Here is a 57671-nt window from a genome sequence, read left to right as displayed (position 1 = left end):
AAAACAATCGGAATACTTTTGCTCCTTTTGGGTCGAAAGTATTCCGATTATATGGTTGTTATTATTGGTTCTGATGCAAAGCCTATTCGGCTAATTTTTTTCTTAGTTGCTCTTTCATCTTCTCCTTCATAGAAGATTCTAAAACTTGAACATTAGACTTTTTCATTGCTTTAGTAAGTTTGGTATTCCTTTTAGAATACGCTCTGGTTACTTTGCAATATATCAATCTGATATTGAGTTTGATGATTTCCATAAAGGAAGCTTCACCATACTGGTTTTTGTCACATATGTACTTTGCTTGTTCGCAGGATACAAATAAACTGTTACTTGTTTTCATTACAATTTTAAACTAATTTTTTGGGGCGTTATTAACTTATTTTATTCCAACTCAGACATTTTTTTCTTTAACTGCTCTTTCATAGCATCCTTAGCCGATTGATTAATACTAATGACTTTAGGATCTTTAAATAGTTTTGTTAGTTTCGTGTTCTTAGACGAATACTTTCTACAAGCCTTACAATAAATTAAATGAATGTTTAATTTTACTTTTTCCCAAAAAGAGGCTTCTTTGTATTGATTTTTATCGCAAATATGATTTGCGTTCTCACAACTTACAAATATTTTGTTCCCAGTACTCATTATCTATTAAAACCAGTTTTTTTCTAAGCATTCCGCCATTGCAGTACGTGCTCTATGAATAATTACCCAAAGATTAGACGCCGTGATATCAAATTCATTACAGATGGCTTCTGTATCAAATCCTTGAATTGTTTTCATGGAAAAAATACGAGCTTGTTTTTCTGGTAATTTGCCAATACAATTATGGATAGCAATACCTAGTTCTGTATTTTCTATTTTACCTTCAGCGTTTTGGTCGAAAGGATCTGCTACTCTTTCTTCGAGCCAATCACCTTCAGTTTCTCCGTCATTAGTATAATTGATTCGAACTTCTGCCTTTCCTTTATTACTATTAATTTTTCTGTAATGATCAATGATTTTTCTTTTTAGAATGGAAATAAGCCAAGTGCGTTCACTAGCTTCACCCTTAAAGTTTTTCATTGATTTAAGACCTGCAAAAAAGGTCTCTTGCACTAAATCTTGTGCAATCTCTCTATCGTCAACCCTTACTATAGTATAATTAAATAGATAATCACTGTATTTATCAATCCACGTATTAGGGTCTATCGTGTTTGTAGGCATAGTATATCGACTCTTTTTTTCAAAAATAGGATAAAAAGTTGAATCTCAAACAAGTTTACCCTTTTGAATTCCTGCAGGGAATAGTTAGTAGTGCATAATATATGTAGTACTCTATGTTTTATGGATATTAATAGCTTATCAAAATTGTTTAAATTATTTATTATAAATCCGTCTTTTGTGATATTCTGAAATTACGATGTATGTATTTGAGAAATTAATAATTTATAAAATCATTTGACAAACAAACGAAAAAGTAAAAATGGATGAGTAAGTTTAAGCTTTTTTGTTCTCCCTAGGAGCAAAAACATAATTTAGTTTATAGTTTAATGTATATAGGTTTTATTTCTAAAAGTTAATTTTTTTTAGCATTTTTTAAGTTTACTTTTTGTGTATAGATACTTTTTCAGTTTCTCTTTTGATATGTTCATTTCTCATTTTTAGGAATTTTATGAGATGTTTTTCTAAAATCAATAGATCAAATATTTTACCTATAAAACCATATGGAGTCTGGTATTTTAAGATATCTATCATTTCAGTTTTTGATGTATTTTCTTTGAAAATGTGCTGGTGTTTAAAACTTTTGAAATGCCCTTTGATCATCTCATCTATAAAGTAAGTGGGATATCGAAGTGAGGTGATCTTACTTTGATGTTTTAAATACAAACCAAAATGTTTTCCTTTCCAAGTTATAGTTTCATAGAGGTCAATCAATCCTGATGTTTTTCCTGCAATTGCTTTCTCTTTACTTTTATGTGCTGATTTCATATGCAGATCAATATTTCTAGCAGCATCAAAAACCATTGTTATTGGAGCATCGATAATCGTGTGTAGTCTAATAGTGGTCATGAGCTTGAAATTAAATCTTTACTAGCTTCCATGAGATTTGGATAAGTAAATTTAAAACCTGCTTTTTTCAGTTTGTTAGGAATTACATTTCTGCTTTTCAGAATTAATTCTGTTTCGGTTTTAATCATGCGAGCTCCTATTTCTAAAAGAAATTTTGGTAAAGGAAGTCCAATATGTATGTTAGCTACGTTTCGAAGTGTTTTCATAAGAGTTTTATTATCTGATGGTTTTGGAGAAACAATATTGATAGGGCCTTCCATCTCTTGGTTTTTGATAATAAATTCTATACTTCTGGCAAAATCAGTTTCATGAATCCAACTAAATTTTTGATTTCCCTTTCCTTGTTTACCTCCAAAACCAATTTTTATAAGATTTAGAATGGGTTGTAAAGCACCACCATTTTTTCCAAGGACGATCGAGGTTCTTAATGCTACTTTTCTAGTTTCCGGAGTATGATGTGAAAAGAAAGCATGTTCCCAGTTGGTAGCTACATTCACTGAAAAACCAGATCCTATTTCACCATGGATCTCATCCATTTCCATATCCAAAGAATGTCTATATATAGTAGCAGTAGAAGAGTTTAACCAAACTTTAGGAGAATTTTTACAAGCTTTTACAGCTTTTCCTAAAACATTTGTAGACTCTACTCTTGAAGAAAGAATAAGGTCTTTATTCTTTTGATGATATCTGCAATCAACTGACTTCCCTGTCATATTAATTAAGGCATCTACTCCTTCCAATTCGTTTTTCCACGTACTAATTGTTTTTGCATCCCATTGTACATATTGGATATTATTGACGGTTCTGTTTTCTCCACGAGTTAGAATTGTAATGGTTTCTACTTTATTTTTAAAATATTGCACCAAAATATCTCCTAAGAAACCTGTTCCTGCTGCTATTACTATTTTTTTCATATGCATTTGTTTTTAATATAATAAAATGGGTAACCAGGCTATTCTGTACAGCATCCAAGTTACAGTTAGATAGGAGGGTAGTTGTAGTTTCTTTACTCTCCTTGCGTGTTCAATAATCATTATACTTACAACTAATAGAAATAAAAAGATTTTAACTTCCAGATCTATAAGCGTTACTTTGTACAAAAGTAATAACGGTATTAGTGCTAAAGATCCTAATAAAGAAACCGTAATCATATGACATAAATAGGTATGAATTTTTCTTTTTATAAATAATAAGATAATTCCACCTTGCCACACCAATTGCCCTGAACACATTGTTATTTCTTTCGATAATCTATCATTAGCAATTAACTCTGGAAGTTCTTTGGTGTAGTAGAACAACACAATCGTTGATATCATCGTAGCTATGATAATATAACTCCATTGGTATGTAAGTTTGGTAGTCATAAGTAATTGACATTATTTTTCTGCTGTTACTATATAGTATCCAAAACTTTGCATGTGTAATCCTGATAGCAATGCAAATAGGGATCCTTTTAGGTTTTTCCAGCTTTGTATTTTTAAGCTTTCTTTTTTAAACAGTTTTTTGAATATAAATCCAGTAATAGCAAAAGGAACATGTAATACGGAAGGAGCTACTCTGAAAGAGATATCTTCAATCGTTACGTTTTTGTACCCAATACGTGCTAAAGATTTCTTTACATTTTGAATACTTCCTAAACCTTCTAAGCTCCATCCTTTACAAAGTTGTTGGTAGCAATATGTACTTCCAGAACATAATTCTTTCTCTTCTTTTTTTAGAAATGCATCTGCAATAACCAATTTACCACCTGGTTTTATAATTCTATAAGCTTCTTTTAGAGCAGTATCACTATGGCCAGAATGACAAAAGCTTTCTATGGCATAGGCACTATCAAAACTATTATCTGAAAAAGAGGTATGATTATAATTCTCCTGTAAGATAAGTCCATTCATATTCTTAAGCCTTTTATTTCCTTCGGTTACCTGAAAAGAGGATAGCGTAACACCTAACATATGAAGTCTTGGATATTTTCTAAGCCCATATTTCATAGTACCACCAATACCACAACCAAGATCTGCTACAAGACCCTTTTGTTTATTAAATTTTAATCGATTAAAGATTTGATTATTCATCTCATTAAGCATGGTATCTCTTTTAAAAAGTGTAGTCTTAAAAGGAATATAATACCCAAAATGCATATTGAAATCTTTGCTCCAGAATTCATAATCTTCGGTAGCTTCATTGTAAAGCTCAATAAGTTGTTCTTTGTTTGATTTTTGAAATCTAATTTTATGTAAAAGAGGGATTGTAGTATTCATAATGAAAATTTTAAGGGTTATACTTTCGGACTTTGAGGCCTGATAACTTGGCTTACTACGGGTTTGTTTTGTCTTGATTTTTTTCTTCCTCTAAAGAATAGATACATATTTAAGAATAACATTAACCCTAAATAAATAGAGAATCCACCAATCTTAAAGCTTAGTATTTCTACTAAGTTTTGATACGTATCATTAAAACGGTAGCTGTCAACTTTTAAAATTAGTAGTGCCCAACCAATATTTAGTAAGTAAAACCCAACTTCAAAAAGGCGATTAGTAGCAAGAGCGATATCGTCTTTCCCTTTAAAAATATCGATCATAAATGTTTTTCCATTCCTAAAAAGGGTTTTGGATACAAAATAGGTAAGTGCAATGGCAATAGGTAAATAGATGATGTATCCAATAAAAATTTTAGAAGTTTCCATAAAGTTATATTTATAATTATTTAATGTTTTTAATAAATTTTGTAATCCAAAACAGGTTGAAATAATGCAAGACAGCTAATATGCAAACTATGATTGCAGTGTTTTTAGACAAGCTTTCAATCATTTGTGATGAAGATTTCACTATAGTCCAATCTGATAATGTAATTACTGCATATCCGATGTTTATAAGGTAATATCCTAGTAAAAGTATATTGTTAACTCGCAAGCAGAAATCTTTGTCATTAGGAACTAAATGTGCTACAAAAATGTTTCCGTTTCTATAACAAATTAATCCTACCTTTATAATGATAAACACCGTAATTAATAGGTATATGCTGTATGTAATTAGATTTAAATTCACGTTTGGAGCTTTACTAATTACAGTATGACGGTTTTAATTCTATTTGCTCTTGATACTTCTTTATTCTATAAGTGACATATACAAAATATGAAGCAATACTCATTGGAATTATTGAAAAGAAAAACAACCCAAACATGCTTTCAAGGTTTTGGTTTAGTATAAAGAATGTTATCCAATACAAAACAAATAAGGACCAATACCCAACGATCAATTTTTTAGATAGGTTGTTAAGTTTTTTCCAATGTGCTAGAATAGAAAATGCTAGTACGAACTGAATAAAACCCAATGGAATTTGAGCTAATAATCCTAGATAAATGGTCACATACAGTAAAAGTGTGATAATAAAACTCCATTTGTTGATGTTATGTATTGTTTTCATAATTCTAATAATTTTAAAGTTTCAATAATTTTTGAAACATATTTTGAAAAAGAAAAGGAATTTCTTCCTTCTTCTTATACAGTATGTTTCAGTTTTACTATTTAATCAATTTCATTAATGTTTTTGTAATCCAATTGGATTCTTGATTTACTATTTTATTCATCATAGTATCTGCACTATCAGCTAATTCGTATAATGATTTAGTTTGTTTGATGAGTTCTTCCGTTTTTTTAGAACCATCATTTTCAATTCCAGACACTTCTCTTAATACTTTAATTACAGGTTTTATTTCTCGTCTGCTTCGTTCTTTGGCTACCTGTCTGGCAAGTTCCTGTACATCTTTTTCAGAGACAAAATATTCTTTTCGTTCTCCAGGTTTACTTTCTTTAAAAACAATACCCCAATCCATTAATTGACGTAAGTTCATGCTAGTATTTCCTCTAGAGATATGTAATTCCTCCATAATATCTTCCATCGACAGTGGTTCTGGAGATATCCATAACAACGCATGAATTTGTGCCATCGCTTTGTTAATACCCCAAAGTGTGCCTAATGCTCCCCATGTGGAAATAAATTTATCTTTTGCTTCGTTGTAATTCATAGGACAAATATATATAAAATTTTAAACTTTCAGTAATTTTTGAAAGTTTAATTTTTAGAATATTGAAAAATCACCGAAAAATGTAAGGCTCGAGAGGATGTTTTTTTATTTTGTAGATGATAATTTCTGATATATATCAAAAAAAAGAGCCTCAATATACTATTGAAGCTCCTTTTTTTTGTTTTTTTTGGATGATTACTTAATTAATCCAGCACGTTTCAATAACGCTTCAGGTTTAGGTTCTTGTCCTCTAAAGCGTTTATATAATGTCATTGGATTTTCGGTACCTCCTTTAGACAATATATGATCTTTAAATTTTGTAGCTACTTCTTTATCAAAGATTCCTTGTTCTTTAAAATATTCAAAAGCATCTGCATCTAATACTTCTGCCCATTTATAGGAATAGTATCCTGCCGAATATCCACCTTGAAAGATATGCGAAAAAGCAGTACTCATACAGTTTTCTGCTACATCGGGATATAAAGAAGTACCAGCAAAAGCATTTTTTTCATGTGCTTTTACCTCTTTGATCTCATTCGGATCGTTTGCATGCCAAGACATATCTAGTAAGCCAAAGCTTAGTTGTCGTAAGGTGGCCATTCCTTCCATAAAAGTAGAAGATTCTTTAATTTTCTGAACAAGCTCCATCGGAATTACTTCTCCAGTTTCATAATGTTTAGCGAATAATTCTAAAGCTTCTTTTTCATAACACCAATTTTCTAACACTTGACTTGGTAGTTCAACGAAATCCCAGTATACACTTGTTCCTGATAATCCCGGATATATGGTATTAGCTAACATTCCATGAAGCGCGTGCCCAAACTCATGGAATAAAGTAGTCACTTCATTAAAGGTTAATAACGATGGTTTGCTTGGAGTTGGTTTGGTAAAATTGCAAACAATCGAGATGTGTGGTCTTACATTTGCTCCATCCTTTTGCATCTGTGATTTATATGATGTCATCCAGGCACCGTTTCTTTTCCCTGCTCTTGGATGAAAATCTGCGTAGAAAACAGCTATAAAATTCCCTGTAGTATCTTTTACGTGATAGGTTTTTACTTCTTCATGGTATTTATCAATTTCATTAGTTTCTTCAAATTGTAATCCAAATAAATTCGAAGCTACCTTAAATACTCCATCAATTACATTTTCTAATTTGAAATAAGGTTTCAATTGTTCATCATCCAAATCAAAAAGTTTTTGTTTTAATTTTTCAGAATAATAGGCTCCATCCCATTTCTGTAATTGATCAATGTTATCTAGCTCTTTTGCGAAATTTTCTAATTGTTTAAATTCTCTTTCGGCAGCAGGCTTAGCTTTATCTAAAATTTCATTCAAAAAAGAAAATACTTTTTCCGGAGTTTCTGCCATACGTTCTTCTAACACATAAGCAGCATGAGATGTATATCCGAGTATTTGTGCTCGTTGATGTCTTAATTTTACGATTTTTAGAACGATCTCTTGATTATCCAATTCGTCATTATGAAATCCTTTTGAAGCAAATGCTAATGATAACTTTTTTCTCAATTCTCTATTATCTGCATAAGTCATAAAAGGAATATAACTAGGATAATCTAAAGTTATCATCCATCCATCTTTATCTTTACTTTGTGCAAGTGCTTTAGCAGCTTCTTTGGCACCTTCAGGTAAACCAGCTAAATCTGTCTCATCAGTCAATAACATTTCAAACTTATTGGTTTCTGCCAAGACATTTTCACCAAATTTTAAACTTAATTGAGAAAGTTCCTTATCAATTTCTCTTAGTTGTTCTTTTTTATCATCCGAAAGATTGGCGCCATTTCTGGAAAAGGATTTATATCGTTTTTCTAGTAGTGTAGCTTGTTCTGTAGTAAGTTTTAGATTTTCTTTATCAAGATATACAGTTTCAATTTTTTTAAAGAGATCTGTATTTAGTGCAATGTCATTTCTAAACTCTGCTAATAGAGGAGAAGCTTCTTGTGCAATTTTTTGAATTTCTTCATTAGTCTCTGCACTATTTAAATTAAAAAATACACTGGTTACACGATCTAACAGTTCCCCGCTATACTCTAGATTTTCTATTGTATTGGAAAAAGAAGGAGTTACTGTATTTGTAACAATGTTTTGTACCTCTTTTTTGGCAATCGTTATAGCATTTTTAATAGCTGGTAAAAAGTGCTCCGGTTGTATTTGAGAAAAAGGAGCAAGATCAAAAGATTCTAATAATGGGTTTTTCATCTATTTATAATATTGTTTAGAGATCAGATGGAACTCACTAGTGAACATTCTACTGTATATCGAAAAAATGTCATTGTTCGTTTTATGATCTACTACTATGTTCAAAAATAAAGAGTGCTTTTGTCGAAAAACTGTGTCAGTTATCGATAAAAGCCTTTATAATTCAATCTACTTTTGATACAAAGATAGAGTATAGAATTAGATTTGTCTAGGTTTATTAGTAATGGTCTGAACAAAGTAATAAACACATTATTGTAATCAGGGGTATGGATATCAATAATATTCTTTGTAAAGATCAAAAATGAAAAGAGTTACATCAATTGTAGCTCTTTTTTATGTCTTTTAATTCCGAATTTGTTTTAAAATCTACTGTTTTAATAGAGAATTCTTGAAAATGTGTAGTTTTTATATGAAAAAAATTGAAAAAAAAATAATATTTAAGCTTTTTGTCGGTAAAATATGTAATTTATCGAAATTGTTAATAAGTTTTGAAAGATAATTATTGCGTAATTAAAGTAAGGGATTACCTTTGTATCAGGTTTTAAGAGTATGGTCTTACGATGAATTTTTTGTGTAATATATTTAAGTTGGTTAATAAATATTGTTATATTCTACCGTAAGACCTGATATTGGAAAGAGTCGCTGAGGAGCGGCTCTTTTTTTTGGATACTATTTAAGTTACTGTTTTATTTGCTTAGCTCCTTCAATTACCTTTTGTTTTAGCCCTTCTTTATAAACAAGAACTTTGTCTAATACGCATTTATCAGATGCTCCTATAATTTGAGCAGCAAGGATTCCTGCGTTCATAGCACCATCAAGTGCAACAGTTGCCACAGGAACACCTCCTGGCATCTGAAGGATTGATAAAACAGAATCCCAACCATCAATTGAATTTCTCGACTTAACAGGAACTCCAATTACGGGTAGTGGAGATAAAGAGGCTACCATTCCAGGAAGATGAGCAGCTCCACCAGCTCCAGCAATAATGACATTTATTCCACGGGTATGAGCATTTTTACCATAATCAAATAATTTTTCTGGAGTACGATGAGCAGAAACAATATCTACTTCTACTTCGATATCAAAACCTTTTAAAATGTCTATAGCTTTTTCCATTACTGGCATATCACTGGTACTTCCCATGATGATTCCTACCTTACTCATATATATTGTCTTTAATTAATTTTAATAGTTGTAACGTTCTAAATTTAGATTAGCTAATATGTGTTTAAACTATATTGTTTATGGATTGGCTATTCACTTACCACTCGTATCGTTTTTTTTACTTTCTCGGCAATTCTACGAGCTTCAGAAATATCCTCATTTACAATGGTAACATGTCCCATTTTTCTAAATGGACGTGTCTTGTTTTTACCATAAATGTGTGGAGTAACTCCTTTCATTTTCATGATAGTTTCTATGTTTTCATACACCACATTACCAGAATAGCCTTCGGCACCAACGAGGTTAACCATAATTCCTGCTACTTTGCTTTCGGTTGCACCAAGTGGTAAATCTAAAATAGCTCTTATATGTTGTTCAAATTGATTGGTATAACTAGCTTCAATGCTGTAGTGGCCACTATTATGAGGTCTAGGAGCTACTTCATTTACTAAAATTTCATCCTCTTTTGTCTGAAACATTTCTACTGCTAATAGACCAACATGTTCAAAAGCTTCTGAAACTTGTTCGGCGATAGCTCTGGCTTTTTCGGCGACACTATTTTCGATCCTTGCCGGACAAATCACATATTCCACCTGATTAGCTTCAGGATGAAACTCCATTTCTACAACCGGATATGTTTTAATTTCACCTTTAGGATTTCTAACAACAATTACTGCCAGCTCATTTTTGAAATCAATAAGCTTTTCTGCAATGCATTCTGTGTCTGGAAGTTTAGCTATATCTGCACCGGTTCGAATAATTGAAACTCCTTTACCATCATACCCTCCTTGAGTACTTTTCCATACAAAAGGTAATTTTACTTTACGATTTGTAATTCCTTCAGCTAAATGTGCTTTGTTAGAAAATTGTATGAATGGCGCTGTTGGGATATCTTTTTTCTTATAGAAAAGTTTTTGTCGACCCTTGTTTTGGATTTTTTGTAAAGTACTAGCGTTTGGGTATACCTTTTTTCCTTCTTCCTCTAGTTTTGCTAATGCTTCTGTATTCACAGTTTCAATCTCAAAAGTAAGTATGTCTACCTTTTTTCCAAAGTTATATACGGTGTCAAAGTCCATTAAATCACCTTGTTGGAAATGATCACAAGCAATTCTACAAGGGGCATCGGGGTTGGGGTCCAGAACGTAAGTGCAGATATCATATTTTCGGGTTTCATAAAGCATCATTTTGCCTAATTGGCCACCACCCAGAATACCTAACTTAAATTCTGACGAAAAATAGTTTGTCATGTTTTGGAGTATCTAATAATTGCCTTAGGCAACAAAAATAAATTTTTAATAAGTAAAAACCTTAATATTATACAGTAAATGCAGTAGAATACTATGATAAGTGTAGTTTGTAATCATTATCTTTGCGCCTTTAAAAACAAAATGGACACTGTGATAATCTAATAATATGATGATTACACTGCATGATTTAAAATTTATACCATTTATTGCTGAAGATAAAATATCAGCAGCTATAGATGAATTATCTAGTAATCTTACCAAAGATTTGTCAGATAGTAATCCAATTTTTATAGGTGTTCTAAATGGTGCGTTTATGTTTGTTTCTGAAGTGATGAAGCGATTTCATCATGAGTGCGAAGTGAGTTTTGTGAAATTGGCTTCTTATGATGGAACTGAAACCACCTCAAATGTTACAAAGCTTATAGGGCTACAAGAAGATGTTTCTGGTAGAACTGTTGTTATTTTAGAAGATATTGTGGATACAGGCAATACGATTGAAGAATTAATAACAATTTTTAAAGATAAGGGTTGTAGTGAAGTAAAAATCGCCACCTTATTTTTTAAGCCAGAAGCTTATACTAAAGATATTAAGTTAGATTATATAGGGATGAAAATCCCAAACAGATTTATAGTAGGATACGGTTTAGATTATAATGGTTTAGGTCGAAATCTTACGGAAGTTTACCAATTAAAGCAAGACAACATGACAAATTTAGTGTTATTCGGACCTCCAGGAGCAGGAAAAGGAACACAAGCAGAAGTTTTAAAACAAAAATACGATCTAGTACACATTTCTACGGGAGATGTGTTTAGGTATAATATAAAAAATGCTACTGAATTAGGTACTTTAGCAAAATCATATATAGATAAAGGACAATTAGTTCCAGATGAGGTTACCATTAACATGCTAAATGCAGAAGTAGATAAAAATCCAGAAGCAAAAGGTTTTATTTTTGATGGTTTCCCGAGAACAGAAGCTCAGGCAGATTCTTTAGCCGAGTTATTGTCTTCAAAAGGATCAACAGTAAGTGCAATGGTAGCTTTAGAAGTTGATGATGAAGTATTAGTGCAACGTTTGTTAGAGCGAGGAAAAACATCAGGGCGTCCTGATGATGCAGATGAAGGTGTAATCAGAAACCGTATTAAAGTGTATTATGATGAAACTGCTATCCTAAAGAATTATTATCAGAAGCAAGACAAGTACTACGGTGTTGATGGAGTAGGAGATATTAGTGAAATTACGGAGCGTTTAAGTTCAGTAATCGATACTTTATAATTAATCTAAGATAGGTTATGGTCAAAAAATTAACGTGGTTTTTGGTACTGTTTAGTTTTTTGGCCTGTTCAAATAAGTATCAAGAAATACCATTAGATGAACTTCCAAAGGATCTGAAAAGTATAGCGGATGAGACAGCAAATCATATTGTAAAGTTTTGTGATGATCCAGAAGCGTTTGAAAAATTTAAATTACGCTCTTCTCTAAAGTCTTTTCTACATCTAAAAACAGGTAAACATCTCTTAGTTTGCTACATTTATGAAAATGAGGTTAATGAGATAGCTATTGATAGTTTGTATAAGGTACATCGGTTAAAAGCTAATGTTAAACGATTTAAATATAAACTTACTATTGTTAGTGATATGTACGATCGAATGGAAATTCATGTAGATCTTAATTCAGACAAGAATATTGCTGATTATAAGATATATGGTAAACGAAAAGGTGAATCTGAATGGATTTCTATTATAGACGAATTGAATTTGGAGGTAATGAAAGCCGTAAATAGGAATAAGTAAGTTCGCAAATGATTTTTTGAACCAAATTGAAATACTAAAAGATATAGGATACGATGACAGAAGGAAATTTTGTAGATTATGTAAAGTTGCATGTTACTTCCGGAAATGGAGGTAAAGGATCTGTGCATTTGCATAGAGAAAAGTATATCACCAAAGGTGGCCCAGATGGTGGAGACGGAGGTCGTGGAGGTCATATTGTCATTCGGGCAAATGCTAATATGTGGACCTTATACCACTTGAAATTTAAAAGACATTTCAGAGCAGAACACGGAGGTCATGGAAGTAAAAATAGAAGTACAGGAGCCGATGGTGAAGACATTTTTATAGATGTTCCGTTAGGTACTGTTATACGAGATACAGAGACACAAAATATTCTTCATGAGATCACTGAAGTTGGACAAGAAATTATCATTGCTGAAGGCGGAATGGGTGGAAGAGGAAACTGGCATTTTAAAAGTTCAGTAAATCAAACTCCACGATATGCACAACCAGGCGTAGAAGGACAGCAACATGATATAACTCTTGAGTTAAAAATATTAGCTGACGTTGGGTTGGTAGGGTTTCCAAATGCGGGAAAATCAACTTTGTTATCTGTTGTTACTTCTGCAAAACCTAAAATTGCAGATTATGAATTTACTACTCTAAAACCAAATTTGGGGATAGTTGAATATAGAGATTTTCAGACGTTTGTGATGGCTGATATCCCAGGGATTATTGAAGGCGCTGCAGAAGGAAAAGGTATCGGACATCGTTTTCTTAGACATATTGAACGTAATTCTACATTGCTATTTCTAATTCCGGCAKATGCAAAAGATATTAAGGAACAATATGAAATCTTATTGGATGAGCTCCGAAGATACAATCCTGATTTGTTGGACAAAGAGCGTCTCATTGCTATATCTAAATGTGATATGCTCGATGATGAATTAAAGACAGAGCTTGCGGCAGAACTAGATGAGCAGTTAACAATTCCTTATCTATTCATTTCATCAGTTGCGCAACAGGGGTTGCAAGAACTAAAGGATAGGTTATGGCAAATGCTTAATTAAAGTAATTGTAAATTTCAATATCATTTTACACTCCTTGAAATAATCTATTGTAAGATTAATTTTGAAGCAACATCAAATTTTTCTGTTTTAAGAAAGTATATACCTTTTGAATACCCTGTAAGATCAATGATCTTGCTTGAACCATTCTTAATTTTCCTTCCTGCTATATCGTATACTACCCAATTTGTTTTTTCAGGTAAGTTATATAGTCCTTTACTTGGGTTAGGAAAAATTTTAGTTGCTATGGTGTTATGATCTTCTATAGATAGAGGGTTCGTATAAAAATCCCATTCATTGATTCGTTGTTCAGAAACTCTAAATTCATCAAACCAGACATAATAATCTTTATCCTTAGGTGCGTAATCATCAATATCAGACCCTCCTAAAAAGGTAGAGATTAAAATATGATTAATAGTAATGTTTTCTCTGTTTTCCGAAGGGTTTCTGTAATAATTGAAATAATCAGATCCTACAAAATCATAATTTACTCCATCAACCCAGCCTTCAAAAAGTCCATCATTACCATTTGGAGAGCTTTCTAAAACATAATGCAGCTCTATATTATGCCATCCTTGAGCTCTGAGATAGTTTTCATATTCAAATGAACAAATGTTATCACCATCTACCACACGATTTCCCCAAAAACGAAGTTCGTTTTCATCTTCATTAGCAGCATCATCAGCTGGTTCTTGTTCGCCAGGAAGTTCCATATAAAACTGAATTCCTCCTCCTTTTCTAAACATGATTCTTCCTTTCCATCTGTTTCTATCTCTTTCTCCATCAGGAGTATTAGGGTCAGATCCTCCCAGACTTGGTAGTTTGCCGCCACATAGGCTAAAATCAAAATCATCACTAAACTTTATCCAGTAGGAAAGGTATAAATCAGAAGATTCATAATAATTGTCTTTAAAGGTATTCATAAGCGGTATTCTGGTATCGATTCCTGAATCGCCGGTTTTGAGTAAGCCTTTAGGATATTTTACTTTCAGGGAAACACCTCCAGGATCAATACTGTTTTGATAATCTACAGATGCTCTATCCTGAGTATCATCTTTTTGGCCATTTACAGTTTGTCCATCATAAAAACCAATTCCGTTAGAGGTTGGGAAGTCTTTTTTTAGTTCGTCTTCAGTATAGGTGTTTCCGACTCTTAAATGATCAAAACTTATATGATACTCATCATTTTCTAATAAAGGATCAGGTGCTAATACGATATTTCTTTCCGTTGTAAACTTTATAGTTTCATATGTAAGTGCACCAATTCTTAGTTGAGTGCTACTATTTCCTGAAGCCAAATTGAAATTTCCGTTTTCATCTGTCTTTGTATAGTTACTTACGTTATTAGCTTCACAGACTAAAGCATTTTCAATTGGGTTTCCTTCTTGGTCTTTTATAGTTCCAGATATTTGTCCGTTTAAATAAGTAGTAGATGCAATAAAGACTAATAGATAGGTTAATCTCTTTTTCATGAGGTTAAGAGTTTGAGTTTGTGGAATAATAGTTTCGGTAGTCATAACGTCTACTTTACGATCCTATTATTTGGGTTTATGTTGGTTAAAACTGCAAACCTAATCTAAAAAACAAATCTGCTGGGGGTTTATAATGAAATTTCTACGAAAATTTACTTAAAAAATGAAAAGAAGCTTTTTTAGTAGACGCTCTTCTCTATGTATAAATGCTATTATTTCTGTGAATTGCTTGGAATTGGTGGAGGTCCTTCTGGGATAATAGCTTCATAAACTTCATCTCCTTTTCGTTCTTTATATTCTGTTTTTACTTTTTCTAATGCTTCTGGATTTTCATAAAGATCAGTCATGGTCATTGCCATGGCTTTTGATGCATACAGCATTCCTTTATGTCCTATGCTCATTCCACCACAGGCTACTACTGCCCAAGAATGCCAGGGAGTGTCTTTTGGAGCGGTTGTTACTCCAAGATTAATATTTGGTACATTCCAACTTACGTCACCAACATCTGTAGAACCACCTCCAGGATGCTCTTTCGTTTCTTCTAGCGGATTAATAGTGCTATCCATACCAACTTGTTCTTTCTGGGTAACTTCTTGAATTTTTTTGCCAAAAGCAATTTCTTCATCAGTGTAGGTAATAGGTCCTAAAAGTTCCAAATTATTTTGCATTAGTTTTCCACCTTCACGATTTACTAATACTTCATAAATACCAGATATTAAAGATATTTTATAATCTACATTGGCCATTATAGCTGCTCCTTCCGCCATTTTTTTTACACGTTCATAAACAGGCATCATTCCAGCACGTTTTGTGTCTCTAACTCTCATCCATAATCTGGAGTAATCAGGTACCACATTTACTACCTGGCCACCATCTTGAATGTGATAATGCATTCGAACGGTTGGTTTTACATGTTCTCGGTAATAATTGATACCTGTAGTATATAGTTCAAGAGCATCTGAAGCACTTCTGCCGTTCCAAGGATCTGCAGAAGCATGCGCAGCTTGGCCAAAGAACTCAACTTTAAAATCTACTAATGCTAAAGAACTTTGTACATCTGCTTTTGTGGAAGCAGCTGGATGCCAACTGATATTTGCATCCACATTATTCCWTAACCCTTCACGAACCATCCAGATTTTTCCAAAATATTTTTCTTCACTAGGAGTGCCGAAAAATTTGACTGTTCCTTTAATTTTTCCTGATTCTATAAGTTCTTTTACAGCGATTGCAGCACCTAAACTACCTGCTCCAAAGAGATTGTGTCCACATCCATGTCCTGCAGCTCCTTCCGTTAAAGGAGACTTTGTGGGTTGTGCTTTTTGAGAGATTCCAGGTAGTGCGTCAAACTCACCTAATACACTAATAATAGGTTTGCCAGAACCGTAGGTAGCAACAAAAGCAGTTGGCATTCCTGCTACACCACGTTCTACTTTAAAACCTTGTTTTTCTGCATAATCAGCTAATAGTTTAGCGGATTGGTTTTCTTCGAATGCTGTTTCAGCAAGAGCCCAAATTTGATCACTAATCTTAATTAGTTCTGTTTGATGCTTCTCTACAGATGCTATGATTGCCTGTTTAGTACTTGATAGCTTTTTTTGACTATGTATAGGAAGAAATACTAAGAAAAAACTAAAAAATAAATTTATAAGGTTCGTTGATTTCATTAGAATTTGAATTGAATGAGTTTGCTTTTGATGTGTGTTATAAAAATAAGATTTTTTTTAGGATGAAAATTGCTGTCAAAAATATTCTTTCAAACAGTTTTTAGCATTTTAACTTCTTTCTTACTATGCTTACGGGACAACCGTACAAGGGTAAATACGATTACTAATTGAGTACTTACGAATACTCATTTGTTAACATTTCTTAACGTTAATTACAATAGTTTTAACCCAACATCAAGTAATACATTGATTATAAAATTGTTATTCATAGTTGAAAATTAATAGTAAAATCAATTTTAAAATGAAGATTAAAACCCCATTTAATTTTTTAGCATTTATTATCATTATAACATTTGTATCCTGTGATAATTTAGTTGTAAAGAAAAATCCTAACGCTGGGAAAAATGATAAGCTTATTGCGCAGGCTGATATACCTGTTGAAGAAAATAAGAATTTAACAATTAGTGAGGTGTTATCTTATGATATCGCATTTTCGAAATTAAATGAAATAATAAAATCTTCGGAGTTTGCAGAAAAATTTGAAGGAAAGAAATCATATACAGTTTTTGCTCCACTAAACGGAGCTTTCTCTAAACTACCAAAGGCAACTCTTGAAAGTTTAACGAAAGAAGAAAACAAAGAAAGTCTTTCTGCGATTCTAAATTGTCATATTATACCAGGTACTATTAACGAGCAGGATATTATCAAAGCAATTAATGAAGGTGGTGGAAGTGTAAAACTGAGAACACTAGGAGGGACTAGGTTGATCGCTAGTAGAAAAAGAGGTAAGATTTATTTGATAGATAAGAATGGTAATGCAGGCAGATTAATGAAAACAGATATTGAAGCGACTAACGGAATGATTCATACCCTTGAAACAGTAATGTTACCAAAAAAATAGAAAGACCATAATTTAAATGTGTTTGTTTAAAAACCGGGAAACCTCACAATAGATAGAGTTGTGAGGTTTTTTTTATCTCTAAAACTAAGCCATTTCATAAGAAAGTCTTCGTGTTTGCTACTATTAATTCTATAATTACTAATACAAGAATCACTAAAATTTCTCCACTAAAATAAAGCAATCCCCAAATAGTGAGATCATTGTAATAAGAAAACAATAAACCAATGGTAATAAAGCAATAGGTAAGGTTAGCAATGGCTATGATTCTAAGTAAAATTCTCCATCTATTAGAATTTATGAAGTAGCAACTCATAGAATATAGAAGAAAACCGAATGCAATTGCTGATAAATAATAAAGTATTTTAATAGGCAAGCCGATTTCGTTATGTAGTAAGGGAAGAATTACTGAAAGACTAAGAAACGTAAGTAATGCTCCAAGGCCATCCACAAAAAATAGCTGTTTAGGATGCTTTTTAAAAAAAGTGATTAATCGTTGTATGTTAATAATCATAGATATATAAAATTACTTCTTTTTGAAGTAAAATCATTGCTATTTCAAGTAATCAGTCGGTTGAATCGATACTAAAATAGTAAAGATGTAAAAGAATAGAATAACAGGTATAGCAATTACAAATAAACCAATAACACCATTAATTTCTATATTATCATGTAAAATTTCCTTGTAAGTTTTTTTCGATTTCCATAATCTTGAGATAAACCATACGATGCTTGCTCCTGGATAGGAGAAGATATAAATGATTAATAACTCAACAATGCTTTCCATGAATTGTACTCTAATAACTTTTTAATAATACATTATCCTCTGGTATATAACAGATATCCACCACCGATGATTAGCAATGGAGAAGCTATCGATAATAATATCAATGTCCATCGATACAATCCCCAGAAGGAAACAATTTTTCTGTTTTTATTATCGGTTGAATAAATGATAGATACATTATCACCTATAGCGTAAGGTGCAGGACTAGAACTTATCTCGCTTTTAAAAGTAAAGATATTTTTAGCTTTGTCATTGTACTCAAATACCGGTTTATAGTTATACCCGTCATCACTTTTTACTTTAATCAGATCGATAACGGTTGCTTGGGTTTTTACACCATTAGTTATTAAGTTTTTGGTAGTATTATAGTTTTTGATTGCGAAATAAATCAGTATTAATGCTATGATTAACATACCAATATATATGGGCTCCATTGTTTTCATTTAGTACGTTGTAGGTTTTACTTATAAGTATACAAACAAGATAAAATGTTACTCATTTATACTTTATTGCACAAAATGATTTCTAATTTTTTAAAGGATTATGAATTGTTTACAGTAATTGAAATGACCTTCGGTTTATTTGTTTATCGTGCGTAATCCTTTTTTTATAATATATGCCGTCTCTTTTGTGGATGATTCTTTCTCCCATTTGTTACAAATAGATTTTACCCAATCTGGTTGAGATTTACTTGCATCATTAAGCCAGTTACCTACCGAATCACGGACATATTTTGATGTGTCTGATTTTAAAGGTTCTAATAAAGGAATACCTTTCTCCGGAGACTTTTGAAAATCTGGTATCTTCTTAGTCCAAACACCTATAGGGCGCAATGATTCTACTGTAAAACGTCTTATATTCTCGTCTTTATCCTTAGTCCACTTTGATAAAATATCAATAGATGAGTCTAAATCCTCAATCATTCTATCTTTACTAGCAAAAATTACTACTTCTCTTACACCAAAATGCTTGTCTGAGACATAAGGTTTCATAGCACTAATTAAATCAGAAATATCGTCATGATGTGTGCTCTCTGCCCAACAAGCCCAACAACGTACTAAATCAGAGGTATGTGCTTTTAATGTGTCAAAAATTGATTTATCTCTAGTAAGTAACCCTAGTGTTTGACCTATCACTTTGGTGTTACTATTGGCTGTGGGTTTCTTTTGAGCATTTACAGCAGTTTCAAAATCAATATACCAAGATTCTTTTCCTAAGTCTTTTAGTACAAGTTTTAAAAGGGCTAATTGATCGGTGGCTAACCATTCCATTAAGTTTCTGGTTTCAATCAAACCTTTATTTAAATATTCAATCACTTCAGAATTAAGGTCTTTTAAACTTCGTGCACCTTTTCTGTTTTTAATATGTTCTGGTATCATAGTTGTTTCTTTTTTCGTGGTTTCGGAATGATTCCTATTAACTCACTATGTTCTTTAATAAGTTGTACTATTTGTTGTGCACGTTCTTCAAAATTAGACTCATCTTCATGAAGCAAAAGCCATTTTTTTATTTTATAGGTTTCTAAATGTCTTAATTCTGGAACAAGATTCTTTAGGGCATCATGATGTTCAATTTTAGTACCTATCCAAATACCATTATCTATTTTGTTTTCTTCTTTTTGCCTCGTAGCTAAGACTATTTTATCACCATAATAAATTGCCAAATTACCAAACATTTTTTTTGTTCTAATTGGTAAAGGACATAGTAAGTCTAATATAAATTCGTGAGGAATCATACTTTCTTTTTTCAAAGCTAAATTGATTTTTGGACTTTACGTTCCCATTCACTACAAAAATTAATTAATTATCTCTATTCTAATTACATTTGTATGAATGACTAAAAGGCTTGCCATATTGCCTCTTCAAACCAGAAGCACGAATATTAAGTTTCTGGTTCCTATTATTCAAGAGGTATTCATATCCAATATCAGTGCTGAAGCTTCATATGTAGTTATCTCTAAAGATTCTGCAAATGTAAGCTCAGAAGCTAGTTCAGATTTAAATATTATAGCGAAGCAACTTAAGGTGAATTCTCTTGTTACTGGAAATCTTATTGAAGATGATGATTTCATTATTGTAAAATTGGAATATCAGAATCTAAAAAAGGGAAAACAAAGAGAGGTAACATTTGAAGTAGATAAAAGTAATTTATTCAAATTAGGAGAGATTTCACTAATGCATCTTAAGAAAATGCTTCGTATTTCTGTAGATGAGGTTACAATTAAAGTCAATTCAAAAATTCAAAATCCTGAGATTCATCAGCTATATGTTTTAGGAAACTATCACTTTAACAGATGGACACAAGGGAATGTAAGTTTGGCGGTTGAGTATTATGAAAAAGTAATTACTGCTGTGCCAGACTTTGCGCCTGCGTATCTAAAATTAGCAAAATGTTTAGTTTTTCAGGCAGGTCGTGGTTATGAACTACCAAAAAGTGTATACCCCAAAGCAAGAGCATGGATTAATAAAGCACTTGAAATCAATCCCAACTCTGGAGAAGCGATTATTGATAAAAATCTCATTGATTTTTTCTATGAATTAGATTGGACTAATATTTATAATAGTATTGAAAAAGGTTTAGAGAATTATGTAGATGCTAGTGAAGCTTATCAGCAATTATCATTTTTTTGGTATGGTTTAAAAGAATATGATGCATCATTAGATGCTTTATATTCGGCACTGGAGTTCGATCCTATATCTACTAGTATTCTTAATATGATAGGTGATGTACAATTAAGTGCAAAGCGCTATGATGATTCCGAAAAAACCTTTCTTTCTATTTTAAAGATGATTCCTAATGATAACTCATCTTTAGAAAATCTTATGTATATAGCAGCATTACAAGGTAATGAACGTAAGGCTATTACCTATTATAATAAATTAAAAAAGGCACTTCCTAGTAAGTTGGAATTTACGCCAAGAATGGGGTATCTCTATGGAAGATTTGGAATGGATAAGGAAGCTGAATTGTATTTAAGATATTTTAAAGACCTAGCCCAAAAGGAACCTAAAAGAGTACTTCATAATTATTTTGCCCAAGTTTATTCTGGTCGTAATGATTGGGAGCAAGTAATGAATCACATTGAGCGCGGTTGGAAAGCAAGAAGTGGTATTTTATTTATAATTACTGATCCACAATTGACTCCACTTTATAAATGGAAGCGATACCAACAATTAGTTTCTGAAATAAAATTACCGAAAGATGTAGAAGATAATAACTACGTCACGTTATATACTGATATTAAAGAAACATTTCGGATTAATCTAAATACATTACTTTTTGTAAAGGCAGAGGATAATTATACCCGACTCTATTTTTTTCAAAATTTTCGACTTGAAGAGAAGTTAATCCGTGCTACTATGAAAACAGTATCGTCACAGTTACCAGAACATTTCTCTCGTATTCACAAATCGTATATCATCAATATGCATCAACCGTTTAAAGTCTTTGGTAATGCCAAGACAAGGTATGTTACACAAAATCATCATGATATAGAAATTCCAGTGAGTCGAAGTTTTAATGTATCTGCTTTTGCAAAATCATAAAATTAGGAAGGCTTATCCCTAATTTTTGTAATATGAATGTATAAGCCTTTCCCATTTACTTCATAAAATAACATTATTTCTGTTTTCCTTTCCTGTTTACTACACAAAAATGGAGAAGGTAAACTATGTGAACATCTTTGCTCTGTAATTATTAATAACTTAAAAATATAGAAAGATGACACGTATTAAATTGTTAACAGTAACATTATTGTTCGCTTCTTTTGCGGCTTTTGCTTCCTGTAAAGAGAACAATAGAAAAACGAAAGTATTTACAGAAAATACTACAGAAACAGTAAAAAATGAAGCAAAAAAAGCAGATATTACTTTCAAAGCAGGTAAGCTTATTGAAGTAGCGTTACTTACTGTAAAACCAAATGGGCAAAAAGCCTTTATGGAAGAGTACTTTCCTAAAGTAATGCCTGTGGCTATACCTTATGGAGCAAGACCTATTGCAAGTTTTGCGGTTACAAAAACCGTTATGGGGAATAAACCCAGCCAAATGGTAGTTTTCTTTGAATGGGAAAGTTTAGAACAAAAACGCGCTTTTGAAAGAAATCCTGAGTATTTAAAACTTAGAAATATTAGAGATAATGCACTTTCTTTTTTAAGTCAAGGTTATTTCCAAGTGGAAAAGGATGTAACGGTAAATGTAGCATCGGATAAAACATATGATTTTGCGGGTATTTTTATCAATCCTGAAAAAGCTAATTTACTACAAGAATACTTTCAAGCAGTTTTACCAACAGCTTCAAAACCAGAATTTGGATACACACCCATTGTAAACTTAAATCCGTATCAAGGGGCAAATGACCAAAATTATCATCCCTCAGTAATTGCATTTGCGGAATGGAAAGGCGGATTAGATTCTCAAGAGCGCTTTGAAAAAACAAGAGTTTTCAAGGATAATGTTGCAAAACGAAGTGCAGGAGCACCTTACATCGATGTTTTTCACATCGTTCCAATACTATAATTAATATTTAAAACAGTAAACAATAGACAAATGGAAACATTAGAAAAGAAAAAAACAGTAAGAGGTTTTAATTTAGAATTACAAGAAACCCCATCAAAAGAAGTACAAGCTGTATATGATTGGTATAATGAAATCTTTCAATTCGTTCCTAATTTAGGGAAGTTATTGAGTAACTCAGATGCAGCATTGTTATCATATACACATATGCAATGGCATCTAGAGAAATTAGGAAACCTAACACCGGAAGAAAACAATATTGTACAATTAACTATCGCTATAGAAAATGAATGTAAGTATTGTACTGCTGGACATACACTTGCAGGTAAGGTTCTTTTTGGTTCAGCTAAGGAAGATCTAGATGCATTGCGGAGTAGAACATTATTAAGTAATACAAAATTTAATGCATTACATGAGTTTACTAAGGCTGTCTACAATACAAATGGTCGTGTGAGTGATACGGTGCTCGAAAACTTTAGAAACGCAGGTTACAACAATGCTCAAGCTTTGGACGTAATTACAAATATTTCGGCTAAAGTATTGTCAAACTTAGCAAATCAATTAGCTATTAATGAAATAGATGAGCCAATTCAACCTTTTGCTGAAGGCCTAGAAGGTTTTTCTTCAGACTATAGATAATAACTCCATAGTATCTTCATACAAAGAATAGCGATTTAAGTACAAACTTGAATCGCTATTTTATTTAGTTCGACTTCACTTTACTTTAATAAATAAAATCCGATCTATCTATACATAAACCAATAAAACCTTAGGATCAATCGTAGTATTACCTTAAATAATTTGTGATTGATCTCAACTTGACATTATTACGCTTGAGTTAATTCAAAAACAGTAATTTCTGGTCGCACGTTAAATCTTACCTGGTATAAATGTCCAATTGCACGATTTATATATAATGTTCTTCCATCATTGAGATCAATTTCTCCTGCAGAATACTTTTTATTTTTAACTGGAAGCAGTGGAGGATTTAGAAAAGGAGGTTTACATTGTCCTCCATGTGTATGTCCTGATAATATCCAGCCTTCATACTCATTCCAAACATCTAGATCACAAACATCGGGATTATGACAAAGTGTAATATTAGCTTCGTCTTTATTTTGTTGAGATAATATTTGTTTTGGATTAAAATTTAGACCCCAATAATCGTCAATTCCAATGATGTTTAATCCATCTGTTTTTTCTGAGTCATTACTTAAAATTTGAATTCCAGCTTGCTCTAATTGTTTGGTAATTTGGTTGGCAACATCTTGTTCAGACCATTCATTTCCATAATCATGATTTCCAAGAACTCCATAAGTGCCTATTTTTCCTCGAACTGTATACTGCAAAACTTCATCTAGTTGTGTAAATTGTTGTTCATTTTCATAACTAACATAATCACCAGTATATACTACAAAATCAGGGTTAAGCTTTTGTGCTTTGATGAAAGAATCAATGATGTATTGATAATCAAATCCATTTCCTATATGAACATCGCTAATTTGTATCAGTGTTTTTCCAATAAGGTGATTAGGTAAATTTTTTACAGGCATTTTTCTTAGAACGAACTCTAACCAAAAAGGCTCTATTTGCCATGTATACAAACCCGTTGCTAAAGAAATTCCTGCAGCTCCTAATATTCCTTTTTTTACAAACTTTCTTCTATTCATCAAGTTTTTACTGATAATTCATTTAAATACCTAGTTCTATTATTAGAGATAACAAATGTATAGGTTTTCCAAAGAATGATTTTAAAGGATTTATAATGGGTTTTAAATGATTGTTCTTAGTTTCTGTTTTTATTTCTTGAATAAATCTTTTGGTTGAATGACATCAACTCTAATGACTTTGTCATTTTTGAAGGTGAAAATTTCAACAATATTTTGACCAGCTTTATCAGATTCATCAAGCCAAACTTTATCATGTAGAATTACTTTATCATCTATCTCAACTAAATGTTGAATTTCGGATGTAACGTTTGGGTGGTTTTTAAAATGGTTAGCTCGATTTGCTTTTAAACTTTCTCTACCATTTACTTTTATTTCGGATTCTACAAACACTTTTACATTTTCGGCAAATTCTGCAACATATTTTTCTGCATTCTTTTCATTTACGGCAGCAATCATAGAAACAATTACCTTACTTTTTTTACCTGCAATTTCATAAGTGGCTTTATTTGTACAGTTCAATAGACTAAATACGAACAGAATGGATAATAACTTGATTTTACTCATGATTTTTGATTTCTTGTTAGAAAAAATGTGTGTTTAGATAAACTTATTGTTTGTTTTTTTGATTCCACTTTTCCCAATTTTTAGATTCTTTTCGCCATAACGGTTTTGCTTGGATATCTAATTGATGTGCTGGATACAATACATACCATGTAGTAGGAGTATATCGATCTGTACCACCGCCAACGATTGTATCTTTAAGATAATTGGTCATGAAACCAGTTGCATACCCATTGGTTCCTGAGATTTTTGTCCAATGATTCTGTGTTCTGAATCGAAGTTTAAGAGAATCATTATCAATTGCAGGAGCTTGACCGACGATGGTATTGATTTGGGCAAAAACCTCTTCTCCTTCGAAAATGGTTAAGAATGCTGCATCAGCAACATGTTCTACTCGATTACTGCCCCAGCCAATTCTAACAGGATACCCTAATCGTACTGCATCGATAAGTTTAGATTTTTCACCAAAAATAACTTGTCCTTTTTCATCGTTCTGAAATACCTTTTGCCAACCTTCATTTGATTTTTGTGGAGAATTGCAGGAGAAGAGTAATAGGAGGAGCATACAGCAAGATATTCGTATAAAGTAACTCATTTGTTGTTTTTATATGATTGTAGCTCATCAAGTTACTTTAATTTTTTGCGCTAAGTTTTAAAATTAACCTAAAGTTTTGCGATAAAAGTTGAGCATCCTAGAGGTAGGATGCTCAAAGTATCATCATTTAAAATAAACTCTTTTAGAGATTATAGATGACATAAAAGAGGAGTAAGGCTTTTATTCTTCGTAGATATCAAATTCGGCAGAAATAGCTTTCATTAACTCAGTATTCTCAAAATCACTATCAGCCATTTTAGATAACTTTTCTAAGTACAGATCAAATTGCCCATTCTTGAAAATGGTAAGCATCTTACCACCTTCTTTGCAGCTAGCTGCATGCCAGATGTTTGGAGGAACTGTAATCGTATCTCCAGTTTTTGCTGTGATCGTTTCATCGTCGAAAATTAACTCTACTTCTCCCTCAAGTATATAAAATACTTCTGTCATAATTTTATGATGATGTCTTGCTAAGTAGAAACCTGGTTTTAAGGTGTCTTCTACAAAACACAATTCACCATTTGTGTTATCTGAAGAAAGTTTGATAAAACAATGATCCTGAGAATAATTGTAATTTTCTCCTTCTCCGTTTCTAATGATTTCCTTTCTTGTCATTTGTGTATGTTTTATTAATGCTGATATCGCATCATATTAAGTTAAACTAAATTTCGAAAATGATGATTACATGATTCTGGATTTAAGATTGAAGAATACTTATTATAAAAACCTTACCACTATTCAGAGGGTTTAATCTATATCTTGGATTTTGACCAATAACATCTAAAAAGTGTTGGGTTTCTTTCATATCGGCATTATCAACGTAAATCATAGTATGGTTATGGAAATTTGGTTCTAGCATTTGGAATAGTGGAAGATATAGATCTTTCCAACCATCCAAAACCAAAAGGTCTATAGAGGTATCATGATTTTTTAATGTTTTCATGGCATCTCCAATTCTAACCTCTATTAAATGGTCTAGTTCGGCTTTTTTAAAAGTTTCGATAGCTTTTTCAGCCTTCGACTCAATCAATTCTGTGGTAATGATTGTGCCATTGGTCTCCATAACACCTAATGCCAAATACAAAGTTGATATTCCGAATGAAGTGCCAAATTCAACTATGTTTTTGTAATTGTTTTTGATAATTAATTCGGTAAGATCTTCTCCTTGTTCCTTAGAAATAGATAGGTACAGATCTTTAAAATCTTCTGGTTGTAATGGACGAAGAACGCCTTTAGAAACAGCCTTTATCATTTTGAAAAAATCACCTCTTGAATCATTAAATAGTTCATTTAATATCAGGTTGGTTTTTTCTTTGCTCATATTCAAATTCATTTTCATTTAATTTTAAAGGATAAAGACTGTTTAAAGGTTGTCTTTAGTAGTTGAGTACATACTAACACATTAAGTTAAAGTTCTAAACTAATTGAGAGTTAGGGGTAAAATGTATTCTGATGTAAACTTAAAATTGGTTTTAAAGATTTACATTATCTATTATGTATTGGAACTATTGATTTAGAATTTTCCATTTTCATTTTTCCACTCGGATTTTGGCGGTATGGTAGTAATTACATCCCAATGTTCAACGATAAGACCATTTTCTAGTCTGAATAAGTCATAAAAGGCTGTTGGATCTCCCTTACCAAATTTACCTTCGCTAACGGCTAGCACGAAATCACCTTCCGCCAAAGTCATATGTACTTTGTTGTATTCCATCACTAACCCGTTCTTAGCAAAGTATTGCATGGCTTCACCAAATCCGTCTAATCCATCCGCTACCACAGAATTATGCTGTAAATATTTTTTAGGATTTATATAAGAAGTTATTTTGTCATTTTGATGATTCAGTAGAACATCATAGATAAAGTTTTTTACGATTGTTTTATTAGCTTCTGTTTTATCTCTATCGCTGATTTCTGCTGTTCCGTCTAATTGTGTTCTACCACTTGGATTCGCTGGAGTAATAGGCGTAAGGTTATCCCAATGTTCTACGATAAGACCATTTTCAAATTTGAAAATATCAAAACCTACTTTTGGCCCAAAAAAGTCATATTCTGTATGGGTGAATACATAGTCACCATCTTCAAAAGCTCTAATTACCTTCGCTTTAAATCCACCTTCGGGAGCATTTTTCATTACTTCACCAAAACCTGCTAGTCCGTCGGCAACATACAGATTGTGCTGAATATATTTTTGTGGATTGATATAAGAAATAGGTGTTTGATCACCAGTATTAAAGCTATTTAATAGCGCGATTACTTTTTCTTTATTACTGATATGAACTGGTAAAGATTCATAACGCCCCATAAACATGCTGGATTGATCCATTTTGGACATGAAGTCTCTAGCGGTTGGATCTGCCATAAAATCATTTATAGAAGCATCAGAAGCTTTTTTAGTAGTCCAATATACCGCTACAGCTTGTTTACCCATTTCATCAATTCCTGTAAGTCTTTGTAAAAAACCTTCTCTTTTTCCAGTAAAATCAGTTTCTACTTTCTGGTTTAGAGTGTCAAAACTATCTAAATCGGTATCTGGTTTAAGATTGAATGTCATCACTTCTACAAACTCGCTTTTATTGGCATCAAAAGTTTTATCCATAGCATAGCGTTCCATTTTCATTGTCGAGCTGTTGATCATTTTAGCATAATCGGCAACGGAAGGATCGCTCATAAATTTATTCATAGAAGCATCTGCATCTGTTAGTTTTTCCCAAAAAACGATAACAACATATTCTCCTTTTTCATTGATTCCACTTTGCCTTTTTATAAAACCAGGTTGTTTACTGGTAAAATTTGCTTCTATTTGTGCATCTCTCTTCTTAAAATCTAAAGGATCTACGGTTCCGTTAATTCCGAAAGTAGTTACTTCCATAATGGTTTTTACTTCTGTTGATGCACCTTTTTTTTCTGAACAATGACTAAATAGAATAGCCATTAGAACTATTACGGTAAGGTTTGTTGTGTGTTTCATGTTACTGTATTTGATCATAATTAAAAGTTATCATCAAAATTAATTTACACACACAAGAATTAGATGGTGAATATGATCCTAAATAGTGTCAAAATCGGAAAATGTTAACGATGTGATTTTCTAAAGGTTTCTGGTGAGGTTCCTACATGTTTTTTAAAGTACTTGAAGAAATTAGCAGGGTCATCAAAACCTGATGTATAAGCAATTTCTTTAATTGCTTCATCAGAACCAATAAGTAATCTTTTAATTTGGATTATAGCAATCTCATCAATAAAAGTTTTGGCAGATTTGTTAAGTATAGTATGAACAATATTATTAATGGTTTTGGTAGAACATCCCATTATATCAGCATAGTACATTACTTTTTTATGCTGAAAACAATGTTCTTCAACTAGTTTTTGAAAGGATAAAAACTCGGCTAAATATTTTTTCTTTTCTGATAGCTGGTCGTTTTTGAATTTAATTCTAGATAGTTTGGTCATCACCATATGCAAAGCACTTCGAGTAATACTTATAGAATATTCATCTTTAATCTTATACTCTAATCGCATTTGCTTGATCAAAGTGGAAAAATCGGAAAACACTTCTGTGCTAGTATCTAATTGAATTTTAGGAAAACTAAGCAGTTCATTGAATAATTGGAATGATTTGATAGCTTCTAACTTACTAAGATGACTGATTACAAATTCTTCTGTAAATATTAATAAATAACCTTTTACATTATTGCTTTTAAAAAACTTTTGGATCTGATCTTTTCTAATTAAGAGTATGGTACCTTTCTCGTATGGGTAGTCCACAAAGTCAACAGTATGATATCCTTCTCCTTCTGTTATAAACAAAATGATATAGAATTTTACTAAGTGGTTTTTGCAGACATCATGATCTAGTTTTCTAGTTAATAGTTCCTCTATTTGAACAATCTCGAAATACGATTTTGGATTTGTTTTATTGTCAAATTTTATATGCTTTATGTCATTTTTCATTTTTGAAAAAAAAACTTACTAATCTACTTGAACTCGAACCCCTTCAGAATGGCTGCTAAACTCAGGCGCATACATACTTTGAATAGTAGTGATACCATTAGAGAAGTTTCCTTTATTATTTACTCGTAAGTCGTACTCAAATACATAGACTCCTTTAGGCAAATAATCAAAGAAGAAATTGGTAGATGCATCTTTCGTACTTTCATAATATCCTAATCCATCCTGATACTTGTACTGTGATAATACATTAATAGGCTCCAATCCAGAAGCGCGCATATCTTTCATATGTACAAATTCCATCGCTCGATCTGATCGTAACTCAATGCGAACTCTTATTAAATCACCAAGTTGTAGTTGTGTCTTTTCAGTAATCTCTGTAATCTCTTCACCGCGATCCGTATTTTTCTTTAAGAATAACTTTTTCTTAAGTTTTAATGGTGTTTCAGCTGAGGTGATTTTATCAAGATTTTCAAAGTACTGCCAATATAAAGCTCCCCAAGCAATTCCTTTTCCTTTTTTGGTAATTTTGGCAGTAGCCATATCTTTTTGGATGTCACCTCCATTCCAGGAAGTTTTAAAATATCCTGTCCCAGCTTCTACTTTTACATCTTCAATTTTACTAGGGTCAATTTTTTGATTTCCGAGTACGATTTCTACCATATCTGTTACTGATAACCAGTCGCTCCCTTGTAATAGTAAAGCGTATACAGCTTCGGTAGTTGCCTTGGTAGTTTTCCACTGATTCGTTTGTTTATTCTTTAACAACCAAACTTTTAGGTTATCTACGATTGCTGTCTTTTTAGGTTCTTGTTCTATTTCAGAAAAGACCTCGATCATCAATGCTTGGGTTTCGATTGGTGCTTGATACCAATACCAGCTACCCACATTGGATTTCCAATACATTCCTAACTCTTCACTAGTTATACTTTTTTCATCTAAGGATCTTATGATTTTAGTAGCGGTAGTAATATCATTATTTCTATGTAAAATCAAAGCCAATAATCCCTGAGCATATAAACCTCTTTTTAACCAGTATTTTTTGGACTGTCCTAAATAATATTCCCAAGCTTCATTAGTGTTATTGTTTCTTTTGATATCCGAAAAGAAACTACGCATATAGAGGTAATGCATTTGAGTATAGCTTAAATGATCATCATTGATATTAATCTTATTGCGCTTGCAATATCTTTTTAGTTCTTCATATTCTTTTACAAATTCTTGATCCAAATAGCGAACTGCTTTTTGCATCATTCCTTTGGTTTTGCCGTCATATTGGTTGACTCCTAACTTTTTGAGATGCCCAAACCCTGAAGCGATATGTTGAGTGATAAATCTGTTTTCTCTACCGCCTTTGAACCAAGGGAAAGCACCAGAACCATATTGCATTTGCTGTAGTTTATTGATAGCGCTTTGCAACTCATTGTTCATTTTATTCAGGTCAAAAAGTAAGGCAATTCGCTTCTTTTGTTCACTTTCACTTTGTGCATCACGAAGCCAAGGTGTTTCTTGAATGATTAATGATTTTAATTCCTGATTCTTTTCTAAATTACTTTCTAAAGCATCCGTATTTTTCCATTGGTTAAACACCTCCTGAATTCTAGGATTAGAATTAGCGATATGACTAGCCAAAGAATTTGCGTAATACCTAGAGAAAGTCTGCTCTGCACATTMATAAGGATATTCCATTAAATAGGGTAGTGCCTGTACTGCATACCAAGCTGGATTAGAAGTCATTTCTAACGTAAGCTTATGATTTTTTAAGGTGCTAGAAGAGTTATCTTTTAATTTGTCTAAAGTAAATGTTTTGGTCTGGTCAGATCGAATCCACATCGGTAGTGTTTCGGTAACTAACATTCGATTAGATAGTACTGGTAATACATTTTGTTCTCCATCTGAGAAATCACCGGCTTTTGCTATTATTTTGTATTGAACGGTTTGTACATTGTCTGGAATTTGTAATTCCCAAGAAATATTGGTGTTGCCAGCTGCTTTCACAGCAAATTCCTGACGTATATTTTTATTTTGTAAGTCAACATCAATTGATTTTCCAGTTAATGCATCAGTAAGTTGTAGTTCTATAATTCCTGTAAGATCTTTAGTAGAAATATTAGATACTTTAGAACTTAGAATGATCTTGTCACCTTCTCGTAAAAATCTTGGTGGATTTGGTAGGATCATCAACTCTTTTTGAGTCACAGTTTCTAATAATTGTGTTCCTGCATTTAACGTTTTAGTATGAGCTAATAGCTGCACTTTCCATTTGGTTAACGCTTCAGGAGTGGTGAAATTGAAACTTATGTTTCCTTCATTATCTGTAGTTAATTGTGGAAAGAAAAATGCTGTTTCCTGCAAGTTTTTTCGAATTTTCACTCCTTCTAATGAAGAGTCATCTTCTATCTTTTTTCCTTGGCTTTTGTCTTCATCTCTACTTAATGAATCGTCTTTGTTCTCTTCTTTAGCGATGCCACCTGCTATAGCAACTTCTTCAAATTCTGCTTCGTCTGCAACCATTTCCATAGAGGCTGCAGGCGCAGGAGCACTTAAGTTAGCCATTCTACTTCTTTTTTGCGATTTAACTAATCTATAGTTATAAGACCTTCCAAAATATAAGCCAAACCAATTTAGCTGATCATAATATTGACTTGAAAAACTGGTTTTCCATGTGGTTTGATCATATATATTGAAATTTCCTTGAGTGAAACTTCTGCCAGCATTTCGTTGTGAATAAGCATAGTACGTAGGTCTATTAATAGGGCTGAAATACCATTGATGAGGCTTAAACTGATCCAATGATGCATCATACATACTAGCTAGCAATTCTGCAGATACTTTATCTCCTTTCGGACCTTTTACAGTAAAACTCCAAGTTTCTTGCTGTCCTGGTTGTAACTTGTCTCTAAACGTTTTGGTCTCAATAGATAATTGTGTAGGTTCATAAGGAACGGGAATAGAAACGGTACCACTTTGGTATCCATTATAATTAGCGAAACTATAGGTGATCGCAAATCCTCCGAGATCTGTTTTGTTAACTGGAATTTTAATGCTTTTACTATCATTAGAAAGTCTAATGATTCTAGTTTCTAATTCTTCTTTGTTTTTTTCAATGTCTAAGGTGACTACAATATCTTCAGAAGCAGAACTTAATTTTAGCAAAACGTTATCACCAATAGTGTAAGAGTTTTTATCAGTTGTGATTTCGAACAATTTATTATCTGCAATGGATTTTTCCGACTGATCAAATACATTGAAGTAGGCAACATCTTTTACTTCTTGCCCAAACTTGTCTTTAGTGTTTAATTCTATAACATATTTACCAGTTTCCCATTTTTTTAGAGAACTAAGTTGGATCTCAGCGATTCCTTTAGAATTTTCTTTTGTTTCCTTTGTATTGTAGTTTTTTTCTAGAACAGCATTGCTTTTTTCCCAGTTTCTAAAATCATCTTCATTGTCATATGCATCATGAGGGAATAACTTTTTGAACGCTTCTTTAGTACTACTTTTGTAATCTGGAGTTTTCCATGGGCGAACTCTTAATGGACATTCTGGAGCTCGTAGTTTGTATATTTTTATGGCTCCGCTATTCTCAACAAGTTCATTATTGAGATTTCTAGTAGTTATGGATAACACATTGTCTTTTTTGGTTTTATCAATTTCAGAACTAATTCCAATAGAGGCAATTAATGAATGATATCCCACATTGACATAAGATGTTGTACTTCTTGTTTCTCCATTTATATCCGTAACATCTGCTATTACTTTATACGTAAAAGTAGGTTGGTTCTCTTTAGAAACACTTTTGTCAGGAAGTGCAACAAATGTTATTTTATAGGTACCTGCGTCATCTGTTTTTGTTTCGCCATGAGTAATTTCTTGTTCTTCTGATCCATAGATCGGAAGCCAATAACACCAACGTGGATATTGTACTTGTCTATAGACACGATATACTACTTTTGCATCCGTAATATTGCTACCAGCATATGCGGTAGCAGTTCCCATTAATTGTATTTCATCATTTACTTTATAAGTATCTGTGATAGGATTAAATTTTGTTTCAAATTTTGGTCTTTTGTATTCCTCAACAGTGATGTAAACACTATTGTAATTATCTGTTTGAATGGTGTAATTACCTGTTAGTCCAGAAGAAGGTAAAATGAACTCACCTGCAAATGATCCATATTCATTCGTAGTGAAATTAAGAAGTTTTACTTCCTGACCATTCATATCGATAAGTTTAGCAAATGTTGCTCTTTTTGGAACTACTTTATGATTTTCATTTCCATTTGCAGACATCATGATTCCCTTAAAATACACCGTTTGTCCAGGTCTATAGATACTTCTATCGGTAAAGAGAAATGTAGTATATCTAGTACTATTATCTGGTTCTGAATTGCCTCCATATTGATTTAGATATAATCCGTTAAAGTAAGCAGTATCATTTCCTTTAGTAACTTTGGCTAATACATTATAATAATATCCTTCTTGCGAAAAAGAAGCTTCCCCTTTGTCATTTGTAGTAAGTGTCTTATTTAACTTGTTGTTTCTTCTATCAGAAGTAAGTCTGATAGAAGCTTTAGGAATAGGAATTCCATTATTTCTGTCAATTATCTGAAACTTTGTCGTTTTATTGGTTTTATTCTCAACAAGGGTTAGGTTTGTTACCTGTAGATTACCAAAAGAGAACGTRTGATTAATACTAAGATCTTTAGAAGTCGATCCTACAATAATATAAGATCCTTGAGATAAGGTTGGAACGGTAACTTCTATACCATGATTTTGATAGTCTTTTTCATCGATAAGTTTTGCTTCCCAAGAACTAGCAACAGATAGTTTGTTTAAAAAAGCTATTTGTTTTTCGAGCTCATATAATTTTTGATAGGACTTTAATTGACTCTGAGTAATTTTAAGTGCTTTAAAATAGATCAGATTCATGTTTTTGTAATTTACCAAAAGCCTAGATGAAGTATTAATTGGCACATAAGTTTCTAGTTTAATACTGTTAATATTTGGATGTAGTATTTGCTCTTTTAGATATGCGCAATTGGTTGCACCTCTAGATTTCGGATATTTAGAAATAGCTTCATCACAGATTTTCAAGGCTTTTTGTAGTGTCCATCTATGTGTTTCGTTCTCCTTTGGAATGTACGTTGTCGCTTGCGTTTTATATAGGTTTGCTATTTCATAATCGTAAAGAGTAGATGCAGCAGAATTTCCGTACGTTTCTTTTTCAGCAAGTAGTGTTTCTAAAAAGAGTTCTTGTTTATTGTTAAAAATAGCATTTTCATAAATGAATTTTAAACGTTCAATATTTACTTCGATCAATGCGTCCGGTTGTTGATCTCTTTTATGGAAATTAATTAGGGTTTGATAAATCTTTAAAGCATGAAATTGTAATGATAAAGAATCTTTTGTTTTAAGTTGAAGTAAAGAAAATTGTTGATGGTTACCGAGATAATTAGGTAAATCAATCTCAAAAGCGTATGCAGGTCTTGTAATACTAGTTTCTGAAGTTTTATAAAAAGCTAACGCATTATGAGATAAGAAATCAAAAAGAGTAGGTCTGTACTTTTTAGAATCATATTCTTCATCAAGGATGTCATTAAATTTTGCTAAATCTGTTTGTTGCGCTAATAAACCATTATCTAATGATTTTTGATAGTAGAAATGAATTTCGGCAAACAAGGTTTCTAAATCCCAAGTTCTAAAATCTTCTTTATCTACTTTTTCTGCAGTTTTTGTACGATTGTAAAATTGCCACCTATGTTCTTGGAAATATTGCCAATAAAGATTTGCCAAGATACTCTCTAAAATATTTTTACTTGGAAACTTACTGTTTGATATTTCGTTTTTAAATTCATTGATTATTGTAAGTTGTGCATTTTCTTCTAAAACCAAAAGATATTTAGCTTTATAGATTAAAGCTTTTGTAATTTGATTGGTATTATCAGCTTTTCTTGCCTTTGTATAGATAGCTTCTACAATTTCTAATGCGGATTTAGGAAGTCCTTCTCTATCAAAGTCTTCTACTTTTTTCCAATCATCTTGATAATTATAATTGTTCTGAGCCATCGTATAATTTAGGTTTATAATAAAGAGTACGAAAACAAGAATGATTCGCTTTTTCATCTGTTTGATTTTTTGTGTTTGTTAAAACGATAATACAAGTCTCATACCATTTAATTTTGAGTACAAAAACTTGCTGAAAGTAAATAACTTTATAAAGCTACATAATTGCAACGATAAATTAGGGAAAAGCTTATTCTGATTAGTGTACTATTTTATTCATTGAGTTTAAAATCAAATAATAAAGTTTGTTTCGAAAGTAAAATGAAATGTAAGCTTACATAATTTTTAAATTCTTTTGTTTGGGTTTCGGAAAATTGCTGTCTATTGAAAAGATTATAAGACGAGTTCCCTCAAAATGCTGGAAGTCAATTCTGTAATTTCCGAATTTATGAGTATCTTTAGATAGATGATGCAGCGATTTTTTCCCTAAAATCTTTAAAATTACTATTTAGTTTACATAAAACTGTCGATGGTAAAGACTTACTACTACGGATACTAATTTATTTCAATTACTATAAACCAAATTTTCAATTATGAAGGGCATTATTATTTTTCTATTAGTTATTATTACTTTAATAATGGGATATAATCAATATAATAAGTATCAAAGATTTCATCCTAAAACGGTCAATTATGTATCTAAAGACACTGTAGATAATTCTTATCATGATCCTAAAGTTGTAATGAATTATTACGAAGCAATCGAAATGCTTAATGGGTATGTAATATCTCAATGGTCTACGAATCGTATTGATGTTAGAAATCCAAAAAAAGATAATTCGACAACACGTTATGCGGTTAATGAATATCAAAAGAAATTAGGTAAAGTAAAATATTATGAGGCAATATTGATGCAGTCTACCGTTTATAAATCAAAGGGATTATCTAATGATGATATAAAATTATTAGAACAGAATCAGTTATCACAAGAAGAGATAGCGGAGAATATGCAAAAAGAAGAGTTTTACGATCTTTTCCAAAAAGTAGTTTTACAAAAAACATTAAAAACTGGTGATCGAGGACCTTGGGTATATGAAATGCAAAAGTACCTTACGACAAATGGATATACGATAGCTGTTGATGGGAATTTTAGGATAGAAACAGAAACTGCTCTAAAGGATTTTGAGTTTAAAAATCAATTGTACCCAGATGGTATATTAGATGCTTTAACACTTCGTGAACTTTTAAAATTACCAAAGGAAACCACAAAGCCTTTGTTGGCTACACAATAACAATTACAAAAAGAAAGCCTAATTACCATACTTATTTTAAGTTTACTTTCGTTATTAATTAAAAGTAGATTGTATCTTTACTTTTTAGAATTAAGTATAAAAATATGCGCGTACATTTTATTGCAATAGGAGGTAGTGCTATGCACAATCTAGCTATGGCATTGCATCAAAAAAAATATGAGGTAACTGGAAGTGATGATGTGATTTTTGAACCATCAAAATCTAGATTAGACAGATATGGTTTACTTCCAAAAAGTTTTGGTTGGTTTCCAGAAAGAATTACTGAAGAAATTGATGCTATTATTTTAGGAATGCACGCTAAAGAAGATAATCCAGAATTGTTGAAGGCTCAGGAATTAGGATTGAAAATTTATTCCTATCCGGAGTTCTTATACGAACAATCAAAAAATAAAACTCGTGTGGTTATCGGAGGTTCTCATGGTAAAACTACAATTACCTCTATGATTTTGCATGTGTTGCATTATCATGAAAAAGAAGTGGATTATATGGTTGGTGCTCAATTAGAAGGTTTTGATACTATGGTTCATCTTACGGAGGATAATGATTTTATTGTTTTAGAAGGAGATGAGTATTTATCCTCTCCAATTGATAGAAGACCAAAATTTCATTTGTACCAACCTAATATAGCATTGTTGAGCGGAATTGCATGGGATCATATCAATGTGTTTCCTACATTTGATAATTATGTAGAGCAGTTCCAAATTTTTGTAGATGGAATTGTTCGTGGAGGTAGTATTAATTACAACTCAGAAGATCCAGAAGTGGTTAAGGTTGTGGAAAATTCTGAAAATCAAATCAGAAAAATACCCTATACAACTCCAGAATATAGGGTAGAAGATGGAGAAACTTTATTAAACACACCTGAAGGTGAAATGCCAATTGAAGTTTTTGGAGCGCATAATCTAAGTAATCTTGCTGGTGCGAAATGGATTTGTCAGCATATGGGAATTGATGAGGATGAATTCTATGAAGCAATCGCATCGTTTACAGGAGCTTCTAAGAGATTAGAAAAAATAGCCGAAAGTAATTCGGCAGTTGCTTATAAAGATTTTGCACACAGTCCTTCTAAAGTTAGTGCTACAACCAAAGCGGTTAAAGAGCAATATGCTGATAGACAATTGGTAGCTTGTTTAGAACTACACACATATAGTAGTTTAAACGCTGAATTTTTAAAAGAGTATGAAGGAGCTTTAGATGCTGCGGATCAGGCTGTTGTTTTTTATTCTCCTCATGCGGTGAAGATAAAACAGTTAGAAGAAGTGTCTGAAGAACAAATAGCTACTGCATTTAATAGAGATGACTTAATCATTTATACAAATCCAGAAGAGTTTAAAACATATTTACATCAAAAAAACTTTGCGAATTCAGCACTATTACTTATGAGTAGTGGTAACTATGGCGGATTGGATTTTGATGAAGTGAAAGAGTTGATAGCCTAAAAATGACGTTCAAATAATCCATTTACGAAATCGGCAACGTTTTTTTGATTATTCCTGATAAGCTCCTGTTTAGCATTCTCTATATCATCGGGTATCTTGTCTTGACTTAATTTGAATTTACCTTCCCAATGTTCTACTTCAATTTCAAAACAATGTATATAGGGAACTAAACGATCCATTCTTGGGTCATCCACCGATAATCTAAAACCATGATCGACGTTTTCTAAAAAATCGGTCATATCTACCATGGATTTTTTAATTATATCGGGATCTGTTATTTCTTTTACGATTCCTTTTGCATGTGAAATTATATAATTCCAAGTTGGTAATTGTTTGGTAGTATAAATAGTTGGTGAGATATAAGTCTGTGGTCCTTGAAAAACAGCTGTGATAGGATAGTTGTTTTTTAATAACTTAACATGCGGATTGTTTGCATCTATATGACCTATAAGTTTCTCCTCTTTTAGAATTAAAGGAGCATGTGTGATAAAAGGAATATTGTTATCTGCAGATACTAAAACGGCAAAAGGGTAAGCTTCTGCCACGCTTTTAATATTTTCTGCATTATAGTCCTGGTGATGTTTTGGTGGATACACAGGCTATACGTTAAATTGTTGTAAATGATGATCTAAATGCTTGTATTGCATTTTTCCCCATTGATCTTTTGTGAATTTTCCGAACATAGGATGTGGATCCCATTCAGAAACAATTCTTTTTTCAAAGAATTCATTAACCAAATCTAATAACTGTTTTCTTTCTTCTTCAAAAACCTTACTATCTACTACTTTTAACTTTGGATGAGTAGGTAAATTTTTCTTCCAAGGTTTGTCATTGTACATAGATTTTTTAAAAAGCAGCTTCGCAAAAAAACTGGGTTTCATTGCAGGGTGATCTTTTTTCAGAGCAATTTTAAGAGGAAACTGACAATGAAAAAGCATCTGCGAAACATCCATTTTACCCCAAGCGGGATCGCTAGAATTAGATAATTTGTGAATACGACCTTCTATTTCGTTTCTGGCAGGTTCATCAAAAAGAGATTTCATCTTAGATATTTTATGCTTACATCACCAAAAATAACAGAATTATTTTAAAWTGGGATACACAAAATGCTAAGCTATTATTAAAATAGCCTTTTGATGAATAACTGAAAAGGTAATGTGGTTTAACCTACTTTTTCGAATACTAGTTTAAGGATGCCTTCAAGATCTCCATTTGCAGAAATATCTGATGGAGTACCAAGATTTATCATCAACGGTTGATCCTTAATTTTTCCCATCAAGAAATATTGGAAAGTAGTACCTGATTTAAATTTAAAACCTTTTAATTGAGATCCAAAAGAAGTAAAGGTAACAGCTGTTTTAGAACTATTATCTGCTCCAAAAGCATCAATAGTAGCATCAAAAACTGCAGTTAACATATCATCACTATAGTAATCCCATTTTATTGAAGTTCCATTACAAGCTTGTAATTCAAATTCTGATTGTGCTTGACATCCTCTTGGTACTTGTATGTGATTTCCTACTAGGTTTAAAAAACTGATTCGTTTCTTGTCTTGTCCATAAAAACTAATGGTGGCCAATAATAATGCGAAGGTAAAAATGTTCTTCATAAATAGGTTAATTTGAAGTTGTTAAATTCTTTGTTTTTAGATTATGGGTGGTCAAATATAGTAAAACTTTCATTTTCAAACAAATATATATATAATGAATGTTTGAGAGTCAACTAAATTGGTGTTTTTTATTTTCGTAAATTATAGAATAATATCTTGTTTTTGAGATAAATAGTTTATTATTACATAGTAAAAAGTTTAGGGAATAAAACTTAGGAAAAAACATATATGAGCGAAAATAATACTTCATTTTCTATCAGGAAATGGAATGAAAATGATCGTCCAAGAGAAAAATTATTGGTTAAAGGGAAGAATGCTTTGACTGATTCTGAGTTAATAGCTATTTTAATTGGTTCAGGTAATAAAGAAGAAAGCGCTGTGGCTTTAAGTAAAAGAATTTTAGCTAGTGTAGATCATCAAATACATTCATTAGGTAAACTTTCTGTAAAACAATTGATGAATTTTAAAGGAATTGGAGAGGCAAAGGCAATTACAATTGTAGCAGGTTTAGAATTAGGTAAAAGGAGGAAAGAAGAAGGGGTACCTGTAATTTCTAAAATTAGTTCCAGTAAAGATGTTTTCGATCTTATGAACCCGTTAATTGGAGATTTAGAACACGAAGAGTTTTGGGTGTTATATCTTAATAACTCCAATAAAGTATTACAAAAAAAACAAATAAGTGTAGGAGGTAAGACAGGAACATTAGTAGATCCACGGATAGTATTTAGATTTGCAATAGAATTTGGAGCCACAGCAATAATCCTAGCTCATAACCATCCTAGTGGTTCTTTGGCTCCTAGTCAATCCGATAAGACGCTAACACAAAAATTGAAACAAGCTGGTGTTACCTTAGATATTAAATTATTGGATCATCTAATAATTACAGAAAAGGATTATTTTAGCTTTGCAGATCAAGCGATACTATAATCAATATGCTATTAATCTATGTTCAGGAAATAACGCCAAGAGTTTCTTATGCTTTTAAGCATATCTGCAAGAGAGTTTTAGGTTTAGAAATGGGTTTTACCTCTAAAATAGAAACATTTATTGCGCATGATGGTCCAAAATTATCTTATGGAAAACAACCGCTAGGAAAAGAACTTTATTTTCAAAGCGTAGAGTTGTTGTTTGAGCACGGGTTTAATGAAGTAGAAGTGCAAGTTGTTTCTTGGGAAGAGACAAAATGTTTTTTTCAAGTAAAGCATCCTAATACAGCATTGCCTTTTGATATATTCGCAGCCACTTTTTATCTGCTAACTCGATATGAAGAGTATTTGCCACATGTAAAAGATGAATTAGGTCGATTTACTGCCACAGAAAGTATTGCTTATCAAAATGGTTTTTTACAAGATCCTGTGGTTGATATTTGGTCTTATAAATTTAAAAGCATTTTAAAAGAAAAGTATCCAGATATTGTTTTTTTAGAAAGAGAATTTAAGGTTCAACCCATAATTTATGTTAATCAAACTTTTGCATACTGGCAAAAGGGGATTTTAAGATCTATAGGTGGAGGGATTCGAGATTTGTGGCAACTAAAAATAAATGAAGTTACCGATAGGATAAAAGTGGTTTTAGGGCTTAAAAAAGATCCCTACAATACATTTGATTTTGTAATTGATTTACAAAAAAAAATGAATAGAAAATGTCTTTTGTTTTTTGGTTTAGGAGACTACACGAATTATGAGAAGAATATTAATCATAGCAACCCACAGCATAGAAAGGTTATTAAACATGTATCAGACTATCTGGATATAGGTCTTAAAGTTTCATACGATGCAATCTCCGATCTAGAGATGTTAAAAAAAGAGAAGTCAAGAATAGAGAATATTGTAAATAGGCAATTGCAATTTTCTTTATGCTCTTTTTATAAGATAAAGCTGCCAGAAGCATATCGAAATTTTATAGAATTAGAAATACAAGAGGATTTTTCTATGGGATATCCAGGGCATGCAGGTTTTAGAGCAGGAACCTGTACTCCTTTTATGTTTTATGATTTAGACTATGAAGTTCAGACACCTTTGGTAGTTCATTCTTTTTGTTGCACTCCTAAAAGTTTTGAAGATGCAGATAACGAGTATGTGGTGAAACAAGAAATTATTGATTATATAGAAAAAATTCAAAAAGTAAACGGATTGTTTATACCTGTTTTTAGTAATGGTTTGTTTAGTGATCTTAATGAACAAACCTTTTGGAAATCGATATTTAAATTTATTTGGAATAAAGATGAAATTGACAAAGATTGATCATATTTTTTTTGATTTAGACCATACCTTATGGGATTTTGATAGAAATTCTATTCTAGCCTTTCAAATGATGTTTGATAAGTTTGAGATAGAAATTGATATCCATCAGTTTTTGAAAGTTTATCAACCAATTAATTTACATTATTGGAAATTATACAGAGAAGAGAAAGTTACAAAGAAGGAGCTTCGTAGAGGACGATTAATAGAAGCTTTTGCGGGTTTTGATAAACAGTTTTCGATAGAAACAATTGATGCCTTATCTGAAGATTATATAAACTTTCTACCTCTAAACAATTATTTGATAGAAGGAACACTTGAGTTGTTGAATTATTTGCAGCCAAAATATAAACTACATATAATCACAAATGGCTTCAGAGAAGTGCAAAACACTAAGCTAATCAACGCTAAAATTGCTCAATACTTTACAACTGTAACTAATAGTGAAGATGTTGGAGTTAAGAAACCTAATCCAATTATTTTTGAACATGCTATCAAGATTTCTGGCGCGAATATTGATAATAGTTTAATGATTGGAGATAACTATGAAGCAGATATTTTAGGTGCAGAATCTTTGGGGATCAGAGCAATATGTTTTAATTATCATAAAGAACAAATACCTGCGGATAAATTACAAGTTTCTTCATTAAATGAAATAAAAAAGTACATTTAGTAATAATTATTTGTATATTTTCGTTACATACTAAAACAACTCCCCCAGATGAAAACAAAGAAAACCTATGCATTGCTGCTATTTTTTAGCGCAATAATGTCAACAGTTTCCTGTGTCAAGGAACTAGATTTTGAACAGCTTGATGATGTTGTTCTCACGCCAGTATTTGAGGCAGATTTTATTTATTCCGAATTTGATATCGAGGAATATATTCCCGATGGACTTCCTCCCGATACAGAGTTTACATTACCTCCAGAAGTTCTAAGAGATACGGTAAATTATGATTTGGTAGGAACGGATTTTGCTGTAGATAATTTAGATAGAGTCGAATTGACTATTGAAGTGCGTAATACAATAGAAAGGCCTTTTTTAATTCAGTTTCAATTTTTAACACAAAATGAACAACCGCTAGGTCAGTTATATAGCGTTCCTGTACAAGCGGGAATGGGAGCGGGTACTCAACCGGTAATTTCTTTTTCAGATCCTAATCCTATAGTTTTAGATAATGCAACTTTAAATCAGTTGTCTTCAGCACAAAAAATAGCGACAGAAATTATTGTTACTTCGTTGAATACTGATTTAAGAGGTGTTCTGAATATTAGATCAAAAGCCAGTTATTATGTAAATTACGAATTATGAGAATCTTATTATGCCTTTTTTTAGGTTTATTGGGATGCTCATTATATTCTCAAAATAAAGAAACCTTATACGATTTTACGGATCTACCGCAATCACTTTTATTAAATCCTGGTGCTGAAGTGAACTTTAATTATCATGCAGGGGTTCCTTTTCTTTCACAAATACATGTAAACGTTGGATTTAAAGGTGCTTCCATTTATGATGTTTTTGCAGATGATGGTAGAGATATTAATCAGAAAATTGAAAATACAATTAATACACTTACTAGTAATGATTATTTTACACTAACTCAGCAATTAGAACTGCTAAGTTTTGGCTGGCGTAGTAAACGTAATAAAGATCTATATTATTCTGGCGGGTTATATCAAGAACTAGATTTAATAGTTTATTTCCCTAAAGATTTTGCAGTGTTAGCATACCAAGGAAATCAGGATTTTATTAATGTACCATTTAGATTTTCTAATGTAAGTGCAACGGGAGAATTACTTACAGTTTATCATTTTGGATATAATAAAAAGGTAAATAAAAAATTAACTTTCGGTGCTCGAGCGAAGTTGTATTCTAGTATGTTCAATTTCAGGAGTACAAAAAATAGAGGAACATTTACCACTTTTGAAACTCCACAGGGGAATAATATTTATCAACATGTAATTAGTAATGCAGATGTGAGTTTACAAACATCTGGGTATGCTTCGTTGCGTGATATTGAATCAGAGGATAACGCGGATGGTGCCAAACAAGTAATAAATAAGTTTTTAGGTAGAGCTTTCTTAGGTGGAAATTTGGGAATTGGTGTAGATTTAGGATTTAGTTATAAATTAGAAGATCAATGGACCGTAACCGGTAGTATGACCGATCTGGGGATGATTTTTTATACTAAAGATGTTGAGACATATAGAGCTAGAGGTAATTTTGTTTTTGAAGGATTAGAAACACCAATTACGGATGAAAATGGGCAAGACGTTTTGGATGAATTAGAAGAAGCAATTCCAATAGATACATTGAGTACGAGTTATGCTGCATTAAGACCATTAAAGCTCAATAGCTCGATAAAATATTCGTTCAACAGATATGATGATGGTACCTGTAATTGTGCTATAGAAGGAGAAGGGCCTTTGTATCAAGATGCTTTTGGTTTACAAGTGTTTACTCAATTTAGACCCAAAAGACCGCAATATGCAGCCTCATTGTTTTATTATAAACGATTGTCTAGTTTTCTAAGAACAAAATTGACATATACTGTCGATGATTATTCTTTTAAAAACATAGGTTTTTTAATGTCTACGCATATTAATAAAATTAATTTTTATATTTCGGCGAATAATCTTTTAGAATATTCTAATCTCGCGGATGCTAGAGGAGCATCCATTCAGTTAGGATTTAATGTAATAATGTAATGAGTATAACACGTATTTTCTTTTTTGGGCTTTCTTTTTTATTTACAATTAACTTTTCAGCACAAAACTCTGTGAATGATTATAAATATGTAATCGTGCCAGAAGGTTATGTGTTTTTGGCAGAAAATGATGCATATCAAATGAATTCATTAACCAAGTTTTTATTTAAGAAGTATGGATTTACTGCTTTTATTCGTGGTGAAGACTTGCCTAGAGATCTAAAATTGAATGGTTGTAAGGGGTTAAGAGCAGATGTGCGAAAAAAACCAAGTTTGTTGAGAACAAAGTTGATTGTAGATTTAATAGATTGTAACGGTACCATAATATTTAGTACAAGAGAAGGAGTTAGTAGAGAAAAGGAGTTTAAGAAATCATATCATGAAGCTTTAAGAAATGCTTTTAAGGATTTTAAAACTCTTAATTATAAGTATAATGGGAAAAAAGAAGGTGATGTTGCTAGTAATGAAAGTGGTGTTGCCGTTCAATCGAATATATCAAATGACTCTGAAAAGCTAAAAAAAGATAAGCCTAAGGCCAATACAAAAGCTAATGCACCTAAAACAGTTGCGGTTGATCAAAAACCTAAGGTTAATAAGGAAAAAGAAATAGTTGCTGAAAAATCTATTAGTTATAGTTATAATGAAGAAACATATGTTTTAAACAAAAAGGCATATGGTTATGAGTTATCGGTTAAGAAAGATAATTCTTTTGTATCCCTTGGGAAAGTCTTAAAGTCTAGTCGAAAGAATGATTTTATCGTTCGTGCTGGTGAGTTAAGCGGTAGCGGTTATTTTGATTCTTATGGAAATTTTATTTTGGATAGAATTAATCCGGCAACAGATAAGTTAATTACAGATACTTTTGCCCGTCAATAAATTAATAGTTGTATTTATCTCCCCAACGTGATTTAAGAAATGATCTAAAAGCATTCTCACGTTGATTATTACCAGGTTCATATAACTTTGTGTTTTCTAAGGATTCCGGAAGAAATTCTTGATGAACAAAGTTGCTTTCATGATCGTGTGCGTATTTGTAATCTTCTCCATATCCTAATTCTTTCATAAGTTTAGTAGGAGCATTTCTAATATGTAATGGTACTGACAAATCTCCAGTTTGTCTGACTAATTGTTGTGCTTTGTTGATTGCCATATAAGAAGCATTGCTTTTAGGAGAAGTTGCTAAGTATACTGCACATTGACTTAAAATAATTCTGGCTTCCGGATATCCAACAGTTGTTACAGCCTGAAACGTATTATTTGCCATTATTAGAGCAGTGGGATTAGCATTTCCAATATCTTCCGATGCTAAAATGATCATTCTACGTGCCAAGAATTTAAGATCTTCGCCACCTTCAATCATTCTTGCTAACCAATATACAGAAGCATTTGGATCACTGCCTCTAACAGATTTTATGAATGCCGAAATAATATCATAATGTTGTTCACCAGTTTTGTCGTATCTAACGGTGTTTTGTTGTACAAGCTTTAGAACTAAGTCATTCGTTATAATAACCTGATCATTTTCCTGACTATTTACAATGAGCTCAAAAATATTTAACAATTTTCTTGCATCTCCACCGCTTAATCTTAACAATGCTTCGGTTTCTTTGAGTTCAATGTTTTTAGATGATAAATATTCGTCTTGTTTCATTGCTCTAGCTAATAAAGCTTCTAGTTCATTCTTTCCAAATGGATTTAAAACATATACTTGACATCTTGAAAGTAATGCAGGAATTACTTCAAAACTCGGATTTTCCGTAGTAGCACCAATTAGGGTTATCCAACCTTTTTCTACGGCACCAAGTAATGAATCTTGTTGTGATTTACTAAAACGATGAATTTCATCTATAAAAAGGATAGGATTCTTAGCAGTAAATAAGCCTCCACTTTGTTTTGCTTTGTCAATAACCTCTCTAACTTCTTTTACTCCGCTATTGATAGCGCTAAGTGTATAAAACGGTCGTTCTGATTCACTTGCTATAATATTAGCAAGCGTCGTTTTTCCAACTCCTGGAGGGCCCCAAAAGATAAGAGAAGGGATGATCCCATTTTTTATTTGCTTCGTTAACGAACCATCAATACCAATCAAGTGTTCTTGACTTAAATATTCTTCTAAGGATTGAGGTCGTATTCTTTCAGCTAGCGGTTTATTCATATTTACAAATGTACTAAATGACGTTTATTTTGATATAAAGACAGTAGAAATTAAATAACTGACATTTTAGCGGTGTTTTATTTTTGGATGGCTTTTTGATCAGTAAACTTTAATTATGAGACAAAAAGATCATTTTAGCTTTAAAACTGGAGTTGTTGGATATCCATTGTTATTTGTGTTATTGATTTGGATAGTTTTCTGGTTCGAAATAAGATTTAACTTTGATTTTAATCATTTCGGTATATATCCCAGAACATTAAAAGGACTCCGAGGAGTTCTCTTTTCTCCTTTTATTCATGGAGATTTAGCTCACTTATGGCATAATACCTTGCCTTTACTGATTTTATCCATGGCGCTTTTTTTCTTTTATCCTAATAATTCGTGGAAGGTAATTCTTGTGGGTGGTATTCTAACAGGAATTCTAACGTGGGTTTTAGGACGTACAGCAAACCACATTGGCGCTAGTGGAATTATAYATATGCTTTTTGGATTTTTATTTTTTAAAGGGATCATTGCCAAACATTATAGGTTAATTGCATTATCCTTTGTCGTGGTGTTTATTTATGGGAGTATGATTTGGTATACACTTCCTGTAGATCCAAAAATTTCATGGGAAGGGCATTTGTCAGGACTTATAGTAGGAATTTGTTTAGCTTTTTTGATAAAAAAAGGGATCGCTATACCTAAAAAATATAAATGGGAGGCAGATGATTATAATCCTGAGGAAGATGAGTTTTTAAAACATTTTGATGAAAACGGTAATTTCATAGAAAATTTACCTGAAAGTAATTCTCCAGAAGGTATAGAGATTGTTTATACTTATAAAGCTTCAGAGACTAATGAAGAAGAGTGATTTGTGATCTCTTTTTGAAGGTTTATAATCGTTGTCTAATAGTTTCATATAGAAATACACCACAAGCAACAGAAACGTTTAAAGAGGCTATGTCTCCATACATAGGGAGTTTAGCCTTATGATCAACAATTTTTAAGACGGAATTGGAAATTCCTTTTCCTTCGCTACCCATAACAATTGCGATAGGAGCTGTTAAATCAATATCGTAGATTGGAGAAGTTGCCTTTTCGCTGGCTGCCACTATTTGTATTCCAGAGGCTTGTAGATAATACATGGCATCTTTAATATGATCAACTTTGCAAATTGGTATTTTGAAAATTGCTCCTGCAGAAGTTTTAACGGTATCTGCACTCACAGGAGCACCTCCTTTTTTCTGAATGATAATACCATGTACTCCGGTACATTCAGCGGTTCTTATGATGGCTCCAAAGTTACGAACATCTGATAACTGATCAAGAATTAAAAACAAAGGAGTTTTGCCAGATTCAATTATCTGTAGTGTTAGGTTTTCTAAATCTTGAAATTCGATGGGAGAAATATAGCCCACAACACCTTGATGATTCTTACGAGTTAGTCTATTGAGTTTTTCAATAGGAACTGATGAAAAAGATATATTTTCTTTTTTTAGTAAGTTGATTAGCTCTTTTGATAATTCTCCTTGAAGGCCTTTTTGAATGAAAAGTTTATCAATTGTTTTTCCAGCGTTGATAGCTTCTATGACAGCTCGTATACCAAAAATTTGAGACTCTTTTTTCATAAACGAAGATGATGTTTTAAATAGTAAAGGTTGCCTAAAAATAGACAACCTTTACAGTATATAATAATATTAACTTTGTTAAGTCAATTAATTAGTTGTAACGGTATATGTAGTACCAGCTTTTACAACTCTTCCGATTTCAATAGAAGCAGAGTCAAAATCAGCTCCAGATCCATCCCAAGTTTCAGATCCTGCAGGTAAAGTTCCATTTACAATCTGAACAGTTCCATCAGGAAGTGCATAGAAGAAAGTGTAATCGATATCTTCAGTTGTTTGAGTTTCAGTTGTGTTAAATACCTGAACTGAAATAACAAACTCTCCATCAGGGAAACCAGCTGCTAGTGTAATAGCTTCATATCTAGTTCCAGTCTGACCAGTTACCTGACCAACACCTACTAAGTTAGCTCTAAAATCAAGGTCATTAGCAGGAGCTCCACTCCAGTCTACCAATAAATTTGCATCACCGGCTGCAGAAACTGCAGGTAAACGGTTATAAATATCAATAGTTACTGGTTCTGAACTTAAAGCCGTATTGTCATTTTCAATAGGAGTAATTGTTTCCTCCATATCTTCATCAACTTCAATATTTACTAATCTTACACCAGAAGCAGCGATCTGAACAGTTTGTGGTCTAAAACCAACACCTGCGTCCACGTCTAATGCAGTTATAGAACCTGTTGCGGTAGTTGCGCCATCTACTAATCTAACCTGTTCTATTGTAGTAACAGCAGGTGAACTAGATTCTACTTGAATGATTGCATCACTTGCAAAACCAGAAGGAACAGAAATGTCAAAATTTAAGTCACTTTCAATTGTAGCGAAAGTAAATTCTGGAGTTATAGTGGCTGTAACATTTGTAGTTGGCGCCGGTGGAAGTACCACATTATTTAGTTCATTATCTTCATCATCACAAGATGCAAATGCAGCTAGGAGGATAGATAGTGAAAGTATATACTTATAATTTTTCATGATCTTTTTTTATTGTTTAGTTAAAACTAGAGTCCAAACTCCTCCACAACAAGTTAATGTTACTGGTATTGTTAATGTAGTATCAGCAGTACAAGTTAAAGCTAATGCTGCAGGAGAACCAGCAAGAGGTCCATAATCAGAATCGAAAGTAAGTCCACCTGCTCCAACAGGGAAAGCTACTCCGTCTGCACCTAAAGTTAAACCTCCGAAAGAAGTATCAACATCTAAAACAAGGTCATCACCACCAGCAAATCCTACAGAACCACCAACGATTGTAATTTGGCTTGCTCCAGGACCAACGATCACTTCTCTTGTTGGATCTGGGTCTGTTAATCCAAGACCAGGTGCTAATAAGTTAGTTGTCACGTCATAAGTTCCAGCTAACTCAGCTATATCAAATGCAGGACAAGCAAAAGTGAAATTGAAGTTCATCGCATTTCTATAAACACCTCCTAATAAATTAGAAGAAGTGTTTCCTCCTGATAAGATACCTGTGTCAGGATCGAAAGCTGGAACTTGTCCAGTAAATGCTACACCATCATTTCTTACTGCCTCAGCAATGAATGCGAAGTTGTCACCAAAGTTTAAATCTGTTAGTTCAAGATTTAATGCATCAGCAATCATTTGAGCATTTATAGTTAATGTAGTAGGAAAACTATCGATAGTTAAAAAATTCTCTACAGTACTTACATTTCCTCCTATGGTAGCTACCATGTCTAATGTATAAGAACTTGTGTTTTCATTAACATCTTCAATAGGTAAAGAAAAACCAGCTGCTGTTGGATCTTCGTAACTAAGTGTTGCAGGTGCTACTTCATTAACGAATCTAATAAAAGAACCCTGTGATGCTGCAAAGTCTGGTAATGGATTTTTGCTCTCATCTTCACAAGAGATTATTGTTACCAGAAACAATAAAGCGAATATTTTATTTAAATTTTTCATGTCTTTCGAAAATTAAATTAATCGATAAAGTTTGCAGGATTATCATCCCAGAAAACTTGATCTGTTAAGAAATTAGAATCTATATTAGGATTCACTAAAGTCTCATCCGTAGGAAGGATAAAAGATCTTGGGAATGGAGATGGAGATATCGAAGCTTGTAATACATTCGGTAAACCAGTCTTTCTATAGAAGTTATAAGACTCTAATCCATTTCCGTAAGATGCGATATAGAATTCTCTTAAGATGATGTTTAAACGACCATCGTTAGTAGTTTCAGCATCATAATCACTTAAAACTTCAGTAACATAATCCTCAATGTCTGTAGCACTAGGAGCTAAATTTCCAGCTACTGCAGCACCGAATCCAGTTACTTTAGATAATGAATTTCTAACACCTTCTTCAAATAATGTTCTTGCATCTCCTGTAGTTCCTAACATTAATGCAGCTTCAGCAAGTGTAAACTTTGTAAAACTTGATAAGTAGATTGGGTTTATTCCAGCTCCACCTAAGTTGTTTGTACTGTTGATACCAGGTACTCCATTATCATTATCGAAAGCTCCACCACCTGGATATACTCCATAAATAGTTCTTGCTAAGTTATCTGCAGGTACCCCTTGAGAATCACCGTGCTGTCTACCCCAGTAAAAATCTCCAATATAACATTCAGTTAAAGTTGTAGTACAAGGTAAATCATCACCCATTGGATCAGTTAATGATTGTCTGTAGAAATAGTAGCGTAATCTTGGATCAGGCATTGGTTGAGAATCTTTAAGAAGTCTCATAAATCCATTGTTCATATATAATACTACACTAGCACCACCACCTAAATAAGGGTTCGTGAAAAATCTGTGTCTACTTTCTACTGGAGAACCATTTGTACTAAATTGAAATTGGAAATCATCACCAATTGTTTCAATTAAGTTTCCTTGAGCAATTAATTGATTGATTCCAGTTGTAGCTCTAGCAGCATCAACGTTTCTAATTTGGTTATACATCTTCAGTTTTAAAGTGTTACCAAATCTTATCCATTGAGTAAGATTACCGTCATAAAATAAATCTTGAGTAACTGTATTTGCAGTACTACCAGATAAATCAGCGATACCAGCATCGATTAAGTCAAACATTGCATCATAAACCGCTGCATCATCATCTAATTCAGGATTAGGAAATTCTTGAGGGTTGTTAGCTTGGCTAAAAGGAACATCACCTACCATATCCGTTAAAGAAACAAAAGTGTAGGCAGTAATTAAGCTTGCAATACCTCTATGCTTCACTAAATCAGGATTAGATTCTGCTAGTGTATTTAATAACAATCTACTGTTATTAATTCTATATGCTCTAGTCCAGATGTTTGCACCGGTTTGTAACGTAGTATTAGTTACATTACCAGCATATCCATCGAACATGTATAAAAGTCTAGTTATTTCTGATGAACGATCACTCATTTCTCCAAACATGAAAGAAAGATCTAATTGTACTTGGTTTAGAACAAAATTAGGATCTGCACTACCTGGAGTTAATGTATTAGGCGATTCTGCTAAATCAAGGTCTGTTGTCTCACAAGAATTGAAGACGAGCATAGCACAGGCAATGATTGCAAGCTGTATATATCTTATTTTTTTCATTTTATTAATTTTTTATTTAGAAAGTAGCTTTTATACTAAAAGAAAATCTTCTAGCGGTAGGTGCTGTTTGGAAATCTAAACCACGACCATTACCAACACCTGTACTTAATACTTCAGGGTCAAAATTCAAGTGCTCTGGGAAATTATAGGCTTTGTACCATAAGTTTTGTCCAGATAAACTAAATGACATTGATCCAAAAGGAGTCTGTGCTAAGAATGATTCTGGTAACTTATAACCTATAGTTACGTCACGTAATCTTAAAGTAGTTCCATCAAACACTGCAGCTTCATTCGCTCTAAATACATTTTGGAAATAAATATCATTTGCACCAATTTGAACTGTATTTTGAATTGGCTGTCCGTTTGCATCTAAAACAGGCTCTCCAGTTACAGGGTTACCAACAACACCTGGAAGAACTGTAGTAGACTCTCTATCTTCTGTATCTCTAGTAACACCTCTTAATAATAAGTTGGTAGCTGTATTTGAGTAAATATCACCTCCATGAGTATATTCTAACTGAGCTGATAACGATAAACCTTTATAAGAAAAAGAGTTGATTGTCGTTAAAGTCCAGTCTGGATTCGGATCTCCGATAATTCCAATTGGATCAACAMCAGGGATATCATTACTAGTAATATATCTTCCTTCTGTAGTTGTGTTAGCAGCATCAACAAGAATGTTTCCATTGTCATCTCTTATGTAGTAACTACCAACTATAACACCTAATGGTTGTCCAGCGATTGCTGCGTTACCAAGGTTAGTAAATCCAGTAAATACAATTCTTTCTTCAGGAATTTCAACTACTGTGGTTTCAGCTGCGTTGAAGTTGTTTTGGATACTCCAAGTAAAGTCATTTGTCTTAACTGGAACTATATTTAATCCAATCTCGATACCTTCACCGTCAATTCTACCAGCATTTATCTGTGTTTGCGTAAATCCTGTAGATGGAGCAAGATTTGCTGTTAAGATTTGATCTTCAGATTTTCTTGTATATACACTCGCATCTAAGTTAAGTCTGTTAGAGAAGAAGTTTGCTTCAACACCCACTTCAATCTCAGTATGTAATTCAGGCTTTAAGTTTGGATTTGCCTGTGCTAAACTAAGAGAGTTTGTAGTTACCGTACCATTAGTATTGATAAATGCACTACCGTTAGAAGTTAACTGCTGAACTGTTGGGAATCCTTGTGGGAAACCAGCAGATGTAGCATAAGATCCTCTAATTTTTAAGAAATTAAGTACATCAGATTTAAGTCCTGGGATCGCAGTAGTTGGGATAATCGAAAGCGATGCACTAGGATAAAATAATGATCTGTTTTCAGACTGGATATTAGATACCCAATCGTTTCTTCCAGAAAGTGTAAAATAAAGATAGTTGTCATAGTCAATATTTAACTGACCAAATAAACCAACTACATTTCTGAAAGTTTCAAATTGTAAGTCACCTCCAGTTACAGGGTCATTATTTACATGATCAACATAGTTATCATGATTTAATCTTCCAAATACGATTTGATTTGTACTTGCGATACCATCTTGATTGTAATCATCAGCTCTACTTTCAAAACCAGCTAAGAAGTTGAAGTCAAATTTTCCAGCTTTATAGTCAGATAAGTTTAATATTAATCTGTGATTCTGAATTTCATTTGTTCCTCTTACCGTTCTTAAGTAACCAAGTTGGTATTCAGTTCTTGCAACACCACCTCTATTAACAAAGAATCTTTGTCTATCAGAGTATGTGTCATATCCATATGTATACTGTAAATTAATATGATCAGTAAAAGTATAACCAGCATTAAAAGAACCGTAAACCCTTCTAGTATCAGATATGTTACCACTATTTTCTAATAACCAATATGGGTTTTCAAGATCTGGTCTGTAGTAAGCACTACCTCCAGTAACTGGATTTTGGAATGGTAAATTCGTTAAATCAATATTTCTAGGTATAAATAATAATCTTTCAAAGATTGAGATAGTACCTCCAGCGTTAGCTGCAGAAATAGGAGGTGTTGTTAACTTTGTGTTTACGTAGTTAATAGTACCACCTACATTAAACTTGTTGCTTAATTTTAAATTACCACCAATACTAAAGCTATTCTTAGATAAGTTATTTGATGGGATATATCCATCTTCTTCAGTGTTGTTATAGCTAAAATTAATATTTCCGTTTTGGAATGAATTAGAAATGTTAACTGAAGTTGTTCTACCTAATCCTGTTCTAAAGAAATCAGATACATTGTTTTCAGCTGCTTCATAAGGTATTTCGATTCCGAAAAATTGAGGGAATACCTCATCAAAACCTGCATTTCGACCATTTGCATATGGATGTATTACAGTGTCTATAGAATCAAACGCTGCTCCCCAGTTTCCAACAAATCCAGGATTGAAAGCCTGATCTGCTCCTTGTCCATATCTGTTTTGGAAGTCAGGAAGGTTAGAGATTTGAGTAATATAGTTTGTGTTTGCAAAATTAATCTCAAACTTTTTGTTTGCTTGGCTACTACTACCTGCTTTCGTAGTGATCAATATTACACCGTTTCTACCTCTAGATCCATATAAGTTAGCAGCACTAAGACCTTTCAGTACACTAATACTTTCAATGTTATCTGGATTCAAATCTAAAGTACGGTTACTAACATTTGTACCACCCGTAGTAAAACCATCTACGTTATTTGGATCAGATGCGAAAGGTACACCATCCACAATATAAAGCGGCTGGTTAGTACCATTAATAGAAACATTTGTTCTAATTTGAATATTTGTAGCACTACCTGTTGCTCCACCAGAACCTGTAATAGCAACACCGGCGATTTTACCAGTTAATGCTCTGTTTAAATCAGCTTCAGGTTTTTGTTCAATGTCATCACTTTGTACTACAGTTACGGCATAACCAAGAGATTTTTTCTCTCTTTTAATACCTTGTGCTGTTACAACTACTTCTTCTAAAGTAGCAGCGTCTTCAGCAAGTTGAATGTTGATTGTGCTTTCATCACCAACAGCAACTTCTTTTGTTGTAAAACCAAGATAGCTAAAGGAAAGAACAGCACCTCTGTTTACTTCAATGGTATAGTTACCATCAAAGTCAGATTGCGTACCTTTACTCGTACCCTTTACAACGATGTTAACCCCTGGTAAAGGCAACCCACTATCGTCGGTTACATTACCTGAGACCGTTTTTTCTTGTGCAAACGTTAGTTGCACTACAAACGCCAGCAATAGCGTTAGAATTCCTCTAAACTTTGTTCTCATTTTATAATTTATTTGAATTAGCCAATGCCAAAAATCACAATAATATCTTTATAAAACAACTTTTTAATCCTAAATTTTAAATAATTGTTAAATAGTTATATGAAAAACTTAAACTCTTCTACAACGTTATAGTAGAGGGGTTTTGACGATTTTGATGTTTTAATTATTTGACTTTTTTAGTTATTTAAATAAGACATGAATTGAATTATTTGAAATATTTGAATGTCGGAACTGCTTAGTTTTTAAACAATTACGTTTCTTGTTGTTTTGCTAATTTATTTTGGTAGAATTTATTTTGTAAATTTTTATGCTATCATTATTAGGAATGGTTAATAAATACGTTTCTTTCTTACGTTTTAACAGGTAGTTTTTCTCTATTTGCTTTCCATAAAAATCAGAGTTTAATTCTGGTGTTATTTGATAAATTGGTTTTTTTTGGTTGGTAATAGGGCTTATTAAGAACAATGATTTCGAGTTAAAAGCACCATGGTAAGTATTTAAACCATTAAAATTACCCGCGGTGAGTAGTTGTTCTTTTCCTATTTTGTTAAAATCATATTCGAGAAAACAGTTTATTGTTGTTAATTGAAGTTGTTTAGGAAACTCAATGAAATTATTGAAAGTATTTTCATTGTTTAAAATATATCCGCTAGCAAGAGTATTTACTTCGCTTATTTCAACAGATGATGGGTTTAATTTTTTTATAAAATTATCTGTTGTTTCTTCTGAAAAACTTAAATAATCAGGATATAGTTTGTTGATAATAGGTAGTTGAGAAGCTAACTCGTCTTTGGAGTTAATAGTATAGTATTGATTCTGTTTGTAATGTGAAAGTATTGATTCTGTTTGACCATTTTGATCAAAATCGGAATAATACATTTTGATTGGTTTGCTTGGAGTGGCTCTAAACTTTGTGTTTAGTCCCCAGTTTCCTAAAATTATATCTTTATCTCCATCATTATCTATATCATAAGAGGTTATGGATTGCCAAAGTCCTAAAAGGGATTCTAGTCCTTTGATTTCTGACATGTTACCATTGTTGTTAATGTATACTCTTGGGTAATCCCATTCTGTTGCAACCAATAAGTCTTTGATATTGTCATTGTTTATATCACTCCATATTGCATTTGTGACCATAGAGTTAAGTGAGAAATTAGGATCTTTTTCAAATCTTCCATTTCCAATGTTTTTCAGTATATAAGAATTTACTTTTTCACCAAAGTTGCTTGGATTTGATCTGTTACCAACAAAAATATCAGTGTCCCCATCATCATCATAATCATAAGGAGATAGTACAGCTGTGTTAAGTCTATTTTGAGGAAAGTCGTTCATTTTTGTAAATGTGTTGTTTCTTTTATTGATATAGACTCTGTCATTTAAATATAAAGAGTCTTTTTTAGAAATAGTTCCTGAGCCAACTACTAAATCTAAATCATTGTCATTATCAATGTCTACAAAAATTGCATCAATATCTTCACTAATCGAGTCCTTTTCTATTTCAGGAATAGCAATTTCTCGATATCCATCAGATGTTCCAATAAATAATTTAGATTTCTTATAAGATGCACTTCCTATATATATGTCATCAATACCATCATTATTGATATCTTCAATGGCAACTGCTGGGCCTTGAGTTGATACTTTATATGGAATTAATTTTTGAATATCAAAATCGTTGTAATTGTCTTCTGTATGTTTATGCGAAATTAGATTTACTTTTTCGAATAGAGGAGGATGTAGGTTGTGTTTGTCTGAAGTTGCTAATAGGTCAGTGTTTTTGTAATCTATTACAATTTCCTTGTCAGTGATTTTTGTTTGGATCTTTTGTTTGACTTGATCCGGCCATACAACTATAATTGAGTCTATATTGTTGTTTTCGGATAACCCGAAATGAAGTTTGGGTTCGATAGATGAAATGAATCCTCTGGAAGAGAAGAGTTGTTTGTATTGTACGGTTTTTTCAGTATGAACGTATACTTTTGATCCAATGCCTCTTAGGTTTTTGTCTTTGTAATTAAGTGTTATGGAAATGCTTTTATGATTATTCAAAGAACTAGAATTGTTTTCGTATACAGATGCATAATCATTAAGATTGTTGACCACAATATCTAAGTCTCCATCTAGATCTAAATCGGCATATGCAGCTCCATTTGAAAGCGT

54 protein-coding genes (1 of these 54 running past the window's edge) are annotated in these 57671 nt (G+C 32.3%); 17 read left to right on the top strand and 37 right to left on the bottom strand.

Annotation, left to right across the window (positions count from 1 at the left end):
- Nucleotides 1-94, top strand: the end of a protein-coding gene (locus tag GBO31_RS14630; RefSeq protein WP_219009105.1) for a hypothetical protein. Its footprint begins 734 nt before the window's first position; 94 of the gene's 828 nt are visible here — the last part of the coding sequence; its start codon lies off the left edge, out of view; it ends in the stop codon at nt 92-94.
- Here the strand turns inward: GBO31_RS14630 and GBO31_RS14625 are convergent.
- The 12 genes from GBO31_RS14625 to GBO31_RS14570 form a co-directional block, all read right to left on the bottom strand.
- Nucleotides 83-337 carry a hypothetical protein gene (locus GBO31_RS14625; RefSeq protein WP_219009104.1) on the bottom strand — a complete coding sequence of 85 codons (255 nt, stop codon included), beginning with the start codon at nt 335-337 and terminating at the stop codon, nt 83-85. The two genes, GBO31_RS14630 and GBO31_RS14625, sit on opposite strands and share 12 nt — an antisense overlap.
- 308 nt (nt 338-645) lie before the next feature.
- Nucleotides 646-1200 carry a sigma-70 family RNA polymerase sigma factor gene (locus tag GBO31_RS14620; RefSeq protein WP_219009103.1) on the bottom strand — a complete coding sequence of 185 codons (555 nt, stop codon included), beginning with the start codon at nt 1198-1200 and terminating at the stop codon, nt 646-648.
- Between the two features lie 378 nt (nt 1201-1578).
- On the bottom strand, nt 1579-2046 hold the full coding sequence (locus GBO31_RS14615; protein ID WP_219009102.1) for an SRPBCC family protein: 468 nt from the start codon (nt 2044-2046) through the stop codon (nt 1579-1581).
- Nucleotides 2043-2960, bottom strand: a complete 918-nt coding sequence (locus GBO31_RS14610; protein WP_219009101.1) for a TIGR01777 family oxidoreductase — start codon at nt 2958-2960, stop codon at nt 2043-2045. Before GBO31_RS14610 ends, GBO31_RS14615 begins: the two co-directional genes overlap by 4 nt.
- A gap of 12 nt (nt 2961-2972) precedes the next feature.
- Nucleotides 2973-3410 carry a hypothetical protein gene (locus GBO31_RS14605; protein ID WP_219009100.1) on the bottom strand — a complete coding sequence of 146 codons (438 nt, stop codon included), beginning with the start codon at nt 3408-3410 and terminating at the stop codon, nt 2973-2975.
- A 12-nt stretch (nt 3411-3422) separates the two neighbouring features.
- The gene (locus GBO31_RS14600; protein ID WP_219009099.1) at nt 3423-4304 is read right to left on the bottom strand and encodes a methyltransferase domain-containing protein; all 882 of its coding nucleotides are present in this window, start codon (nt 4302-4304) and stop codon (nt 3423-3425) included.
- 17 nt (nt 4305-4321) lie between these two features.
- Nucleotides 4322-4729 carry a hypothetical protein gene (locus GBO31_RS14595; RefSeq protein ID WP_219009098.1) on the bottom strand — a complete coding sequence of 136 codons (408 nt, stop codon included), beginning with the start codon at nt 4727-4729 and terminating at the stop codon, nt 4322-4324.
- Between the two features lie 374 nt (nt 4730-5103).
- Nucleotides 5104-5469, bottom strand: coding sequence for a hypothetical protein (locus tag GBO31_RS14590; RefSeq protein ID WP_219009097.1), 366 nt, complete (start codon nt 5467-5469; stop codon nt 5104-5106).
- A gap of 97 nt (nt 5470-5566) precedes the next feature.
- On the bottom strand, nt 5567-6070 hold the full coding sequence (locus GBO31_RS14585) for a GbsR/MarR family transcriptional regulator (protein WP_219009096.1): 504 nt from the start codon (nt 6068-6070) through the stop codon (nt 5567-5569).
- A 195-nt stretch (nt 6071-6265) separates the two neighbouring features.
- Nucleotides 6266-8287: a M3 family metallopeptidase gene (locus GBO31_RS14580; protein ID WP_219009095.1), complete on the bottom strand. Its 2022-nt coding sequence runs from the start codon at nt 8285-8287 to the stop codon at nt 6266-6268.
- A gap of 678 nt (nt 8288-8965) precedes the next feature.
- Nucleotides 8966-9451: a 5-(carboxyamino)imidazole ribonucleotide mutase gene (purE, locus tag GBO31_RS14575; RefSeq protein WP_219009094.1), complete on the bottom strand. Its 486-nt coding sequence runs from the start codon at nt 9449-9451 to the stop codon at nt 8966-8968.
- An 89-nt stretch (nt 9452-9540) separates the two neighbouring features.
- Complete coding sequence (locus GBO31_RS14570; RefSeq protein WP_219009093.1) at nt 9541-10698, bottom strand: 5-(carboxyamino)imidazole ribonucleotide synthase; 1158 nt, start codon at nt 10696-10698, stop codon at nt 9541-9543.
- 169 nt (nt 10699-10867) lie between these two features.
- Here GBO31_RS14570 and GBO31_RS14565 point away from each other — a divergent pair, with 169 nt between their 5' ends.
- Genes GBO31_RS14565 through obgE form a run of 3 tightly spaced genes read left to right on the top strand, consistent with a single transcriptional unit; the run spans nt 10868 to nt 13541 of the window.
- Nucleotides 10868-11974 carry an adenylate kinase gene (locus GBO31_RS14565; RefSeq protein ID WP_219009112.1) on the top strand — a complete coding sequence of 369 codons (1107 nt, stop codon included), beginning with the start codon at nt 10868-10870 and terminating at the stop codon, nt 11972-11974.
- A 17-nt stretch (nt 11975-11991) separates the two neighbouring features.
- Entirely contained in the window at nt 11992-12492 is a 501-nt protein-coding gene (locus tag GBO31_RS14560; protein ID WP_219009092.1) for a hypothetical protein, read from the top strand.
- 53 nt (nt 12493-12545) lie between these two features.
- Nucleotides 12546-13541 (top strand): GTPase ObgE, encoded by a 996-nt coding sequence (gene obgE / locus GBO31_RS14555; protein WP_219009091.1) that lies wholly within the window; start codon nt 12546-12548, stop codon nt 13539-13541.
- A gap of 44 nt (nt 13542-13585) precedes the next feature.
- Here the strand turns inward: obgE and GBO31_RS14550 are convergent, their stop codons facing one another.
- The gene (locus tag GBO31_RS14550) at nt 13586-15010 is read right to left on the bottom strand and encodes a polysaccharide lyase (RefSeq protein WP_219009090.1); all 1425 of its coding nucleotides are present in this window, start codon (nt 15008-15010) and stop codon (nt 13586-13588) included.
- 212 nt (nt 15011-15222) lie between these two features.
- Nucleotides 15223-16674: an amidohydrolase gene (locus GBO31_RS14545; protein WP_219009089.1), complete on the bottom strand. Its 1452-nt coding sequence runs from the start codon at nt 16672-16674 to the stop codon at nt 15223-15225.
- A 301-nt stretch (nt 16675-16975) separates the two neighbouring features.
- Here GBO31_RS14545 and GBO31_RS14540 point away from each other — a divergent pair, with 301 nt between their 5' ends.
- Nucleotides 16976-17575, top strand: a complete 600-nt coding sequence (locus GBO31_RS14540) for a fasciclin domain-containing protein (protein ID WP_219009088.1) — start codon at nt 16976-16978, stop codon at nt 17573-17575.
- 94 nt (nt 17576-17669) lie between these two features.
- Here the strand turns inward: GBO31_RS14540 and GBO31_RS14535 are convergent, their stop codons facing one another.
- The 5 genes from GBO31_RS14535 to GBO31_RS14515 form a co-directional block, all read right to left on the bottom strand.
- Entirely contained in the window at nt 17670-18086 is a 417-nt protein-coding gene (locus GBO31_RS14535) for a hypothetical protein (RefSeq protein WP_219009087.1), read from the bottom strand.
- Nucleotides 18087-18125: 39 nt separating this feature from the next.
- A complete protein-coding gene (locus GBO31_RS14530; protein WP_219009086.1) occupies nt 18126-18359 on the bottom strand; it encodes a hypothetical protein in 234 nt (77 codons plus the stop codon).
- A 32-nt stretch (nt 18360-18391) separates the two neighbouring features.
- Nucleotides 18392-18802, bottom strand: coding sequence for a DUF3592 domain-containing protein (locus tag GBO31_RS14525; RefSeq protein WP_219009085.1), 411 nt, complete (start codon nt 18800-18802; stop codon nt 18392-18394).
- Nucleotides 18803-18937: 135 nt separating this feature from the next.
- Nucleotides 18938-19738 (bottom strand): DNA alkylation repair protein, encoded by an 801-nt coding sequence (locus GBO31_RS14520; protein ID WP_219009084.1) that lies wholly within the window; start codon nt 19736-19738, stop codon nt 18938-18940.
- Entirely contained in the window at nt 19735-20109 is a 375-nt protein-coding gene (locus GBO31_RS14515) for a hypothetical protein (RefSeq protein ID WP_219009083.1), read from the bottom strand. Before GBO31_RS14515 ends, GBO31_RS14520 begins: the two co-directional genes overlap by 4 nt.
- Before the next feature lie 82 nt (nt 20110-20191).
- On the opposite strand from GBO31_RS14515, the gene GBO31_RS14510 reads away from it, so the two are divergent.
- From GBO31_RS14510 to GBO31_RS14500, 3 genes are all read left to right on the top strand, one after another.
- Entirely contained in the window at nt 20192-21904 is a 1713-nt protein-coding gene (locus tag GBO31_RS14510; protein WP_219009082.1) for a LytTR family DNA-binding domain-containing protein, read from the top strand.
- A gap of 175 nt (nt 21905-22079) precedes the next feature.
- The gene (locus GBO31_RS14505; protein ID WP_219009081.1) at nt 22080-22874 is read left to right on the top strand and encodes a DUF1330 domain-containing protein; all 795 of its coding nucleotides are present in this window, start codon (nt 22080-22082) and stop codon (nt 22872-22874) included.
- Nucleotides 22875-22904: 30 nt separating this feature from the next.
- Nucleotides 22905-23510, top strand: coding sequence for a carboxymuconolactone decarboxylase family protein (locus GBO31_RS14500; RefSeq protein ID WP_219009080.1), 606 nt, complete (start codon nt 22905-22907; stop codon nt 23508-23510).
- Nucleotides 23511-23698: 188 nt separating this feature from the next.
- Here the strand turns inward: GBO31_RS14500 and GBO31_RS14495 are convergent, their stop codons facing one another.
- From GBO31_RS14495 to GBO31_RS14460, 8 genes are all read right to left on the bottom strand, one after another.
- On the bottom strand, nt 23699-24541 hold the full coding sequence (locus GBO31_RS14495) for a metallophosphoesterase (RefSeq protein WP_219009079.1): 843 nt from the start codon (nt 24539-24541) through the stop codon (nt 23699-23701).
- A gap of 129 nt (nt 24542-24670) precedes the next feature.
- The gene (locus GBO31_RS14490) at nt 24671-25105 is read right to left on the bottom strand and encodes a nuclear transport factor 2 family protein (protein ID WP_219009078.1); all 435 of its coding nucleotides are present in this window, start codon (nt 25103-25105) and stop codon (nt 24671-24673) included.
- A gap of 43 nt (nt 25106-25148) precedes the next feature.
- On the bottom strand, nt 25149-25667 hold the full coding sequence (locus GBO31_RS14485; protein ID WP_219009077.1) for a hypothetical protein: 519 nt from the start codon (nt 25665-25667) through the stop codon (nt 25149-25151).
- Between the two features lie 210 nt (nt 25668-25877).
- Complete coding sequence (locus tag GBO31_RS14480; RefSeq protein ID WP_219009076.1) at nt 25878-26312, bottom strand: cupin domain-containing protein; 435 nt, start codon at nt 26310-26312, stop codon at nt 25878-25880.
- A gap of 82 nt (nt 26313-26394) precedes the next feature.
- The gene (locus tag GBO31_RS14475; RefSeq protein WP_219009075.1) at nt 26395-27018 is read right to left on the bottom strand and encodes an O-methyltransferase; all 624 of its coding nucleotides are present in this window, start codon (nt 27016-27018) and stop codon (nt 26395-26397) included.
- Nucleotides 27019-27210: 192 nt separating this feature from the next.
- On the bottom strand, nt 27211-28668 hold the full coding sequence (locus GBO31_RS27040) for a nuclear transport factor 2 family protein (RefSeq protein WP_246615882.1): 1458 nt from the start codon (nt 28666-28668) through the stop codon (nt 27211-27213).
- A gap of 104 nt (nt 28669-28772) precedes the next feature.
- On the bottom strand, nt 28773-29651 hold the full coding sequence (locus GBO31_RS14465) for a helix-turn-helix domain-containing protein (RefSeq protein WP_219009074.1): 879 nt from the start codon (nt 29649-29651) through the stop codon (nt 28773-28775).
- Between the two features lie 18 nt (nt 29652-29669).
- Nucleotides 29670-35774 carry an alpha-2-macroglobulin family protein gene (locus tag GBO31_RS14460; RefSeq protein ID WP_219009073.1) on the bottom strand — a complete coding sequence of 2035 codons (6105 nt, stop codon included), beginning with the start codon at nt 35772-35774 and terminating at the stop codon, nt 29670-29672.
- 473 nt (nt 35775-36247) lie between these two features.
- On the opposite strand from GBO31_RS14460, the gene GBO31_RS14455 reads away from it, so the two are divergent.
- Together GBO31_RS14455 and GBO31_RS14450 are read left to right on the top strand one after the other, a co-directional pair.
- Entirely contained in the window at nt 36248-36946 is a 699-nt protein-coding gene (locus tag GBO31_RS14455) for a peptidoglycan-binding domain-containing protein (RefSeq protein ID WP_219009072.1), read from the top strand.
- Nucleotides 36947-37050: 104 nt separating this feature from the next.
- Nucleotides 37051-38406, top strand: coding sequence for a UDP-N-acetylmuramate--L-alanine ligase (locus GBO31_RS14450; RefSeq protein WP_219009071.1), 1356 nt, complete (start codon nt 37051-37053; stop codon nt 38404-38406).
- Here the strand turns inward: GBO31_RS14450 and GBO31_RS14445 are convergent.
- The 3 genes from GBO31_RS14445 to GBO31_RS14435 form a co-directional block, all read right to left on the bottom strand.
- Nucleotides 38403-39002 (bottom strand): FMN-binding negative transcriptional regulator, encoded by a 600-nt coding sequence (locus GBO31_RS14445; RefSeq protein ID WP_219009070.1) that lies wholly within the window; start codon nt 39000-39002, stop codon nt 38403-38405. The genes GBO31_RS14450 and GBO31_RS14445 overlap by 4 nt on opposite strands.
- A 3-nt stretch (nt 39003-39005) precedes the next feature.
- Nucleotides 39006-39449, bottom strand: coding sequence for a DUF1569 domain-containing protein (locus tag GBO31_RS14440; RefSeq protein WP_219009069.1), 444 nt, complete (start codon nt 39447-39449; stop codon nt 39006-39008).
- A gap of 119 nt (nt 39450-39568) precedes the next feature.
- A complete protein-coding gene (locus GBO31_RS14435) occupies nt 39569-40015 on the bottom strand; it encodes a hypothetical protein (RefSeq protein ID WP_219009068.1) in 447 nt (148 codons plus the stop codon).
- Between the two features lie 228 nt (nt 40016-40243).
- Here GBO31_RS14435 and radC point away from each other — a divergent pair, with 228 nt between their 5' ends.
- The 6 genes from radC to GBO31_RS14405 are packed head-to-tail and all read left to right on the top strand — an operon-like array spanning nt 40244 to nt 45839.
- Entirely contained in the window at nt 40244-40942 is a 699-nt protein-coding gene (gene radC / locus GBO31_RS14430) for a RadC family protein (protein WP_219009067.1), read from the top strand.
- Between the two features lie 5 nt (nt 40943-40947).
- Entirely contained in the window at nt 40948-42258 is a 1311-nt protein-coding gene (locus GBO31_RS14425; protein WP_219009066.1) for a polysaccharide deacetylase family protein, read from the top strand.
- A complete protein-coding gene (locus tag GBO31_RS14420; RefSeq protein WP_219009065.1) occupies nt 42239-42928 on the top strand; it encodes a YjjG family noncanonical pyrimidine nucleotidase in 690 nt (229 codons plus the stop codon). Before GBO31_RS14425 ends, GBO31_RS14420 begins: the two co-directional genes overlap by 20 nt.
- Before the next feature lie 48 nt (nt 42929-42976).
- On the top strand, nt 42977-43567 hold the full coding sequence (locus GBO31_RS14415) for a hypothetical protein (protein WP_219009064.1): 591 nt from the start codon (nt 42977-42979) through the stop codon (nt 43565-43567).
- Nucleotides 43564-44964, top strand: a complete 1401-nt coding sequence (locus tag GBO31_RS14410) for a DUF5723 family protein (RefSeq protein ID WP_219009063.1) — start codon at nt 43564-43566, stop codon at nt 44962-44964. The genes GBO31_RS14415 and GBO31_RS14410 overlap by 4 nt, the downstream gene beginning before the upstream one ends.
- Entirely contained in the window at nt 44964-45839 is an 876-nt protein-coding gene (locus GBO31_RS14405; RefSeq protein WP_219009062.1) for a hypothetical protein, read from the top strand. Before GBO31_RS14410 ends, GBO31_RS14405 begins: the two co-directional genes overlap by 1 nt.
- A gap of 1 nt (nt 45840) precedes the next feature.
- On the opposite strand, the gene GBO31_RS14400 is transcribed toward GBO31_RS14405, so the two are convergent.
- Entirely contained in the window at nt 45841-47118 is a 1278-nt protein-coding gene (locus GBO31_RS14400; RefSeq protein ID WP_219009061.1) for a replication-associated recombination protein A, read from the bottom strand.
- Between the two features lie 115 nt (nt 47119-47233).
- Here GBO31_RS14400 and GBO31_RS14395 point away from each other — a divergent pair, with 115 nt between their 5' ends.
- Nucleotides 47234-47971, top strand: a complete 738-nt coding sequence (locus GBO31_RS14395) for a rhomboid family intramembrane serine protease (protein WP_219009060.1) — start codon at nt 47234-47236, stop codon at nt 47969-47971.
- A 22-nt stretch (nt 47972-47993) separates the two neighbouring features.
- On the opposite strand, the gene rlmB is transcribed toward GBO31_RS14395, so the two are convergent.
- The 6 genes from rlmB to GBO31_RS14365 all read right to left on the bottom strand — a co-directional run.
- Entirely contained in the window at nt 47994-48728 is a 735-nt protein-coding gene (gene rlmB, locus GBO31_RS14390; protein WP_219009059.1) for a 23S rRNA (guanosine(2251)-2'-O)-methyltransferase RlmB, read from the bottom strand.
- 87 nt (nt 48729-48815) lie between these two features.
- On the bottom strand, nt 48816-49697 hold the full coding sequence (locus GBO31_RS14385; RefSeq protein ID WP_219009058.1) for a hypothetical protein: 882 nt from the start codon (nt 49695-49697) through the stop codon (nt 48816-48818).
- Between the two features lie 9 nt (nt 49698-49706).
- On the bottom strand, nt 49707-50639 hold the full coding sequence (locus GBO31_RS14380; protein ID WP_219009057.1) for a hypothetical protein: 933 nt from the start codon (nt 50637-50639) through the stop codon (nt 49707-49709).
- Between the two features lie 17 nt (nt 50640-50656).
- Complete coding sequence (locus GBO31_RS14375) at nt 50657-52264, bottom strand: SusD/RagB family nutrient-binding outer membrane lipoprotein (protein ID WP_219009056.1); 1608 nt, start codon at nt 52262-52264, stop codon at nt 50657-50659.
- A 16-nt stretch (nt 52265-52280) separates the two neighbouring features.
- The gene (locus tag GBO31_RS14370; protein ID WP_219009055.1) at nt 52281-55511 is read right to left on the bottom strand and encodes a SusC/RagA family TonB-linked outer membrane protein; all 3231 of its coding nucleotides are present in this window, start codon (nt 55509-55511) and stop codon (nt 52281-52283) included.
- 270 nt (nt 55512-55781) lie between these two features.
- The coding region (locus GBO31_RS14365) for an FG-GAP-like repeat-containing protein (protein WP_219009054.1) at nt 55782-57671 on the bottom strand (1890 nt) is incomplete at its 5' end.

The organism is Aquimarina litoralis, from assembly GCF_019295435.1.
Lineage (GTDB): Bacteria > Bacteroidota > Bacteroidia > Flavobacteriales > Flavobacteriaceae > Aquimarina > Aquimarina litoralis_A.
The sequence above is the reverse complement of the archived record's forward strand: the minus strand, read 5'-3'. Positions and strand labels throughout refer to the sequence as shown.

Coding starts and splice junctions, on each gene's coding strand:
- GBO31_RS14625 (WP_219009104.1), bottom strand. CDS start 337: ATGAAAACAAGTAACAGTTTATTTGTATCCTGCGAACAAGCAAAGTAC.
- GBO31_RS14620 (WP_219009103.1), bottom strand. CDS start 1,200: ATGCCTACAAACACGATAGACCCTAATACGTGGATTGATAAATACAGT.
- GBO31_RS14615 (WP_219009102.1), bottom strand. CDS start 2,046: ATGACCACTATTAGACTACACACGATTATCGATGCTCCAATAACAATG.
- GBO31_RS14610 (WP_219009101.1), bottom strand. CDS start 2,960: ATGAAAAAAATAGTAATAGCAGCAGGAACAGGTTTCTTAGGAGATATT.
- GBO31_RS14605 (WP_219009100.1), bottom strand. CDS start 3,410: ATGACTACCAAACTTACATACCAATGGAGTTATATTATCATAGCTACG.
- GBO31_RS14600 (WP_219009099.1), bottom strand. CDS start 4,304: ATGAATACTACAATCCCTCTTTTACATAAAATTAGATTTCAAAAATCA.
- GBO31_RS14595 (WP_219009098.1), bottom strand. CDS start 4,729: ATGGAAACTTCTAAAATTTTTATTGGATACATCATCTATTTACCTATT.
- GBO31_RS14590 (WP_219009097.1), bottom strand. CDS start 5,469: ATGAAAACAATACATAACATCAACAAATGGAGTTTTATTATCACACTT.
- GBO31_RS14585 (WP_219009096.1), bottom strand. CDS start 6,070: ATGAATTACAACGAAGCAAAAGATAAATTTATTTCCACATGGGGAGCA.
- GBO31_RS14580 (WP_219009095.1), bottom strand. CDS start 8,287: ATGAAAAACCCATTATTAGAATCTTTTGATCTTGCTCCTTTTTCTCAA.
- purE (WP_219009094.1), bottom strand. CDS start 9,451: ATGAGTAAGGTAGGAATCATCATGGGAAGTACCAGTGATATGCCAGTA.
- GBO31_RS14570 (WP_219009093.1), bottom strand. CDS start 10,698: ATGACAAACTATTTTTCGTCAGAATTTAAGTTAGGTATTCTGGGTGGT.
- GBO31_RS14565 (WP_219009112.1), top strand. CDS start 10,868: ATGATTACACTGCATGATTTAAAATTTATACCATTTATTGCTGAAGAT.
- GBO31_RS14560 (WP_219009092.1), top strand. CDS start 11,992: ATGGTCAAAAAATTAACGTGGTTTTTGGTACTGTTTAGTTTTTTGGCC.
- GBO31_RS14550 (WP_219009090.1), bottom strand. CDS start 15,010: ATGAAAAAGAGATTAACCTATCTATTAGTCTTTATTGCATCTACTACT.
- GBO31_RS14540 (WP_219009088.1), top strand. CDS start 16,976: ATGAAGATTAAAACCCCATTTAATTTTTTAGCATTTATTATCATTATA.
- GBO31_RS14535 (WP_219009087.1), bottom strand. CDS start 18,086: ATGATTATTAACATACAACGATTAATCACTTTTTTTAAAAAGCATCCT.
- GBO31_RS14530 (WP_219009086.1), bottom strand. CDS start 18,359: ATGGAAAGCATTGTTGAGTTATTAATCATTTATATCTTCTCCTATCCA.
- GBO31_RS14525 (WP_219009085.1), bottom strand. CDS start 18,802: ATGAAAACAATGGAGCCCATATATATTGGTATGTTAATCATAGCATTA.
- GBO31_RS14520 (WP_219009084.1), bottom strand. CDS start 19,738: ATGATACCAGAACATATTAAAAACAGAAAAGGTGCACGAAGTTTAAAA.
- GBO31_RS14510 (WP_219009082.1), top strand. CDS start 20,192: ATGACTAAAAGGCTTGCCATATTGCCTCTTCAAACCAGAAGCACGAAT.
- GBO31_RS14505 (WP_219009081.1), top strand. CDS start 22,080: ATGACACGTATTAAATTGTTAACAGTAACATTATTGTTCGCTTCTTTT.
- GBO31_RS14500 (WP_219009080.1), top strand. CDS start 22,905: ATGGAAACATTAGAAAAGAAAAAAACAGTAAGAGGTTTTAATTTAGAA.
- GBO31_RS14495 (WP_219009079.1), bottom strand. CDS start 24,541: ATGAATAGAAGAAAGTTTGTAAAAAAAGGAATATTAGGAGCTGCAGGA.
- GBO31_RS14490 (WP_219009078.1), bottom strand. CDS start 25,105: ATGAGTAAAATCAAGTTATTATCCATTCTGTTCGTATTTAGTCTATTG.
- GBO31_RS14485 (WP_219009077.1), bottom strand. CDS start 25,667: ATGCTCCTCCTATTACTCTTCTCCTGCAATTCTCCACAAAAATCAAAT.
- GBO31_RS14480 (WP_219009076.1), bottom strand. CDS start 26,312: ATGACAAGAAAGGAAATCATTAGAAACGGAGAAGGAGAAAATTACAAT.
- GBO31_RS14475 (WP_219009075.1), bottom strand. CDS start 27,018: ATGAGCAAAGAAAAAACCAACCTGATATTAAATGAACTATTTAATGAT.
- GBO31_RS27040 (WP_246615882.1), bottom strand. CDS start 28,668: ATGAAACACACAACAAACCTTACCGTAATAGTTCTAATGGCTATTCTA.
- GBO31_RS14465 (WP_219009074.1), bottom strand. CDS start 29,651: ATGAAAAATGACATAAAGCATATAAAATTTGACAATAAAACAAATCCA.
- GBO31_RS14455 (WP_219009072.1), top strand. CDS start 36,248: ATGAAGGGCATTATTATTTTTCTATTAGTTATTATTACTTTAATAATG.
- GBO31_RS14450 (WP_219009071.1), top strand. CDS start 37,051: ATGCGCGTACATTTTATTGCAATAGGAGGTAGTGCTATGCACAATCTA.
- GBO31_RS14440 (WP_219009069.1), bottom strand. CDS start 39,449: ATGAAATCTCTTTTTGATGAACCTGCCAGAAACGAAATAGAAGGTCGT.
- GBO31_RS14435 (WP_219009068.1), bottom strand. CDS start 40,015: ATGAAGAACATTTTTACCTTCGCATTATTATTGGCCACCATTAGTTTT.
- radC (WP_219009067.1), top strand. CDS start 40,244: ATGAGCGAAAATAATACTTCATTTTCTATCAGGAAATGGAATGAAAAT.
- GBO31_RS14425 (WP_219009066.1), top strand. CDS start 40,948: ATGCTATTAATCTATGTTCAGGAAATAACGCCAAGAGTTTCTTATGCT.
- GBO31_RS14420 (WP_219009065.1), top strand. CDS start 42,239: ATGAAATTGACAAAGATTGATCATATTTTTTTTGATTTAGACCATACC.
- GBO31_RS14415 (WP_219009064.1), top strand. CDS start 42,977: ATGAAAACAAAGAAAACCTATGCATTGCTGCTATTTTTTAGCGCAATA.
- GBO31_RS14410 (WP_219009063.1), top strand. CDS start 43,564: ATGAGAATCTTATTATGCCTTTTTTTAGGTTTATTGGGATGCTCATTA.
- GBO31_RS14405 (WP_219009062.1), top strand. CDS start 44,964: ATGAGTATAACACGTATTTTCTTTTTTGGGCTTTCTTTTTTATTTACA.
- GBO31_RS14400 (WP_219009061.1), bottom strand. CDS start 47,118: ATGAATAAACCGCTAGCTGAAAGAATACGACCTCAATCCTTAGAAGAA.
- rlmB (WP_219009059.1), bottom strand. CDS start 48,728: ATGAAAAAAGAGTCTCAAATTTTTGGTATACGAGCTGTCATAGAAGCT.
- GBO31_RS14385 (WP_219009058.1), bottom strand. CDS start 49,697: ATGAAAAATTATAAGTATATACTTTCACTATCTATCCTCCTAGCTGCA.
- GBO31_RS14380 (WP_219009057.1), bottom strand. CDS start 50,639: ATGAAAAATTTAAATAAAATATTCGCTTTATTGTTTCTGGTAACAATA.
- GBO31_RS14375 (WP_219009056.1), bottom strand. CDS start 52,264: ATGAAAAAAATAAGATATATACAGCTTGCAATCATTGCCTGTGCTATG.